The sequence below is a fragment of the Streptomyces sp. NPDC022910 genome, assembly GCF_055561075.1.
Window position 1 is genome coordinate 1 of the sequence record NZ_JBVHHL010000040.1, and the last position, 57,671, is coordinate 57,671.

General features: G+C 69.1%; 45 protein-coding genes and 6 pseudogenes (1 of these 51 running past the window's edge). 36 read left to right on the plus strand and 15 right to left on the minus strand.

Features of this window, described 5'->3' with window-relative positions:
- The 4 genes from ACZ3TS_RS29700 to ACZ3TS_RS29715 all read left to right on the plus strand — a co-directional run.
- The coding region (locus tag ACZ3TS_RS29700; RefSeq protein ID WP_467623959.1) for a M20/M25/M40 family metallo-hydrolase at positions 1-359 on the plus strand (359 nt) is incomplete at its 5' end.
- A 5-nt stretch (positions 360-364) separates the two neighbouring features.
- On the plus strand, positions 365-4,411 hold the full coding sequence (locus ACZ3TS_RS29705; protein ID WP_467624058.1) for a non-ribosomal peptide synthetase: 4,047 nt from the start codon (positions 365-367) through the stop codon (positions 4,409-4,411).
- A gap of 10 nt (positions 4,412-4,421) precedes the next feature.
- Positions 4,422-5,573 carry an acyl-CoA dehydrogenase family protein gene (locus tag ACZ3TS_RS29710; protein WP_467623961.1) on the plus strand — a complete coding sequence of 384 codons (1,152 nt, stop codon included), beginning with the start codon at positions 4,422-4,424 and terminating at the stop codon, positions 5,571-5,573.
- Between the two features lies 1 nt (position 5,574).
- On the plus strand, positions 5,575-6,615 hold the full coding sequence (locus ACZ3TS_RS29715; RefSeq protein WP_467623962.1) for an acyl-CoA dehydrogenase family protein: 1,041 nt from the start codon (positions 5,575-5,577) through the stop codon (positions 6,613-6,615).
- Positions 6,616-6,652: 37 nt separating this feature from the next.
- On the opposite strand, the gene ACZ3TS_RS29720 is transcribed toward ACZ3TS_RS29715, so the two are convergent.
- The 4 genes from ACZ3TS_RS29720 to ACZ3TS_RS29735 all read right to left on the minus strand — a co-directional run bounded on the left by ACZ3TS_RS29720 (position 6,653) and on the right by ACZ3TS_RS29735 (position 11,935).
- Positions 6,653-7,366, minus strand: a complete 714-nt coding sequence (locus ACZ3TS_RS29720) for a response regulator (RefSeq protein ID WP_467623964.1) — start codon at positions 7,364-7,366, stop codon at positions 6,653-6,655.
- A 190-nt stretch (positions 7,367-7,556) separates the two neighbouring features.
- A complete protein-coding gene (locus ACZ3TS_RS29725; RefSeq protein WP_467623967.1) occupies positions 7,557-7,733 on the minus strand; it encodes a hypothetical protein in 177 nt (58 codons plus the stop codon).
- A 125-nt stretch (positions 7,734-7,858) separates the two neighbouring features.
- Complete coding sequence (locus ACZ3TS_RS29730; protein ID WP_467623969.1) at positions 7,859-10,750, minus strand: AfsR/SARP family transcriptional regulator; 2,892 nt, start codon at positions 10,748-10,750, stop codon at positions 7,859-7,861.
- 162 nt (positions 10,751-10,912) lie between these two features.
- Entirely contained in the window at positions 10,913-11,935 is a 1,023-nt protein-coding gene (locus ACZ3TS_RS29735) for a phosphoribosylglycinamide synthetase (protein WP_467623971.1), read from the minus strand.
- A 747-nt stretch (positions 11,936-12,682) separates the two neighbouring features.
- Here ACZ3TS_RS29735 and ACZ3TS_RS29740 point away from each other — a divergent pair.
- The 10 genes from ACZ3TS_RS29740 (at position 12,683) to ACZ3TS_RS29785 (ending at position 22,986) form a co-directional block, all read left to right on the plus strand.
- The gene (locus ACZ3TS_RS29740; protein ID WP_467623974.1) at positions 12,683-13,234 is read left to right on the plus strand and encodes a DUF1062 domain-containing protein; all 552 of its coding nucleotides are present in this window, start codon (positions 12,683-12,685) and stop codon (positions 13,232-13,234) included.
- A gap of 422 nt (positions 13,235-13,656) precedes the next feature.
- Positions 13,657-14,808 (plus strand): acyl-CoA dehydrogenase family protein, encoded by a 1,152-nt coding sequence (locus ACZ3TS_RS29745; RefSeq protein WP_467623976.1) that lies wholly within the window; start codon positions 13,657-13,659, stop codon positions 14,806-14,808.
- A gap of 102 nt (positions 14,809-14,910) precedes the next feature.
- Complete coding sequence (locus tag ACZ3TS_RS29750) at positions 14,911-15,069, plus strand: hypothetical protein (protein WP_467623978.1); 159 nt, start codon at positions 14,911-14,913, stop codon at positions 15,067-15,069.
- Positions 15,070-15,229: 160 nt separating this feature from the next.
- Positions 15,230-16,549 (plus strand): lysine N(6)-hydroxylase/L-ornithine N(5)-oxygenase family protein, encoded by a 1,320-nt coding sequence (locus ACZ3TS_RS29755; RefSeq protein WP_467624060.1) that lies wholly within the window; start codon positions 15,230-15,232, stop codon positions 16,547-16,549.
- Positions 16,537-17,595, plus strand: coding sequence for an NAD(P)/FAD-dependent oxidoreductase (locus ACZ3TS_RS29760; protein ID WP_467623979.1), 1,059 nt, complete (start codon positions 16,537-16,539; stop codon positions 17,593-17,595). The genes ACZ3TS_RS29755 and ACZ3TS_RS29760 overlap by 13 nt, the downstream gene beginning before the upstream one ends.
- On the plus strand, positions 17,592-19,577 hold the full coding sequence (locus tag ACZ3TS_RS29765) for a class I tRNA ligase family protein (protein ID WP_467623982.1): 1,986 nt from the start codon (positions 17,592-17,594) through the stop codon (positions 19,575-19,577). The genes ACZ3TS_RS29760 and ACZ3TS_RS29765 overlap by 4 nt, the downstream gene beginning before the upstream one ends.
- Positions 19,574-21,091 carry an AMP-binding protein gene (locus ACZ3TS_RS29770; RefSeq protein WP_467623984.1) on the plus strand — a complete coding sequence of 506 codons (1,518 nt, stop codon included), beginning with the start codon at positions 19,574-19,576 and terminating at the stop codon, positions 21,089-21,091. Before ACZ3TS_RS29765 ends, ACZ3TS_RS29770 begins: the two co-directional genes overlap by 4 nt.
- Entirely contained in the window at positions 21,081-21,344 is a 264-nt protein-coding gene (locus tag ACZ3TS_RS29775; protein ID WP_454646398.1) for an acyl carrier protein, read from the plus strand. The genes ACZ3TS_RS29770 and ACZ3TS_RS29775 overlap by 11 nt, the downstream gene beginning before the upstream one ends.
- The gene (locus ACZ3TS_RS29780) at positions 21,341-21,967 is read left to right on the plus strand and encodes a GNAT family N-acetyltransferase (RefSeq protein WP_467623987.1); all 627 of its coding nucleotides are present in this window, start codon (positions 21,341-21,343) and stop codon (positions 21,965-21,967) included. The genes ACZ3TS_RS29775 and ACZ3TS_RS29780 overlap by 4 nt, the downstream gene beginning before the upstream one ends.
- A complete protein-coding gene (locus ACZ3TS_RS29785) occupies positions 21,964-22,986 on the plus strand; it encodes a C45 family autoproteolytic acyltransferase/hydolase (protein WP_467623989.1) in 1,023 nt (340 codons plus the stop codon). Before ACZ3TS_RS29780 ends, ACZ3TS_RS29785 begins: the two co-directional genes overlap by 4 nt.
- A gap of 74 nt (positions 22,987-23,060) precedes the next feature.
- Here the strand turns inward: ACZ3TS_RS29785 and ACZ3TS_RS29790 are convergent, their stop codons facing one another.
- Positions 23,061-23,834: an SDR family NAD(P)-dependent oxidoreductase gene (locus ACZ3TS_RS29790; protein ID WP_060905141.1), complete on the minus strand. Its 774-nt coding sequence runs from the start codon at positions 23,832-23,834 to the stop codon at positions 23,061-23,063.
- Between the two features lie 364 nt (positions 23,835-24,198).
- On the opposite strand from ACZ3TS_RS29790, the gene ACZ3TS_RS29795 reads away from it, so the two are divergent.
- From ACZ3TS_RS29795 to ltrA, 7 genes are all read left to right on the plus strand, one after another.
- On the plus strand, positions 24,199-25,137 hold the full coding sequence (locus ACZ3TS_RS29795) for an alpha/beta hydrolase (protein ID WP_467623991.1): 939 nt from the start codon (positions 24,199-24,201) through the stop codon (positions 25,135-25,137).
- 1 nt (position 25,138) lies between these two features.
- The gene (locus ACZ3TS_RS29800; RefSeq protein ID WP_467623993.1) at positions 25,139-26,071 is read left to right on the plus strand and encodes a beta-ketoacyl-[acyl-carrier-protein] synthase family protein; all 933 of its coding nucleotides are present in this window, start codon (positions 25,139-25,141) and stop codon (positions 26,069-26,071) included.
- A 41-nt stretch (positions 26,072-26,112) separates the two neighbouring features.
- A complete protein-coding gene (locus tag ACZ3TS_RS29805; protein WP_467623994.1) occupies positions 26,113-26,376 on the plus strand; it encodes a phosphopantetheine-binding protein in 264 nt (87 codons plus the stop codon).
- A gap of 107 nt (positions 26,377-26,483) precedes the next feature.
- Positions 26,484-28,436, plus strand: coding sequence for an FAD/NAD(P)-binding protein (locus ACZ3TS_RS29810; RefSeq protein WP_467623995.1), 1,953 nt, complete (start codon positions 26,484-26,486; stop codon positions 28,434-28,436).
- 265 nt (positions 28,437-28,701) lie between these two features.
- Positions 28,702-30,615, plus strand: coding sequence for a hypothetical protein (locus tag ACZ3TS_RS29815; RefSeq protein WP_467623997.1), 1,914 nt, complete (start codon positions 28,702-28,704; stop codon positions 30,613-30,615).
- An 86-nt stretch (positions 30,616-30,701) separates the two neighbouring features.
- Positions 30,702-31,940: an MFS transporter gene (locus ACZ3TS_RS29820; RefSeq protein ID WP_467623999.1), complete on the plus strand. Its 1,239-nt coding sequence runs from the start codon at positions 30,702-30,704 to the stop codon at positions 31,938-31,940.
- Between the two features lie 863 nt (positions 31,941-32,803).
- Complete coding sequence (gene ltrA, locus ACZ3TS_RS29825; protein WP_467624001.1) at positions 32,804-34,183, plus strand: group II intron reverse transcriptase/maturase; 1,380 nt, start codon at positions 32,804-32,806, stop codon at positions 34,181-34,183.
- Between the two features lie 242 nt (positions 34,184-34,425).
- Here ltrA and ACZ3TS_RS29830 read toward each other — a convergent pair.
- From ACZ3TS_RS29830 to ACZ3TS_RS29850, 5 genes and pseudogenes are all read right to left on the minus strand, one after another.
- Positions 34,426-34,578 (minus strand): annotated as a pseudogene (locus tag ACZ3TS_RS29830) (transposase); the annotation flags it as partial.
- 54 nt (positions 34,579-34,632) lie between these two features.
- Positions 34,633-35,799, minus strand: coding sequence for a pyridoxal phosphate-dependent aminotransferase (locus tag ACZ3TS_RS29835; RefSeq protein ID WP_467624003.1), 1,167 nt, complete (start codon positions 35,797-35,799; stop codon positions 34,633-34,635).
- 103 nt (positions 35,800-35,902) lie between these two features.
- A pseudogene (locus ACZ3TS_RS29840) lies at positions 35,903-36,673 on the minus strand (aminotransferase class I/II-fold pyridoxal phosphate-dependent enzyme); the annotation flags it as partial.
- 716 nt (positions 36,674-37,389) lie between these two features.
- Positions 37,390-37,596, minus strand: coding sequence for a hypothetical protein (locus ACZ3TS_RS29845; RefSeq protein ID WP_467624004.1), 207 nt, complete (start codon positions 37,594-37,596; stop codon positions 37,390-37,392).
- A gap of 364 nt (positions 37,597-37,960) precedes the next feature.
- Complete coding sequence (locus tag ACZ3TS_RS29850) at positions 37,961-38,359, minus strand: hypothetical protein (RefSeq protein ID WP_467624006.1); 399 nt, start codon at positions 38,357-38,359, stop codon at positions 37,961-37,963.
- A 101-nt stretch (positions 38,360-38,460) separates the two neighbouring features.
- Between ACZ3TS_RS29850 and ACZ3TS_RS29855 the strand changes: the two are divergent.
- From ACZ3TS_RS29855 to ACZ3TS_RS29900, 10 genes and pseudogenes are all read left to right on the plus strand, one after another.
- Positions 38,461-38,646 (plus strand): annotated as a pseudogene (locus ACZ3TS_RS29855) (helix-turn-helix transcriptional regulator); the annotation flags it as partial.
- A 7-nt stretch (positions 38,647-38,653) separates the two neighbouring features.
- Positions 38,654-39,903, plus strand: a pseudogene (locus ACZ3TS_RS29860) (tyrosine-type recombinase/integrase).
- A gap of 936 nt (positions 39,904-40,839) precedes the next feature.
- Positions 40,840-41,397: a DUF2617 family protein gene (locus ACZ3TS_RS29865; RefSeq protein WP_467624007.1), complete on the plus strand. Its 558-nt coding sequence runs from the start codon at positions 40,840-40,842 to the stop codon at positions 41,395-41,397.
- A gap of 142 nt (positions 41,398-41,539) precedes the next feature.
- On the plus strand, positions 41,540-43,192 hold the full coding sequence (locus ACZ3TS_RS29870; protein WP_467624008.1) for a polyamine aminopropyltransferase: 1,653 nt from the start codon (positions 41,540-41,542) through the stop codon (positions 43,190-43,192).
- A gap of 78 nt (positions 43,193-43,270) precedes the next feature.
- On the plus strand, positions 43,271-44,185 hold the full coding sequence (locus ACZ3TS_RS29875) for an SRPBCC family protein (RefSeq protein ID WP_467624011.1): 915 nt from the start codon (positions 43,271-43,273) through the stop codon (positions 44,183-44,185).
- A gap of 66 nt (positions 44,186-44,251) precedes the next feature.
- Positions 44,252-45,040: an aldose epimerase family protein gene (locus ACZ3TS_RS29880; protein WP_467624013.1), complete on the plus strand. Its 789-nt coding sequence runs from the start codon at positions 44,252-44,254 to the stop codon at positions 45,038-45,040.
- A 45-nt stretch (positions 45,041-45,085) separates the two neighbouring features.
- Entirely contained in the window at positions 45,086-45,634 is a 549-nt protein-coding gene (pyrE, locus tag ACZ3TS_RS29885; protein ID WP_467624014.1) for an orotate phosphoribosyltransferase, read from the plus strand.
- Between the two features lie 141 nt (positions 45,635-45,775).
- Complete coding sequence (gene fbaA, locus ACZ3TS_RS29890) at positions 45,776-46,798, plus strand: class II fructose-bisphosphate aldolase (protein ID WP_467624017.1); 1,023 nt, start codon at positions 45,776-45,778, stop codon at positions 46,796-46,798.
- Positions 46,799-46,883: 85 nt separating this feature from the next.
- Positions 46,884-48,437 (plus strand): MFS transporter, encoded by a 1,554-nt coding sequence (locus ACZ3TS_RS29895; protein WP_467624019.1) that lies wholly within the window; start codon positions 46,884-46,886, stop codon positions 48,435-48,437.
- Between the two features lie 67 nt (positions 48,438-48,504).
- Positions 48,505-48,771: pseudogene (locus tag ACZ3TS_RS29900) on the plus strand (DUF3151 domain-containing protein); the annotation flags it as partial.
- Between the two features lie 95 nt (positions 48,772-48,866).
- On the opposite strand, the gene ACZ3TS_RS29905 reads toward ACZ3TS_RS29900, so the two are convergent.
- Positions 48,867-49,286 carry a DUF3151 domain-containing protein gene (locus tag ACZ3TS_RS29905; protein WP_467624020.1) on the minus strand — a complete coding sequence of 140 codons (420 nt, stop codon included), beginning with the start codon at positions 49,284-49,286 and terminating at the stop codon, positions 48,867-48,869.
- A gap of 122 nt (positions 49,287-49,408) precedes the next feature.
- On the opposite strand from ACZ3TS_RS29905, the gene ACZ3TS_RS29910 reads away from it, so the two are divergent.
- Positions 49,409-50,857, plus strand: a complete 1,449-nt coding sequence (locus ACZ3TS_RS29910) for a recombinase family protein (RefSeq protein WP_467624021.1) — start codon at positions 49,409-49,411, stop codon at positions 50,855-50,857.
- A gap of 150 nt (positions 50,858-51,007) precedes the next feature.
- Here the strand turns inward: ACZ3TS_RS29910 and ACZ3TS_RS29915 are convergent, their stop codons facing one another.
- The 4 genes from ACZ3TS_RS29915 to ACZ3TS_RS29930 form a co-directional block, all read right to left on the minus strand.
- Positions 51,008-51,382, minus strand: coding sequence for a hypothetical protein (locus tag ACZ3TS_RS29915; protein WP_467624023.1), 375 nt, complete (start codon positions 51,380-51,382; stop codon positions 51,008-51,010).
- Positions 51,379-51,966: an ABC transporter ATP-binding protein gene (locus ACZ3TS_RS29920; RefSeq protein ID WP_467624025.1), complete on the minus strand. Its 588-nt coding sequence runs from the start codon at positions 51,964-51,966 to the stop codon at positions 51,379-51,381. The genes ACZ3TS_RS29915 and ACZ3TS_RS29920 overlap by 4 nt, the downstream gene beginning before the upstream one ends.
- Before the next feature lie 111 nt (positions 51,967-52,077).
- Positions 52,078-52,632, minus strand: coding sequence for a hypothetical protein (locus tag ACZ3TS_RS29925; protein ID WP_467624027.1), 555 nt, complete (start codon positions 52,630-52,632; stop codon positions 52,078-52,080).
- Positions 52,633-52,866: 234 nt separating this feature from the next.
- The gene (locus tag ACZ3TS_RS29930) at positions 52,867-53,148 is read right to left on the minus strand and encodes a lactococcin 972 family bacteriocin (RefSeq protein WP_467624028.1); all 282 of its coding nucleotides are present in this window, start codon (positions 53,146-53,148) and stop codon (positions 52,867-52,869) included.
- Between the two features lie 495 nt (positions 53,149-53,643).
- Between ACZ3TS_RS29930 and ACZ3TS_RS29935 the strand changes: the two genes are divergently transcribed.
- The 4 genes and pseudogenes from ACZ3TS_RS29935 to kynU all read left to right on the plus strand — a co-directional run.
- On the plus strand, positions 53,644-55,086 hold the full coding sequence (locus ACZ3TS_RS29935; protein ID WP_467624030.1) for a glycosyltransferase family 39 protein: 1,443 nt from the start codon (positions 53,644-53,646) through the stop codon (positions 55,084-55,086).
- Positions 55,087-56,387: 1,301 nt separating this feature from the next.
- Positions 56,388-56,537 (plus strand): annotated as a pseudogene (locus tag ACZ3TS_RS29940) (DUF3151 family protein); the annotation flags it as partial.
- Positions 56,538-56,686: 149 nt separating this feature from the next.
- Positions 56,687-57,535 (plus strand): tryptophan 2,3-dioxygenase family protein, encoded by an 849-nt coding sequence (locus tag ACZ3TS_RS29945; protein ID WP_467624031.1) that lies wholly within the window; start codon positions 56,687-56,689, stop codon positions 57,533-57,535.
- Positions 57,528-57,671: the start of a kynureninase gene (gene kynU / locus ACZ3TS_RS29950; RefSeq protein WP_467624034.1), read on the plus strand. The gene runs 1,050 nt beyond the window's last position; the window shows 144 of its 1,194 coding nt (coding positions 1-144); the start codon lies at positions 57,528-57,530; its stop codon lies beyond the right edge, outside the window. Before ACZ3TS_RS29945 ends, kynU begins: the two co-directional genes overlap by 8 nt.

The following is a 57,671-nucleotide window of genomic DNA, read 5'->3' on the forward strand; positions in this document are numbered from 1 at the left end:
CGGCCGGGAGTCTCGAAGTGCGGAACTCGGTGGCGGCCTGCCGGGTGGGGCGGGCCGACCCGGTGGTCCGTGCGCTGGTGTCCGGGATCCGGCAGTTGCATGCCCAGCCGCGGCTGAAGGTGAAGACGGCTACCTCGGACATGAACACCCTCGCCGAGGTCTGGGACATCCCGATGGCGACCTATGGCCCGGGGGACAGCAGTCTCGATCACGCGGACGACGAGCACATCGTGCTCTCGGAGTACCTGCGTGGCATCGACGTCCTGACCAGTGCCATCTCAGAGTTGGCGCACCTGCCCACACGCCCGGACAACGACCCGGCAGGCGAGGCACCGCTACGCATCAGGAGTCTCAGGTGACCGACATGACCCAGCGCATCGCCGCGCTCCCCGAACAGCGCCGCACGCAGTTCCTCGCACGGCTGAGGGAGCACGCGGAAACCGTGGCACGGCGCGGGCCGACATCGCGCGGCAACACAGGCCCGGCACCGCTCTCCCACGCGCAACGGACCCTACGGTTCCTCGACCACCCGGTCCCCGGCACCCCGCTGTGCCTGCGCCTTCGGGGCAGTCTCGACGCGGACGCGCTGCGCGAGGCGCTGGCCTCGACCGTGGCCCGGCACGAGGCGCTGCGGACCACGATTGCCGAGCGCGAGGGCGCCCCGATGCAGGTCGTCGCCACCGAGGTTCCGGTCGACCTGCCGCTGACCGAGGCGGAGAACATCGCGGCGGCGCGAGCCCTCATCGAGCGGCGGGCCGCCGAACCGTTCGACCTGGGCCGTACGCCGATGTGGCGCGCGGCACTGATCAGGGTCGAGCCGGACGACCACCTGTTCCTGCTCGACCTGCCCGCCATCGTCTGCGACACCCGCTCGCGCGGCGTGCTGATGCGTGAACTCGCCGCCCTCTACTCGGCATTGACCGACGGCGGCACACCGGACCTGCCCGAGCTGCCGGTGCAGTACCCGGACTACGCCCGGTGGCAGCACGACCGGCTCGGCAGCGCCGACCTGGACAGGATCGGCGCGTACTGGCGCGGCAAGCTGGCGGGCGCCGAGGTCCTGGAGTTCCCGACCGACCGGCCGCGCGGCGAGACCCGCACCTTCGAGGGCGACCGCGCCCGCTTCACCGTCGGGGGCGAAGCCCTGCGTCGGGCCGATGAGCTGGCCCGGCAGGTGGACGCGAGCCCGTACGACGTCCTCGTCGCCACGTTCTGCACACTGCTGCACCGGTACTCCGGCCTCGACGACCTGGTGATCGGCTCGCCGGACGAGAACCGTCACCACGACACCGTGTCCTCGGTGGTCGGGCTCTTCACCGATCTGCGGGTGCTGCGTGCGGACCTCTCCGGCGATCCGACCTTCCGCGAGCTGGTCCAGCGGGTCGCGCGCGTGTCGGCGGAGGCCGACGAGCATGCCGGCCTGCCCTTCGACAAGCTGGTCGAAGCAGTTGACCCGGTCGTCGACCCGTCGCGCTCTCCCGTCTTCCAGATCGTGTTCGGCGTGGCGGACGCGGATACCACGGACACCGCCGCCGCCCTGCCCGGCATCGACACCTCGTACGAGGACGGCCCGACCCACAGCTCCTGCTTCGACATGAGCTGGAGCCTGAGCCGGCGGCCGGAGCCCGGGGCCGACGCGGACCTCGCCGTCGAGTTCAACACCAACCTGTTCGACGCCGAGAGCATCGCCCGGTTCTCCCGGCACTACGACGGGCTGCTGCACACCCTGACCGCGGCCCCGGACGCCCCGCTGTCCACGGCCGAGATGCTGAGCCCCACGGACAAGGCGTTCCTCACCGAGGCCGCCGGGGGCCCGGTGCGGCCGGTCCGCGAGTCCACCGTGGTCGCGGAGTTCGAGGCGCGCGCGGCGGAGACCCCGGACGGCGTGGCCGTCGTCGTCTCCGGTGTCGAGACCAACTATGCCGAGCTGAATGCCCGCGCGAACCGGCTCGCCGCGCTGCTGCGCGAGCACGGTGTGGAGCCGGGCGCGCGGGTCGGTCTGTGTCTGCGCAGGAACCTGGACCTGCCGACCGCGATCCTCGCGGTGCTCAAGGCCGGCGCGGCCTACGTGCCCCTCGACACGGCGCATCCCTCCGGGCGCGTCGCCGAGATCGCCGATGACGCCCGGCCGCGGGTGGTGCTCGCGCACGCCGAGGCGGGCAAGGCCGTGAGCGAGGTCGGCGCGCCCGTCGTGATGCTGGACGAGGTCCGCGACGAACTGGCGGCACTGCCGGACGACAACCCGCCGCTCGCGGCGGGGCCGGGCGACATCGCGTACGTCATCTACACCTCCGGCAGCACCGGCAAGCCGAAGGGTGTGCTCCTCAAGCACCGCGGGGTCGTCAACTTCATCGATTCCACACGGGAGTTGTTCGAGCTGACGCCGGCCGACCGGGTGCTCGGGTTCGCCTCGTCGACCTTTGACGTCTCCGTCTTCGAGACGTTCTCGGCGCTGCTGACCGGGGCCCGCCTGTGCCTCGCGACCGATGCGGAACGGCTGTCGATCGAACGGCTCCAGGCGCTGATGGAGCAGGCTCGTATCACCGTCATCGACCTGCCCCCGACCGTGATGCCGCTGCTGACGCCGGAGAACTTCACCGACCTGCGCATCGCGTTCGTCGGCGGCGAGGCGTTCAGCGGTGAGCTGGTGAACCGGTGGAACCCGGGCCGGCGCCTGTTCAACGGCTACGGGCCGACCGAGTGCACGGTGACGATGATCGTCGAGGAGTGCGGAGGCACCTGGGACGCGTCCCCGCCGATCGGCCTGCCCATGACCAACCACGTGGCGCACGTCCTCGACCCCGGGCTGCGCCAGGTCCCTGTCGGCGTACCGGGTGAACTGGTCATCGGCGGCGCCGGGTTGGCGCACGGCTACCTCAACCGCGACGAGCTGACCGCGGAGAAGTTCGTCCCCGACCCGTTCGGCACCGCACCCGGCGGTCGCCTCTACCGGACCGGCGACCTGGTGAAGCGGCTTCCCGACGGACGCCTCGTCTTCCTCGGCCGCATCGACCAGCAGGTCAAGATCCGCGGCCTGCGGATCGAGCTGGGCGAGGTGGAATCGGCGTTGACCGGCTTCGAGGGGATCGGTCCGGTCAGCGTCCGGGCGTGGAGCGACGACAACGGGGACAAGCACCTGGTCGGCTATCTGACCGGGGTCACCGAGCGGCAGGTGCCCGCGGTACGCGAGCATCTGAGCGCGCTCCTGCCCTCGTACATGATTCCGTCCTTCTTCGTGGTCCTCGACGAGCTGCCGCTGACCAGCAGCGGCAAGGTCGACTGGCGCAGGCTGCCCGCCCCCGACCTGAGCCGGGCGGGCGAGGGGCACGGCGACGAGTCGCTGACCGAGACCGAGCGCAGGCTGCTGCGTGATGTGCTCACCCCCCTGCTGCACGACGAACGGATCGGCGCGCACGACGACTTCTTCCTGGCGGGGGGCAACAGCCTCCAGGCCGTCCAGCTGATGTCGGCGATCCACCGCAGGTTCGGTGTGGAGATCACGCTCGGTGACTTCTTCGCCTCTCCCACGGTCGCGCATCTGGCCGCCACCATCGACGCCGTCCGGGCCGCGAGCCGCGATGACGACGGCGATCCGTTCGACGCGCTGACGAGCCCGTCCCGGCGGGAAGCCGGCAGGGCACCGGTGGTGATGCGTGAGGCGGGTCCGGCGCAGGTGATCCTGCTGCACCCGTCGGGCGGCGAGCTGTTCTGCTACATCCCTCTGTCCAGGGCGCTGCGCGGCGACATCGGCGTGACCGGTTTCGCCGCCGACCCCCGGGACACCGAGGTGCCCGCGCAGGAGGCGATGGCGGCGACCGCCGCACGGATCGCGTGCTCCCTGACCGAGACCGGCCTGCCCGCGTCCTGCTGCCTGGCCGGCTGGTCGTACGGGGGTGTGCTCGCCTTCGAGGTCGCCCGGCAGATCGAGGAGATCACCGGGGAGACGCCACCGGTGATCCTGCTGGACGCCGCCTACGACGAGGACTCCGTGCCCCTGGACGAGGCGACGGTGCGGCAGCGGTTCGTGCACGACGTCGCACGGCTGACCGGACGCGAGGGCCCCGAGGTGGCCGCAGTCCTCGACGACCCGGCCGCAGGGGTGGCCGACGTCGGGACGACCCTCATCGATCTCGGCGTCGAACTGGAGCTGACCGAGGAGGAGTTGGCCGCCCGCTTCGCGACGTTCCGGTCCTCCGCCCTGTCCATGCAGGCCTACCGACCGCCGGCCCCGTACGGCGGACCCGTCACTGTGCTCGTCGCCTCCCCGCACATCGCCATGGAAGAGCAGTGGCGGGCGGTGTGCACGGGCCCCTTCCGGGCCGAGCGCGTACCCGGCGACCACTACACCCTGTTCACCGAGTCGGCGATCGGCCGGGTCGTCGCGGCGATCGAAGAGACGCTCGCCTCTTGAGGAGACACACATGCGGTTCGGCTTCACAGAGGATCAAGAACGGTTCCGGGCGGACGTGCGGAAGACTCTGCGCTCCGCCGAGGTCCAGGCCGCGGCGGCGGCGGCCACCGGCGCGTTCGGCGTCGAGCCGGATGCGCGCCCGCTCTACCGGCTGCTCGGCGAGCTGGGCCTGCTCACCGTGCACTGGCCCGTCGAGTACGGCGGCCGGGGCCGCTCGCTGACCGACGCCGCGATCGTCGCCGAGGAACTGGTGCGCGCGGGTGTGCCGGACACGTTCCATGTGAACACCGTGCAGATCGTGGGCCAGTTCCTGCTGATGGCGGGCAGCGAGGAACAGAAGCAGCGGTATCTGCCCCCCATCGCCCGCGGCGAGAGCTTCGCGTCGGTGCTGTACACGGAGCCCGACGCGGGCTCCGACCTGGGCGGGCTACGGGCGGTCGCCGAGGCGGACGGCGACGGCTACCGGATCACCGGCACCAAGGTGTTCAGTCTCAAGACCCGCTTCGTCGACCTCGGCTTGTGCGCCGCCCGTACGACGCCGGGCGCGGGCAAGTACCAGGGCATCAGCCTGTTCCTGGTCGACATGCGGGCCCCCGGTGTGACGGTGTCGATGATCCCCGGCATCGGCGACGAGCACTTCCACCGTGTGGACCTCGACGCGGTCGCGGTGCCGGGCGCGAACCTGCTCGGTCCGCGCGACGAGGGCTGGCCGCTGCTCAACGAGGCCCTGGCCATCGAACGCACCGGCCTGGACTACTACCTGAAGGCGGAGCACTGGCTGGACGCCGCCCTCGAAGCCCTGGTCGAGGGTGACCCGGAGGCCGTGCCCGGCGGCCTCCTTGAGCAGATCGGCCGCTGGCACGGCGCGCTCGCCGCCGACCACGTCCTCGCCTGGGAGGTCCTCACCGGGATCGCGGCGGACCGGGTCGACCAGGTCGCGACGGCCGTCGCCAAGTACCACAGCAGCGAACTCGCCCAGTCCATCGCGGTCTGGGCCGCCGACATCCCGAGCCCCGAGCAGCGGGCCAACCGCACCGGAGCGACCGTGACCCTGGAGTCCGCCTACCGGGAGGCTCCGGGACTCACGCTCTCGGCAGGCACCTCCGAGGTGATGCTCCAGATCATGGCCGCCTCGTTCGACACCCTCGGACAGGGAGACTGACATGGACCTTACGCCCGACCCGCTCGCCCTCCAGCTGCGCAAGGCCCTGCGTACGGGACTCGCCGGCATCCCCGCCCGGATCGAGCTGCACGGCGCCCCGGTGACCGACGGTGCCTGCGGCCCGACCCGTGCGGTGCTCGACGCGCTGGAGGCGGCCGACTTCGAGCGCCCGGCCGACGCCGACGGGCTCGGCCTGGGACTGAGTGCCGGGGTCCTGGTCAGCGAGGAGCTCGGCCGCGCGGCGTGCGGCAACTCCTACCGGGCCGACGCGTTCGCCGCCGACCTGGGCGTCGGCGCGCCGAGTGTGGCTCTGGCGGGCCTCGAAGCCCTGCCCACCGGCAGTGGGGTCACCGCGACGCCGCGCGCCGGCGGCTGGGAGCTGACCGGCACGGTCACCGTCGACGACCTGAGCGCCGACCTGTTTCTGGTGGCCGCCAGGGTCGACGGCGATCCGGTGCTGGTCGCGGTGGAGCGCACGGCGGACCGCGTCACCACGCAGGACGGGAACTGGCCACCGGTCGTCCGGTTCGAGGCCACGCCCGTCCCCGCGGCGGGCGTCGTCGGCGCCCTGGACGACGCGCCCACCGGACCGCTCGCGCGCGCACGGCTGCGACAGGCGGCATACCTGCTGGGCATCGCCGACGGCGCGCACCGCATGGCCGTGGAGTACGTCGGCCTTCGCCGGCAGTTCGGCACCCGGCTGCGCGACCTGCCGGCGGTGTCGTTTCCCTTGGCACGCGCGATGGTGGCGTTGCGTGCGACGAGGGCGGCGATCCACCGGGGGGTCTGGCTGGTCGAGTCCGAGCCGGCCGCCGCCCGCACTGCGCCGCTCATCGCCCTGGCCATGGCGTCCGAGACCGCGCGCGATGTCGTGCGCCTGAGCATGCAGAGCTGCGGGGTGCGCGCGATGACGTCGGAACTGGGCTTGCACCGGTACTTCCGGCTGGCCGCGGCGGAGTCCACCCGGTACGGAGATCCCGCCGCGCTCTGGCGGATGGTCGGCGCCGACCACGTCCGGACGGCCCGGGGTGCCGCATCCTGAGTGGGGCTCGGGGCTGCGGTGGCAACCCCGCCGTGGATCAACTGGCACGTGGGCTCCCCAGCGACAACTCCCTCGTGTTGCCGCCGGCGTGGACGGCCGAGCGGATGAGTCCGGTCCGGTAGGCCAGTGACACGAGCTCGGCACGGTCGCGGACGCCGAGCTTGGTGCGCACTCGGTAGAGATGGGTCCTGACCGTGGCCTCGCCGATGATCAGTTCGCGAGCCACGTCCTCGGTGGACATGCCTTGGGCCACCATCCGCGTCACTTCCCGTTCCCGCGGGGTCAGCTCGGTCACTTCCGGACACGTCTCGGCCTTCTGAGGCTCTGGTTGCGCACGGAACCAGGTGACCAGGCGCTGCGCGATGTTCGGCGCGAGCACGGTCTGGCCGGCAGCCGCCCCGTGGATCGCGGTGATCAGCTCCTGAGGACTCACGTCCTTGCCGAGCAGACAGCTCGCGCCGGCATGCAGCACATCGCTCACCGTCTCGTCGGTGTCGGCCGCGGTGAACACGACGATGTTGGGCGACTCGTCCTCCTGACCGAGTCTGCGGATCATCTCCAGACCGGAGATGGTCTGGAGGTTCAGATCCGTGACCACGACATCGGGACGCATGGTGCGCACCAGGACGATGGCTTCCATGCCGTTGTGAGTCGTACCGATCACTTCGATGTCCGGCACCGCGTCGAGAAGAGTCTTGAGACCGTCCGCGATCACTGGCAGCTGGTCACAGACGAGCACCCGAATGGTCATTGTGTTGCCCCCGACAATGAGTGAGAGAGAAGCCCCGCTGTCATCAATGGGTTTCCGCGCGCGGAGACCGCGAGCCTCGCGTCGCTCGTGCTTGTTCGGCCTTATGGGCGTGACGAGCGTCTGCACGTGTGCGGCGAGGACGGGCCGGGCGCGGGCGGTGGGCCGCAATCAGCGGCCGCGGCCGGTCTGCTCAGCCGTTGCCGTGGTCCGTCTCGGGCTGGACCAGGACCGTGTCCGCCGGGAGACCGGAGGCGACAGCGCGGTGCTGGACCATCTGCGGCGCGTCCGTGCCGGCGGCAGCCGTGAATCCACTCAGAACGGCTCCGAGCGCGATGACGGAGGCGGCGACAGCAGAGGTGAAACGCATGTGGAAGCTCCTTTGAAAAGACGCGCCGTTTCGACTCCGCTAAGACTCGCAATCGCTCTTCCCTGCCGGTTCCCCTCCGGGCACCCGCCCGGTCCCCTCGCTGTGGAGTGCCCGGCATACGGGGCTCACCGCGCGGTCTCCGGCACTTTCATGAGGGAGAAGAGGCTGTCCGCCGCTGACCGGTGCTGTCGTGCCATCTGCAGATGACCCTGGGCCTCGGCGGTACGGGCGAGGTGCCACAGCGCGCACGCCTCGTCGTAGCGCAACTCCATCCGGCAGGCGATCTCGTGGGCCAGCCGCTGCTGAGCCAGCGCCGTGTCCAGATCCCCCTGCGCGTACCGCACGAGCCCCGCCGAGAGGTGCACCGTGGCGCGGTTGATGTTGTCCGTGCTGCTGGCGGCCTTGGACAGCGCGTGGTCGGCGCTGTCCGCCGCTTCGTCCAGCGCTCCCATGCGCACCAGCACGTCGGCTCTGCGGGCGAGTATGAGCGGCAGCGCCGCGGGCATGCCGATCTGCTGGCACCGTTCCAGCGCCGCGTCGGCCCGCGCGAGTGCCTCCTCGTAGCGGCCCAGGCCCTCGAACGCCTGGGAGAGATAGCTCAGGGCGGTCACGGAGAGCTGGACCTCCTCGATCGAGTCGAAGATGGCCACGGCCCGCTCCGCGGACTCCATCGCCTCTTCGAACCGCCCGAGCCGCGCCAGTATCAGGCCCAGCATGCTGAGCGACGAGCCGTCGAGGCGGGTGAAACCCAGCTCCTGGGCGCGTCTGCTGACCTCCTGGCTCAGCCGTAGCGCGTGCTCAAGCTCTCCCATGCTGCTGTACGCCTGCCCCAGCCGTGCCTGGCACTCCGCCTCGCTGTACTCGTCCGCCATCTGCCGGGACAGCCCCACGGCTTCTTCCAGCAGGCCGACCGCGTCACGCAGCTGCCCGAGGCGCCACTTGCCCATGGCCAGGTTCATCAGGTTCAGCCGGGTCAGCGAGCGGTCTCCGAGCTGCCGTGACGCGCTGACCCCCTTCTCCAGCGCCACGTTGGCGCTGGAGTCGTAGCCACGGATGCTGGAGTGGAAGCCCAGCTCACGCGGCAGCCGCGCGGCATGCCACAGCAGTCCCCCGTCGTGCGCGGCGTCCACCGCCGCCAGAAGGCTGCCACGGTGTTGGTCGAGCCACTGAAGCGCCTTCTCCTTGTGATCGAACGTGCTGTCTACCTGTTGTTCTCCGTCGTCCTTGATGCGCCGCCGCCCGGGAAACACCACGTCGCACGCATGTTTCGTCATGCCCAGGTAGTGGTCCAGGAGCCGCCGCATCGCCGGCTCGTCCCCCGGCTCCTGCGAACCCTGTGCGATACGTTGCACGAAGCTGCGCACCAGATCGTGCAGGGCGTACACGCCCGGTTCCCTGGCCTCCAGTAACCGTGCGTCGACCAGTTCTTCCAGCACGTCCTCGGCCGTCAAGGCGTCGGTGTCGAGCAGGGCGGCGGCTTCGTGGGTGTCGAGATAGCGTCCCGGGTGATGGCCCAGAAGCCGGAAGGCGGACTGCTGGTCACGCGGCATGGACTGGTACGACAGCAGCAGTGCGCCGGCCACCCCTCTGCCCTCGCTCGTGAGCTCGTCCAGACGCCGGTTGTGATCTCGTAGCCGTTCGACGAGTCGCTGCACGGTCCAGTGAGGACGGTTCGCCAGCCGGGCGGAGGCGATCCTGACCGCCAGCGGGAGACCTCCGCACAGCCGCACCAGTTCACAGGCGGCGTCCGGTTCCCTCTCGACGCGTTCGCCACCGAGGGTGGCGCGCAGGAGCTGGTCGCTGTCCTGTTCCGGAAGAGCGCCCACCGAGAGCCATTCGACTCCGTCGAGCCCCGTCAGCCTCGGGCGGCTGGTGATCAGGACCAAGCTGTCGGAGGAGGCGGGAATCAGCGCACGGACCTGCTCGGAGGAGGCGGCGTTGTCCAGGATGAGCACCATGCAACGGCCCCGCATGTACGACTGCCATCGCGCGGCGCGCCCCGCCGATAAGGTGGGCATCTCCTCGCTCGGGATGCTGGCGGCGGCGAGCAGGTCACCCTGCGCGTGGAACGCGCTGAGCGGCTCCTGTCCCGGTGTGAAGCCGTGCAGGTCGATGAAGAGACTGCCGTCCGGATACTGCTCGACCAGCTGATGGGCGGCGCGCACAGCCAGCGCCGTCTTCCCACTGCCCCCCATGCCGTCGAGCGCAATGACCGTCGGGGCCCCTTTCGGGGCGCGTCTGGCCACCTCACAGACCCGCTCCAGTTCGGAACGGCGGCCCGAGAAGTCGGGCACGTCGAACGGCAGCGTGTGGGGGGCCTCGGTCACCGGGTGCGTGACACGTGTCGCGGAGCGCGCCGGACGGACGAGCGACGGGTCCTGGCGCAGCATGCGGTCATGCAGTCCGGTCAGCTGCGCGCTGGGGTCTATGCCCAGCTCATCCGCGAGGTGTTTGCGCACGCGGGCGAACTCGTCCAGCGCTGCGGCCTGCTGCCCGGAGTGGTAGAGGGCGAGCATCAGCCGGCTGCGCAGCGTCTCGCGCAGTGGATGCTCGTCCACGAGGCCCCGCAGCTCGCCCGTGATCTCGGCTGCCTCGCCCGCGTCGATGCGCAGGTCGTAGAGCTGTTCGGCAGCGCTGATCCGCTGCTCCTCCAAGGCGGTCGAGGCCGCGTCGATCAGCTGACCCCCGGAACCGGACAGCACCGGCCCCCGCCACAGCGCCAACGCCTCGCGCAGCTCCGCTACGGCACGCTCCGCCTGCCCCGCGTCCAGCGACTGCCTGGCCTGGCGCATCAGCTGCTGATGCCGGAGCAGATCGAGTTGCTCGGTCCCGACGACCGCGCGATACCCCGGCCCGTCCGTGACAATGATCTCGGGACCGTGAGGGAGGCGACTGCGCAGCTTGGCCACGGTCTTGCGTACCTGATGATCGGCGCTGTCCGGCGGCAGCTCGTCCCAACCGGCCGTCACCAGTCGGGAGACGGGCACCACACGCCCGGCATCGAGGAGCAGGGTCACGAGGACACGACGTTGCAGCGCCCCATTGACAGGTATCAGGGCGCTTCCGCTGCGTACCTCCAATGAGCCCAGGACGGCGAATTCCGGATGAAAGTCCGCATCGCCTTCAATAGGTCTCGATGTCACCATCCATGCCCCCCCGTCCCGCCCATTGGCCCACCCTCACCCCGACAGTAGAGGATTGCGAATGACGGTAACAAGATCCTTTCGTCCCCTGGCAATCCGTTCGCGGGTGAGTTCCGGTGTGTCACCGTCGACGGCCACATAAGCGCGCCGGGAGCGTGAGTCGCCGATAGGAGCGATCATGTCGCCGACGTTGTACGGAAAGCGAGCTCCGTGAACCCACGGGGTCACAGCGATGTCCTCCATGCCGGTGTACGTCTCCAGCCGCCCCTCGGGCAGGAGGAAGAAGCCGACTTCCGCATACCGGAAAGGGCTCGGCACGTCCGGACGACTGCCTTCGAGGCCCGTGAAGACCGCCGCCTCCATGTCGAACCCGCGCGCGATCTCGACGAGCAGGGGGATGCGGTCGCCACCCAGATGTGTTCGGCACGACACGATCCGCGGCCCGAATGGCAGCAGCGCCACCTGCGTGTGGACCGGGCCGGAGCGGTATCCGATCGCCGTCAGCCGCTCCTCGACCACTGCCTCGATCGCCCATCGCTCATCGTCGGTCAAGGGCGCCGGATGAAGGTAGCCCGTCACGTAGAAGTGCGGTGGCCCACTGGTGCGTTGAGCCGTTACCCCCACGATGTGGTGGGCCCCGTTCACGGTCAGGGTCTCGACGCTCACTCTGGGAGCCTCTGCCGGGGCCCAGTCGTCCCCTTCACACACCCGGAGCCGTTCGTACACCGCCGGAGGGTTCGCGGACAGGCCCAGCTTCCATGCCTCCCGGACCACGGGCAGCACTGAGTCGCCGTGTCCGCAATGCATCACGGCATCAATCCCGTGATGCCGTGCGGTCCGCTCAATGGCTTCGCGCAATCCGATTTCGTCGGTGAAGTCGGTGAGCAGCAACTCCTCCGAGGCTTCTTCGAGTCTCGACGCGAAGTCGGTCTCCAGCTGCTTCGGATCCCATATCGACCAGATGCGGAATCCCAACTCGGCGCCCTTTCGCACGAGTTGGTGAGTCGGCATCACCAGAAGCAGTCTGGGCTGTGAACGTCGAGAGAAGTGTGCACGCATACATGCCACTGTGGAGTGCGGCATTCCCCCCCTGCTCCCCTCCGCTTCCCCCCTCGCCGTCCAGGCACTCCACCTGCCTGCCGTTCCCATCGGACCCGGACTCCGGTGGGGAGCCGTCCCCCTGGACAGGACGCCTGCCGGCCGGCCCCGTCCGCCGGAGCCGTCACGGGGGGCTGTCCTGTCTCCGGCTCCTACAAGACTCTCGCGGGCGTTGATCGACTCCGCGGTTCCGGGAACGGGCATCCCCGGATCGGTCGGGCCGGGCGTGTGTGACATCGAACTGTCCTTGGTGTTGCCGCAGTTGGCTGAGGTGCAGGTTGAACCAGTGTGCGCGAAGGCGGACTTGATGCGGATCATGGCCCGGGACCCGGTCCCGTCACGCCGAGGCCGTAAGCGGGACGCGTAGTCCCGACAACGGAGCGTCCACGTACCGCGTACCCGTGGCTGAACCTGACGCGGATGCGCGGCGTGTCGATCCGTCCGTAGCGTCCGTCGTACTCGCTGGGACGGTCAGCGCAAGCAGTCCGGTCTCAAGGGTGATGACACGCCAACCGAGATGCCGAGCCCGACGTCGAGATGCCCGAATACCAGTGGAGCAATGCCGTTATGTACCACTACTGCACTGCCGAACTGGATTCGCCCAGGCGAATCCATACCTTGTGTACCCCGTGAGATATCCCGAGAAGTAATGCGCCGAGCACTGTGCTCAATTCAATGGCGAACGCACACCAAAACAGGGGTACTTCTGTGCGCAATGACTGGATAGTTAAGCCAGTAGGTCTGCCGCTCATCCGCCGTCGCTGCCAGGCGTGTACGTCCGACACTTTCCGGACGACCGGCAAGTTTCGCGTCAACGCGAACCACAAACTCCTCGATGTCTGGCTCCTCGCGCTCTGCACCAAATGCGGCACAACCACAAAGATCACCATTGTCGAGCGGGCGAACGTGCGCTCGGTCAGGCCCGATCTGCTGGACCGCGCACACGAGAACGACCCCACCCTGGCGGCCGAGCTGCTCCAGGACGGCGTCATACGGCGCCGCAATCACATCGCCCTCGACTGGAACGACGCCTGGCGGCTCGATACCGGTGGATCCGATCATCCGGGCCGTGAAGTGATTGATGTCTCGGTTCGATTTGATGCACAAATTCCGGTCAGGCCGGTGCGGCTCATCGCGGAAGGCTGTGGCCTTTCGCGGGCCGAGGTCGAGCGACTGATCACGGAAGGCAGTCTCGTTTCGGCAGTTCGTCTGAGCGGAAAACTCTCCAGCGACTTCACCTTCACGCTCCACGCGGGTTGATTCCGCGCTGTCCGCTCTCTCGATCACGTGGTGAAAGCCTGGGCCGGCCCTCGATCAGGTGGGGCCGGCCCTGGATGTGTTTCAGCTCCCCCGGCGGCCGGCGGATTTTACGCCGGTCCGGGTAAACGCGGTGCGCAGGAGCGACGGAGCGCCGTAACCGCCCTGCGTCCCGGCGGATGAACTTGTCGCGGACGTGCCCGGCGCCGGAGTGGCCGTAGCTTCCCAATGACGCGGCCGACGGCCGCTCGGAAGGAGCCCGCCCCATGCCCCGCGGCGTACTGGAGAACAGCCGGCCGAGGCGGCGTTCCCTGTCACGACGTGAGAGGCCAACGCGGCACGGCGGGCATCGCACGCTCCCTCTCCGCCGCTTCCGCCCATTCTCCGAGCCGCTCGCCGCATTGACCATCTGAGTGAGGATCACGATGAGTCTCTCCGAAGTGTTCGACCCCGACATCCTCACCCTGCCGCTGTACGACGACGCCCACCGCGCACTCGCCGAGGAGATCGGGCAGTGGTGCGCGGACCGGGCCGAGGCGTGGGCGTCGCTGGACACCACCGATCCGGCCGCCGTCGGACGGGCGATGCTCACCGAGCTCGGCCGGTCGGGCTGGCTGCGTCACCTCGGCCCCGACCAGCCGGACTCCGACATGAGGGCCCTGTGCCTGAGGCGCCAAGCCCTGGCGTATTACGAGGACTTGGCCGACTTCACGTACTCGATCCAGGAGCTCACCGCCGCCGCGATATCCCGCCACGGCACCGACGAGCAGCGTCGCCGTGAACTGCCGGGCCTGGCCGACGGGACCCGTGCGGGGGCGCTGGCCCTCTCCGAGCCCGGCGCGGGCTCCGACCTCGCTGCCGCGGTGCTTGAGGCGACCCCCGACGGGGACGGGTTCGTCCTCAAGGGGACCAAGACCTGGATCGCGCAGGGCGACATCGCCGACGTGTGCGTCGTCCTCGCCCGCACGGGCGACGGCCCGGGACCGCTGGGCCTGACCACCTTCGTTGTCGACGGCAATGCCCTCGGTCTCAAGGCCGATCCCATCGGCGCGATCGCGCCGCGCTCCTGGGCCGAACTGACCTTCACCGACGTCCGCGTGGGCCCCGAGGCCGTGCTCGGCGAGCGCGGCCAGGGACTCGTGGTCGCGCTCGACATCCTCGAACGGGCCCGGACGACCGTGGCCGGCGCCGCGCTCGGCTTCGCCCGACGCGCCTTTCGGCTCGCCCGCGGCCATGCCCGTACCCGCAAGGCTTATGGCGGCCGGCTCGCCGACCTCCAGCTCGTCAGGTCCTCGCTCGCGAACATGGACGTCAAGCTCTCGGCCGCCGCGCTGCTGACCGCCCGCGCCGCGTGGGCGACGGACCTCGGCCACGATCACGCCAAGCACTCCTCGACGGCGAAGCTCTACGCCACCGAGGCCGCGGGAGAGATCGTCGACAGTGCCGTCCAGATCTTCGGCGCCGCCGGGCTCGTCGCGGGCAGCCCGATGGAGCGGCTCTATCGCCAGATCCGTTCCCTGCGGATCTACGAAGGGTCCTCCGAGGTCATCGAGATGACGATCGCCGACGCCCTGTGAAGGACGGCCAGGACGGGCCGCCGCACTGCCCGCACGCCCGAACCCCCTGCTTGACAGGGGAAGCCACTCCATGACGCCTGGGCCGGCCGCTACCGACTCGACGTGACCGGCAACGACGCCGGCACCGCGAGGGTCCGGAGCGTCCCGGTCACCGCCGCCCGCGGCATCGAACGAGTCCTCGCCGGGGGCCTGCCGCCCGGTCCGCACCGGGCCACCGCCGACACCGAGGAGGTGGGCAACGGGCCCAACCGGCTCGCCTGATCCGGTCCGACCTGCACTCCCCAGACAACTGTCCGAGAACGACAGCACTGATCCCGGCCCACGGGCAGACACCGATGGTGCCTCGCCAAGGCGTCGTGAAACGTGCCGACAACCTGCACCTCCACAGGAAGGACCTTTCGTGGGACCCGTAGAGAAGCCGATGACGGCGTCCGGTGCCGCCGAGCAGGCCAGTCACCTCCGGCTCGTCGGTATCGGCGCAGGACCAGCCAACCTGAGTCTGGCCGCGCTGCTGCACGGCGATTCGGGGCAGCCGAACCTCTTCTTCGACCGCAAGCCGAGCTTCACCTGGCATGACGACCAGCTGATCAACGGTGCGACCCTCCAGGTGTCGATCTTCAAGGACCTGGTGAGCCTCTCCGACCCGACCAACCGGTTCTCGTTCCTGTCGTACCTGCACGAGCACGGCCGGATCTACCACTTCCTCAACGCCCAGTTCGCCGAGGTGCCGCGCACCGAGTTCCGCAACTACCTGGCCTGGGCGGCCGAGAAGAACGAGAACGTGGTCTTCTCCGAGACCGTCGAACGGGTCGACTTCGACGGCGTCTTCCGCGTCACCACCGATCGCCGTCAGGTCACCGCCGACAACATCGCCGTGGGCGTCGGCACCGTACCGTGGGTGCCCGAGTTCGCCCTTCCGTACCTGGGCGCGGGCCACTTCCACGTCAGTCAGTATCTGAACCACGCGCGCAACCTGGCGGGCAAGCGGGTCGCCGTGGTCGGCGGCGGCCAGTCCGGGGCCGAGACCTTCCTCGATCTCATCTCCCGGCCCGACTCCGAGCGCCCGGCCTGGGTCTCCTGGGTCTCCAAGCGCCGCAACTACTTCCCGATCGACGACTCGACCTTCACCAACGACTTCTACATGCCGGAGTACTCCGAGTACTTCTACCGGCTGTCGGAGTCCAAGCGCGCCGAGCTCAACTCGGCCCACCTGCTGAGCTCGGACGGGATATCCGAGTCGACCCTCCGGGCGATCTACCAGCAGCTGTACCGGCTCCAGTTCATCGAGCGGGACGAGCACCGCTTCGGGCTGCTGCCCAACCGGACCGTCGTGTCCGCCGACCGCACGGCCACCGGAACGTTCGAAGTGACGTTGCGTCACAACGACGAGTCCGGCCAGAGTCAGTGCCTTCCGGTCGACGCGGTGGTGTGGGCGACCGGCTTCCGTCCCACTCCCAAGAAGTTCCTTGATGCCCTGAAGGACCGCATCGAGACCGAGAACGGTGAGGTCCGTGTCGACGAGGACTTCGCGGTCGCCTGGGACGGCCCGCCGGACCGGAGGATCTTCGTGCAGAACGCGGTACGCGGCCAGCGCGGCCTGCCCGATGTGAACCTGAGCCTGAACGCCTGGCGGGCCCAGCGCATCGCCAACCGCCTGCGCGGCTGCAGCGCTCCCGAGATGGCGATGTCGTTCATCGACTGGTCGGCCAAGAGCGGACGGGGCACGCAGTGGACCGCGTAGACCTCGCCATCGTCGGCGGCGGAGTCATCGGCGCGCTCATCGCCCGGGAAGCGGTCGCGGCGTTCCCCGACGCGACCGTCGCCGTCCTGGAACGCGGCCTGATCGGCCAGGGCGCCTCCAGCCGCTCGGCCGGTGTCCACTTCCCGCGCGGGGCGACCGAGCGCGTCAGGTCCATGTCCGAGCACTCCCAGCGCGTCTGGGAGCACCTGGCCGCCGAACTCGGCCTGCCGATACGCACGGTGGGTGCGACGGTGGTCGCGGCCGGCGACGCCGACGCGGTCTCCGCCACATACCTGCGCCTCGGTGACGAGACCGCCCCGGCCCGTGGCTGGGCGGTCCCGCCGGGCTCCCGGGCATGGGACCTGGACGGGTGTCAGTACGCCGACGTCCAGGCAGTCGCCGAGCGCGTTCTGGCCGGGCTGCGCGATCAGGTGACCGTTCTGGAGGGAACCGAGGTCACGGACCTCTCCTTCGACGGCGCGTACCACCGCCTCACTCTCGGCCCGGGGCAGGAGCTGCTCGCCCGCCGGGTCGTCCTGGCCCCCGGTCCGTGGATCGCGCACCCCGCCTGGGCCGATCTCGTCGCTCCGCTCGGGCTGCGCGTCAAGAAGGTCGTCGCCGCCCATCTCGAATGGACTCCCGCACCCGGCGATCCGCTCGTGGTCTTCCACGACGAGGACGCGTTCCTCCTGCCGCTCCACGAGCGCGGTCACTACCTGTTCAGCTACACCTGCAACCGCTGGGACGTCGCCCCCGACGACATCGGCCTTGTCCTGGAGCCGTCCGACCTCGACGACGCCCGCGCCGTCCTGGGCCGCTTCGCGCCCGGCCTGGTGGCCCGGTGCACCTCGGGCCGGGTGTTCTGCGACGCGTACAGCCCCCGCCGCGAACCCCTCGTCGCCGAGCTGCTGCCCGGCCTGGTCTTCGCCGGAGCCGCGAACGGCTCCGGCTACCGCCTGGCCCCGGCCATCGCCGCCGAGACCGTCGCCGCCCTGGATCTCACACCGACCGGGGCCACCTCCCAGCTACTACAAAGGCAGTCATGATCCTCAACCAGTACAGCGAATCCGAACTGTCCGACGCCTTCGGCATCGAGATGTCCCCGGTCGAGGGCCTCGGTGTCGGTGCCGGCTGGGGCCGTGTCGCCCCCGGCGCCTCCTCGCACCCCGACCGGCACGACGAGACCGAGTTCTTCGTCATCGTCGCCGGTACGGGCGAGTTGACCGTCGACGGCCGCAGCCACCCGGTCCGCTCGGGCACCGTGGTGCTCTTCGAGCCGTTCGAGTCGCACATCATCACCAACACCGGCGAGACGGACCTGGTCTTCCTGACCCAGTACTGGCGCGACTCGGCCCGCGCCCGTGCATCGGCGACGTCGCGCGTCCGCGCGAACCACACCGACCGTCCCCAGTTCGTGTTCTCCACGCCGCCGACCCCGAACGGCGACCTTCATCTCGGTCACCTCTCCGGCCCCTACCTCGGTGCCGACGTCTACGTCCGCTACCAGCGCCTCATCGGCAACCAGGCGTGGCACCTGACCGGCAGTGACGACTTCCAGAGCTACGTCACGGCCGTCGCCGCCCGCCAGGACTCCACGTCCGCCGAGGTCGCCGCGCACTTCTCGGCCGAGATCGCCGCGACGCTCGCCGCGATGGACATCAGCGTCGACGAGTACTACGTCACGAGCACGGAGGAGGGCTACCGCGAGGGCCTCCAGCGCTACTTCACCCGGCTCGTCGAGTCCGGACACGTCACTCCCAGGGCGACGCCCGCCCTGCTCGACGCCGAGACCGGCGAGTACCTCTACGAGGTCAACGTCGGCGGCACCTGCCCCAGTTGCTCGCACGGTGCGGGCGGCAACATCTGCGAGGAGTGCGGCGAGCCCAACCTCGTCGCCGACCTCGTCGACCCGGCCTCACGCCTGAGCAGTGCCGCGCCGAAGACCAGCGAGGTCGTGCGGTACACCCTGCCGTTGCACGAGTTCGCCGACGCCGTCGCCGACCACCACAGGCTGGGCCGGGTCCCGGTCCGGCTGCGTGAACTGGCCGAGCGGGTCTTCGCCCGCAAGACGCTCGACCTGCCGGTCTCGCACCCCTCCGACTGGGGCGTGCGGCCCGCCGAGGACGACCTGGACGGACAGGTCATCTGGGTCTGGCCGGAGATGAGCCACGGCTTCCTGCACGGCATCGAGCGACTCGGCGCCGGGATGGGGCAGCAGTGGTCGAAGGAGGTGCCTTCCAAGGACTGGAAGATCGTCCACTTCTTCGGGTACGACAACAGCTTCTACCACGCGATTCTCTACCCGGTCCTGTACGGGCTCGCCCACCCCGAGTGGAACCCGGACATCGACTACCACGTCAACGAGTTCTATCTGCTGGAGGGCCAGAAGTTCTCCACCAGCCGGCGGCACGCGATCTGGGGCAAGGAGATCCTCACGCCCGACACCGTGGACGCGGTGCGCTACTACCTCTCCCGCACCCGGCCCGAGGGCGAACGCACCGACTTCCGTCGCGCCGAGTTCGACCGTGCCTGCGCGGACACCCTGGTCGGCGAGTGGCAGGAGTGGCTCACCGGTCTCGGCGAGCGCGTCGAGAAGCACTTCGACGGCGTAGCCCCCGACGCGGGCACCTGGACGACCGAGCACACCGCGTTCCTGGCTCGCCTGTCGATACGGCTCGACGAGGTCACGGCCGCCCTCAACCCGGAGGGGTTCTCGCTGACGGCCGCCGCGGCCGCGCTCGACGGCATCGTCACCGACGTCCGCGCCTTCTCCCGTCAGCAGTCGGCCCTGGCGCACAGCGGCCGGTGGAGTTCCGAGGCCCGTACCGCCCTCGCGCTCGAACTGGCCGCGGCCCGCCTGCTCGCCACCACGTCGGCGCCGCTGATGCCCCGCTTCTCGGCCAAGCTCGCCGCCGCCCTCGGCATCCCGGCCGTCGACACCTGGTCCGACACGGTCGGCCTGGTCGAGCCCGGCAGCCGCTGCACCCTCGCGGGCACCCGCTTCTTCGGCAGCGGCGAGCAGCGATGACCGTATCGATCATCAACCGCATCATCACCGAGCGGCCCACGCACGACGGCTCCCTCACCGTCACCGGACTCGGCCACCGCACCACCGTGCCGCTGTCCGAGTTCCACGACCGGGCCAGGGCCGTCGCCGCGGCGCTGGGCCGCCGGGGTATCGGCGCGGGCGACCGTATCGGCATCCTCTCGGCCAATCGGCTCGAATGGGTGCTGCTCGACGTCGCCGCGCTCATGCTCGGGGCGCAGACTGCCGGGTTCGAGCCCGGCAAGTTCAGCCCCGACGCCGAACTGGTCGAGCGCTACGGCCTCGACGCCCTCTACACCGACGTCCGGCTGCCCGACGACGCTCCGTCCGGGGTCCTGCCGATCTCGGCCGTCGCCGACTACGCCGAGGAGGACACCGACGGGTTCGAGCCGGAGCAGTGGGCCGCGACGCAGTGCACGACCGTCAAGTTCACGTCCGGATCGACCGGTGTTCCCAAGGGACTTGAGGCCACCGTCGGCAGCATCGACTCCTCGCTGCACGCCGTGCAGAGCCTGTTCGCGCACAAGCCTGGCGACGACATCCTGACGTTCCTGCCGCTCTCGCTCCTCCAGCAGCGCTACTGGCTGTACTCGGCGCTGTACTGGGGCCACGACATCACGATCACGACGTACCAGTCCGTCTTCGCCGTGCTGCCGTCCGTCCGTCCCACCGTCGTCATGGGCGTCCCCGCCTTCTTCGACACGGCCAAGCGGCACATCGAAGGCGTCATCGACGGGGGCGTCGAACCGGCCAAGGCCGCGGCCGAGCTCTTCGGCGACCGCATCCGCTATCTGTGGACGGGCTCGGCCCCCGCCGACCCGGCAACGCTCGGGTTCTACGGTGAGGCCGGCCTCGCGATCTTCGAGGGCTACGGCCTCAACGAGACCTGCATCGCCGCCAAGAACCACCCCGGGGCCCACCGCGAGGGCAGCGTCGGCCGAGCGCTGCCCGGCAAAGAGATCGTCGTCGACGACGAGGGCATCGTCTGCATCCGCAGCGACCATCCGGTCAACACCGCGTACACGTACGCCGCGTCGGGCGACAGCGAGCGGATGTTCCGGCCGGGCGGCGTCGTGCGCACCGGGGATCTCGGCCGCCTCGACGAGGACGGATTCCTCTACATCCTCGGCCGCAGCGACGACGTCATCGTCCTCGACAACGCCAAGAAGATCATCGTCAGGCCGATCGAGACGCGGTTCCGCGACACCGGCGCGGTGGCCGAATGCGTCGTGTACTGCCCCAGCCAGGCCGGACTGGTCGCCGTCGTCTCACCCCACCCGGGACCGGTCGACACCGCCGCGATCGGCGAGGCCCTGGCCGCGGTCAATGCCGCGTCTGAGCGCGACGAGCGGATCATCCGCGTGATCGTCGCCGACGAGCCGTTCACCGTCGAGGGCGGCCTCCTCACATCGCAGTTCAAACCGATCCGCAAGCGCATCGCGGACCGCTACAGAGACCGGATCGACAACCCGAAGGCAGGCATCCTTGTCCACTGACCTCGACACCCTGGCCCGCAAGACGCTCTCCCAGGTGCTGCGCGACCACCCGGACCCCGCGAGCCTCGACCTCGGCGAGAACCTCGTGGAGACGTACGGGATCACCTCGCTCAACAAGGTCCTGTTCCTGACCTCCCTGTGCAAGGCCGCGGACGTCGGCCTCGACAACTTCACCGAGGACGACCTCGCCGGGATGCGCACCCTCGGCAATGTCGTCGACGCCCTCCGCCCCCACGCCCCCCTGAAGGGATGAGTTCCTTGACCCACCACGCCTGGAGCCGGCACGCCTCCGCGCTCCTCGGAAACGAGCACGTCGAACTTCACCCGATCTCGGAGGAAGACCGTGGACCCCTGCGCAAGATCGCGTTCGGCGACCGGATCTGGACGTACTTCGTTTCCCGTGTCGAGGGCGACGCTGATTTTGACCAGTTTTTCGACGCCATGCTCGCTGACCAGGCCGCCGGCAAGCGCGCGGTCTACGTCATCGTCGACAAGAGCACCGGACAGGTCGCCGGCAGCTCCAGCTACGGCAACCTGAGCGAAGCCGACGGGCGACTGGAGATCGGCTGGTCCTGGCTCGGCGTCGACTTCCAGGGCAGGGGCATCAACCGCTGGGCCAAGTACCTGCTGCTCCAGCACGCGTTCGACGTCCTGGGCGCCGAGCGCGTCGAGTTCAAGACCGACGTCCTCAACGTCCAGGCCCGCGCCGGACTGCGCAAGATCGGTGCGTACGAGGAAGGCGTCATGCGCAGCTTCAACCCGATGCCCGAGGGCCGCAGGCGTGACGCGATCTACTACTCGGTGCTCCGCGCCGAATGGCCCTCGGTCGAGGACCAGCTCTGCCGCGTCGGCAGGGCGGTCAACCCGTGCGCGTGACCGACGCGCCGCTCCTGGAGCTGTCCGGCTCGCCGCATGCCCGTGGTCTCATCCACGGGCGCGCGCTGGCCGGGCGGCTCCGCGGCTTTCTCGACGACTCGCTCGCCCGCCTCGGCCACCTCACCGACCGGCCGGCCGACCTCGATGCGCTGCGGCCCGACATCGCGGCCCACCGTGCGGTGACCGCCGAAGCGCTGCCGGACCTTGCCGCCGAGATCGACGGCCTCGCCGCCGGCGCCGGGATCGACCGCGACGCGGCCTGGCTGCTGCAACTGCGCCGCGAGCTGATCGGCTACAGCCGAGTCACCGCCGGGGACTGCACCACGTACGCCTCGGTCGGCGTCGAGCCGGTGCTCGCCCAGACGGTCGACCTGAACGGCAACCTCGACGACCAGATCGCCGTGCTGTCGGTCTCCGGGCCGCGTCACCGCTCCCTGGTGCTCAGCTTCGCCGGTCTCCTCGGCTACCTCGGTGTCAACGACGCCGGGATCGCCGTGGGTATCAACCTCGTCCTCGGCGGCGACTGGCAGCCGGGCGTGCCGCCGTACCTGGCGATCCGGCACGTCCTCGACACCGCCGGCACGGTCGAGCAGGCCGTCGGGATCCTCCGGGAGCTCCCGCTGGCCAGCTCGCGGGCGTTCATGATCTGCGGCGTGGACCGGACCGTGTGCGTCGAGGCGACGGTCGCGCGGCGACGCGTCCTCGAAGGCGACGAACTGGTGCACACGAACCACTTCCTGGACCCCGAGCTCGCCGAGCAGGACGAGATCAACGTCTTCGCCAAGAACTCCTCCAAGCGGCGCCTTCGGACGGTCCTTGACGCGGGCATCCCGAAGGCCGGCGACACGGAGAACCATCACCGGCTCCTCGCCACGCCCCCGATCCTGGTGCCGGACAACGGCGACATCCGGCGGGAGCGCACGGTCGCGGCGGTGATCCTGCGCCCGGACGTGGGGGAGATGCGGCTGTGGCCGGGCGACCCGTCCACCGTGCCGGAGCAGGTGCACGTCTTCCCGTAGAGGGTGCGACTCCACACACGCATCCGGCCCCGGGACCATGTCCATGGTCCCGGGGCCGGATGCGTGTGCGCGGCTCAGCGCCCGATGAGATGCTGCTGGTCCTGCGGCCGCAGGCGCAGGCTGTGCTGGCCGCCGTCCACGGCGAGCATCATGCCGACGGAGGCGCTCGACAGCGGGCTCGCCAGGTAGGCGATGGCGCCCGCCACCTCGTCGGCCGTCACCAGGCGGCCCGGCGCGAGGAACTTGAGCAGCGACTCCCGCGCGGCCTCCGGGTCCTCCGTCCCCTGCAGCTGCTTCTCCACCCACGGGGTGTCCGCCGTGCCGGGCGCGACACAGTTGACACGGATTCCCTCGCGGGCGTGGTCCGTCGCCATGGCCAGGGTCAGCGAGTACACGGCGCCCTTGCTGGCCGAGTACAGCGTGCGCGTCTGGTGTCCGGCCCACGCCACGATCGAGCACGTGTTGACGATCGACGCGGCGGGCGAGCGGCGCAGATGCGGCAGGGCGTACCGGGCGACCCGGACCATGCCGACCACGTTGACGTTCAGGACGTTCAGCCACTCCTCGGAGCTGTTCGTGGCGACATCGCCGACCGCCGGTATGCCGGCGTTGTTCACCACGATGTCGAGGCGGCCGAACCGCTCGACCACGGCCTCCACCGCCGCCTCGACCTGGGCGTCATCGCCGACGTCGGCCTGGACGCCGAAGACGTCGTCCGGCAGGCCCTCCGTCTTGAGATCGAGGACGGCGACCTTCGCGCCCCTGCTGGTCAGCAGTTTCGCCGTGGCCAGACCGATTCCCTGGGCGCCACCCGTAACGATCGCCACGAGTCCTTCGAAGTCACTCACTGGTTCTCTCCTGTCACATGTCGAACTATCAGGAATGAACGGCGGCCACCACGTCGTCTGGGCGGCGCAGCCGCGGACAGAGTCGCGCGCGCAGCAGCCCGAGGAGGCCGGCCAGGGTCCACAGCGCCCCGGGGCCTCGGTGTCGGTCTGCGCAGTGGGCGCGTCCCGCAGCAGCACCGGAGGAGGACGTTACGACACCACCGATTCCGCTGCGTCCGCGGCAAGTTCATCGAACGGACACATCGCGCTGACCCATTCCCGCCGCGGCTCATCACCTCGGTTACCCGGTGCGGTCCCGGGCTGTGCCACTCTCGATTTCGGTTCGGATTTTCTTGATGCAGTCCTGGGAGCTGAGGGATTTTTCATGCCGCTTGATCCGCTCTACGCGGGAATCAGGGACTACCGTGTCACCACCGGATTCACGCCGCTGTACACCATGTCGGTGGAACGGGCCCGGGTAGCGGATCGGGAGACCGAAGCCGAGATCTGGGACTGGGTGAAAGAACCCGAAGAGGTATTCGACTTCGACATCGACGGTCCGGCGGGTCCGCTGACGCTGCGGGCGTACCGTCCGCAGCGCGAGAACGACGATCCGCTCCCCGTGGTGGTGTACTTCTTCGGGGGCGGCTGGGTCGTCGGCTCCCTGGACACGTGCGAGGCGATCTGCCGCGCGGTGGCCAGCCTGACCCCCTGTGTGGTCGTGTCCGTCGGCTACCGGCTCGCGCCCGAGCACCCGTTCCCGGCCGCCATCGACGACTGCTACGCCGCAGTGCGGTGGGTGGGGGAGCACGCGTCCGAACTCGGCGCCGACCCCGCCCGCATAGCCGTCGCCGGAGACAGCTCCGGCGGCAACCTCGCCGCGGTCATGGCCCTGATGGCCCGGGACAAGGGCGGGCCGAAGGTCTCCGCCCAGGTGCTTGTCTATCCGCCGACGCGCAATGACGCCACGACGCGGTCCATGAGCGACAACGTCGATCCGATGTTCTTCAACGCGAAGTCGTCGGCCTGGTTCTGGGAGCACTACCTCGCTGATCCCGCCGACGGCGAATCGCCTTATGCCTCACCGGCCAAGGCGGCCGACCACAGCGGACTTCCGTCGGCTCTGCTGCTGACGGCCGAGTACTGCCCGCTGTACGACGAGGGCGAGGAATACGCGAAAATGCTCTCAAGCGCGGATGTGCCGGTGGAATTCCACCCGCACAAGGATCTTCCGCACGGCTTTCTCCAGCTTTCGGCCGTGCTGGAGACGTCCAGGAACGCGATGCGTCTGATCGCCGACTTCCTGCGCAGGCGGCTGGGCTGATATGAAGACGACTGAAGACCGGCGCGTAGTGCTGCGCTCGCCCAGGTATGTGCTCGGCGAGATCGCGACAGATCATTCCGAGATCAAGGGATTCGCCGAATTCGTGGACGACCGGCGGATGGTGCCCGATGCCGGGATGTGGGGCTGGGGCACCGTGCGCCGTACGGAGCTCGACACGGCCACGCTCGCCGTACGGGCCGGCCGGCAGACCCTTGACGCGGCGGGCGTCGCGCCGGACGGGATCGATGCGCTCGTGCTGTGCTGCAACACGTTCCCCAGCGAGGTCGGGGAGCACGGTGACCTGATCGCGACGGTCCTGCGCGGCCTCGAACTCAGCGACGTCCCGGTCACCGGGATCACCCTGAACCGGTGCGCGTCCCTGCTCACCGGTCTGCAGACGGCCGCCACGATGGTTGCCGCGGGCCGGCACCGGACCGTGCTGGTGATCACCACCGACGCGGTTCCCGACGAGTCCGCGCGGCTGGCCGACTTCGCCCTGTTCAGCGACGGCGCGGCCGCCTGCCTGATCTCGCAGCGGGTGGACGGCGCTCCCGAATCCTACGAGTGGGTCGCCGACGCGCACGCCCAGGACCCGGCCTCCATGCTCCGGGGCACCGAGATCAGCGCCGACTTGGCCAAGGCGGCCAACCAGCGGCTGTTCGCCGAGGCCGGTATCCGCGTCGAGGAGATCGACGGCCTGCTGCACACCAACATCTTTCTGCCGATCGTGATGATGAAGGAGGTCCAGGCCGGGTTCCGCCCGTCCCAGCTGGACACCTCGAACATCACCAGGGTCGGACACTGCTTCGCCGCGGACCCGCTGATCAACCTCGTCGACCGGCAGTCGACCGGCGGCGTCCACCCGGACGGGCTCTACCTGCTGGCGTCGAGTGTGTCGGGGCTGCGGATGTGCGTCCTGCTGAGGGCCGTATGAGCGGCCCTCGCCTCCAGTCACCCAACGAAGGAGTCACCGAAGTGCACAAGAACGCCGGCGCCGAGCCCACCACTCTGTCGTGGCTGCAGACCACCGTCCGGGAGGTGCTGCAGTTGGCCGAGTCCGAGGAGGTCGCCGCGCGGACCCTGCGCGAGCTCGCCGCGACCTCGCTGCAGACGGTCGGCGTGCAGTACCGCATCCTCCGGGAGAGCTCGGTCCAGGTGGAGATGAGCGAGCTGATCGGCGACGCCAATATCGCGGAGCTCGCCGCGCTGATCGACGGACGCAGGCAGAACGCCGCGTAACCCACGGCTCCCGTGATGGATCCGCCGTACTGCTCGTTCAGTACCGCGACGCGTCGTTCAAGCGCATGCGATACGACCCAAACCTGACCGAGGCGTAGGAACGGAATATGACGAGTACACTGGCCGTGGCAATCATTGGCGCCGGCCCGCGTGGCACCTCTCTTCTCGAACGTCTCATCGCCAACGCTGCCGAGTGTGCGCCGGACCGGACGATAGCCGTCCACGTCATTGATCCTCACCCACCAGGGGGCGGCCGCATCTGGCGGTCCCAGCAGTCACCTCTTTTGTGGATGAACACCACAGCCGGCAGCTGCACCATGTTCACCGACGAGACCGTCGAATGCGAAGGCCCGATCGTCCCCGGTCCCACGCTCAGCGAATGGGCCCAGGAACTGGCCACTGGCCGCCTGTCGTCGCCCGCAGGATTCCGGCACGCTCCCGCCACGTCGGCCGAGGCAAGGAGGATGCACGACGGCTGGTTCACTACGCGTCGGACGCAGAGCGACTATCTGTCGTGGGTGTTCCGGAAGTTGGCGAAGAATGGCACGCCCCAGGTGCAGGTCCATTCACACGTAGGCCGGGCCGTCGACGTGCACGACCTTCCTCTTGGCCGACAACGCGTTGTCATGGCGGACGGCCTTCCTCCGGTGGACGTCGACATCGTGCTGTTCGCACAGGGCAACGTCGATGTCGAGCCGGATGCGGAAGAGGTGCGTCTGACGGAATACGCGGCCGCCCATGACCTGTGTTATCTGCCCTCGGGATCGACCGCCGATCATTTCCTTGACCGCATACCCGCCGCCGAACCGGTGATTGTGCGTGGGCTTGGACTGTGTTTCATCGACACCGCCGTACTGCTGACCTCCGGACGCGGCGGCACATTCCATCGTGATGACTCCGGTGAGCTGCATTACAAGCCATCCGGTAAGGAACCCGTCCTCTTCGTGGGCTCGCGGCGCGGCGTACCGTACTGGTCGAAGACCCACTACAGCCTGGCCGGATCACCCCCGGAATCGTTCGGCCACCTCGACACCGCGGCCGTGGCCGCCCTCGGCGACCGCCCCCTGGACTTCGCCGTGGACATCTGGCCGTTGATTGCCCGCGAAGTCACGCACGCGGGCTATCGCGAGCTTGCCGAGTCGCACCAAGAGCTCCTTGACATGGACGCCCGTCAGTTCATTCACCGCCTCGACACCCTTGATTGGAACGGACCGGAACTCAAGGAGCTGGTCGATCAGGCAGTGCGGTTCGACGGGGACCGGATCGACCTGGAGGAAACAGCCCATCCGCTGGCCGGCCGCCGCTTCCCCGACCTGGATGCCTTGCAGAACTGGATGATCGGTTATATCGACACAGGAGTGCGACGCGGGCGCGATCCTCGGCACAGTGCGGACCTGGCGATGGTGCACGGTCTGTTCTCCGCCTTCTCCAGGCTGGTTGAACTCGTCGACGAAAAGAGAATCTCTCCCGCCTCGTGGGATCGAGATCTGCCTGCGTTTCTTGATTTCTGTCGATTTCTCACCAGCGGACCGCCCGGACCGCGGCTGGAGGAACTGCTCGCCCTGACCCGTGCCGGCATCGTCAGATTCCTTGGCTCGGAGATGACGGTGACCACCCACGAGGGTCTCTTCCACGCGCGGTCGTGCAACGTCAACGGATCAATCACAGCCCGGTCCCTCATCGAGGCCCGGCTCCCGGAGCGAACCATGCTTCGCGTGAATGACCCCTTGCTGCGCAAGCTGATCCAGCGCAATGAGATCAGAGAAGAGACCCAATCGGCCCCCGACGGCGGCGACCGGTATCCCACGGGTGTCATCGATACCGTGGGTCTCATCGACACCGATTCTCTCAATCGCCTGAAGCGTGCTGATGGGACCACCCACGAGAGCCGTTTCGGGGTAGGAACGCTGTTCTCGGGAAGTGTGGCATCCGGCCGGTTCCCGTCCCCGAAGAGCAATGATGAATTCTTCCGGCAGAACGACACGATCGCTCGTGCCGCGCTCCATGAACTGTGTCGACGCGAAATCGATCAGCGTAAGCGAAGCGTGCAGGCGCATTGAGAAGAGGTAAGCGTCACGTGTCCTCGCACATGAACGTGCTGTGGATACGCAGGGCGCCGGAACGGAAGTACCGTCTTGATGCCTCGATACGTCGGTGCAGAGCGCTGTCGCAAACCGACCAGGATCTCTCGGATACGAGAAAGCCGGTTTCGGTTGCCGAACGCCATGGCTCTTGATCGTTGGTTGCCCGAGGCCGATTGCCGTTGTGAAGGAGTCATACGTGGTGCAGTCCGAGATTCATGTTTCCGGCGGCGATACCGCAATCATGTCGGCCTCGCCATTCTCCCTCCTGGAGGACGCCTCCTCCTACGCCGCTGCCGTTGACGCGTTCCTTGCGGATACGGCCCGCGCGAAAGTCCCGGTCTGGACCGATGGGCGAGTCGATCTCGCGGCCTCCGTCGAATGCGCGGCGAGCTTGTACGGGGAGGCGCGCCGGCCGTCCGCCTGCTCGTACGGCGTCATGCTGGAGCCTGAAGCGCTGCCTGCCGGTCTTGTCGCGCTCATTGATCCACTCGCCGGCCGTTGGCTCGACAAGGGAGAGGTCGGAGCCGGCTTGCTCGACACGCTCTTCCCGCAGGAGCCACGGAGTGAGTATGGACAGCGGGAGGCCGGTGAGGATGCCGCCCGGGGCGAGGTGCACTCCCTGCTGATCGCCGGTCTCTACGAGCACCTCACGGTGGACACCATCTGGCCATTGCTGCGCGCCGCCGAACGCCGGCCCGATGTGCGTCTGAGGATCCTGACCGGCCGGGATGCGGCTTCCCTGGCCTGGTTCACCGCCAAGCAGTACGTTCGCAAGGCCCCGGACGTACAGGAACTCGGCATGTTCACCGCCGTCGACCGCGGGCTTTCGCGCAGCGGCATCCACCTGCTCGACGCGCGGGGCATGGAGACCGCGGACGTCAGGTCCGAGATCCTCGGCACCCGTTGGACCCGCCTCCTTCTGCAGGGGCACGGCAAGGACGACTCTCTCAATCTCGCCGACTACACCATCTGCGGCCTGAACTCGGTCGTTCCCCGCAAGGAGAACGTCATCGGCCCGATCTGCGCCTACTCCGCCGAGCCCACCTGCTACCGACCCCTGGACAAGCTGATCCAGCTGCGCGACATCCGCGCGGCCGAGGTCGTGCTGAGCTCGTGCAACAACGGCCCTTTCACCGACGCGGCCATCTACGACCCCAAGTACCAACTGATGCTCAATGCGATCGACGGCACCGCCAGGGACGTCGTGGCCGCGATCACGGCACACGAAGCCGGGCGTGCGGAGAACCTTTCCTGGATGGAGACCGTCCTCGCGCACGGTTCCTCCGCCGCGGCCTTCAACTCCAGCATCCGCACCGCGGGCCCCTCTCCCGCGTACGTCCACTTCGGCATGGGCGACGACGGGGAGGGCATCACGCCGGAGCCGCCCTCACTCATGCCGGAGCCGCTGCTGCTGACCACCTCCGCCCGCCTCACCGCCTATCTGGCGGGCGGACTCCTGCGACTCAACAACCCCCTGCGATCCAGCCTCGAAAACCTGGCCACCAGGATCGACAGCCAGGTCGCCAGGGAGTCCCAGGCGGTTCATGACCCGGCCGAGACGACCCGCAGCCTCCTCGACGACCTGCAGTCGCTGGACCTCGCCATCGCCGAGCAGTTCGTGAGCAATCCGGACAACGAACTCAGCAATTCTTTCAGCCACTTCGGAGAGCGCAGCCGGGTCGATTCCTCATCGCTCGCGAGCGTGCGCTGTCAGTGCGGGCGACCTGCCGAGCGCTTCATTCGGCGTGCCCTGGTACCCACCGCACTCGACACCGAAGGTGTCATCTGCACGCGGTGCAGCGACGTCGCCTTCCGTCTGCCTGGTGGACCCTCACTGCTGATCCACGCCGAGGAGGATCTTCTCCAAGGAAGCACCCAGCAGGTGCGGGTGGCGGTGCGCGATGCACGGCCGGGCACGATCCACCTCGGCCTTTTCGTCGCCAAATACGGGCGTGAATACTGCACGGTCACACCGGATCTGCAAAGGGTCGACATCGGGCCGCAAGGAGACGGAGAGACCGAGTTCACCCTGACCGTGGTCCCTTACGCGGCCCCCATGGCCTATTACATGACGGCATACGCCGTCCAGGACCTCGCCGTAACGATGGCTCGCCACCCCTATGGCGTCTTCCCCGCGCCCGACGGAAGCGAGTGACCCCGCGTTCCTCGTGAGCAAGCTCGACAGCCGCGTCACATCTGAAGCACTCACCGTAGGCAATCTTTCCTGAAGTGCGAGATACCATGGCGAATTACCCTTCCTCCGACACCACGATCCCCAGCGAAGCCGAGACCTCCCCAGCACCCCCGTCCGGGGAGAACCGACTCGTCGCCGCCGCGCGGAGCAGAACCATGCGCGCCCCGCTGTTCTGGAGTGTCGTCGGGCGATTTCCCTTCTACCTGGTCGGCCTCGCCCTGGTGGTCTTCACCACCTCGAAGGATGCCGGCTACCTCTCGGCCGGCCTGTTCCTGGGCGCGTACAGCCTGGGCACCGCGCTGTTCGCGCCGCTCGTCGCCCGCCGCGTCGACAGGTACGGGCAGACGAGTGTGCTTCTCATCACCGGTGTCGTGTACCCGGTGTCGCTGATCGGCTTCGTCGCCTTCGAATCCGGTTCCCTGGCCACGCAGTTGGTGTGCGTGGCCGTCGCGGGCGCCACGGTTCCGCCGATCAGCGGCTGCATCCGCGCCCTGTGGCGCGCGACGGACGGGATGGAGCCGGCGGGTATCTCCCTGGAGACGGTGCTGTTCAACGTCTTCCTGATAGGCGGGCCTCTCCTGCTCAGCGTCATGCTGCTCCTGGGCAGCCCGGGGGCGGCTATCGTCCTGGGCGGCCTGCTCGCCGCCGCAGGCTCCATCGGGTTCGCGATGACCCGGGCTTCGCGAACCCAGCCCGCCACCCCGAGCGAGCGTGACCCCCTCGGCGCTCTCCGCTCGGGGGGCCTGATCCTGGTGCTGGCCCTGGTCGCCTGTACCGCCATCAGGACGGGGATCTACAATGTCGCGCTGCCCGCCTTCGCCGACGATCACGGCTCGGCCAGCGGCGTCGGCCTGTTCTATGCGGCGTGGGGCGTCGGCGGGATTCTCGGCGGACTCTGGTACGGAAGCCGCAATCGGCGCTGGTCCCTCAAGCTCGCACTCAGGGTGGGCCTGCTGGTCGTCAGCGCGGGCGCCGCCCTGCCCGTACTCGTCTGGGACAACTGGTCGATGGGCTTGGCCCTTGTCGTCCTCGGCTCGTTCGAGGCGCCCATGACTGTGATCCTGTACGAGATCATTTCACGGACCGCACGCGAGAGCCATGTCACCGAGGCATTCACCTGGTCCTCCACGATCAGTCTCGGCGGCTCCGCGCTCGGCGCACAGATCGGCGGCCTGCTCATCAGTTCCCCCGGCACCCAGATGGCCTTTCTCTGCGCGTGCGCCGTCCTGCTGGTCGCCGTCGCCATCGCCTTCGCGACCCGCCACCGGCTCGCGAAGGCCTTCTGACCTCGGGCCTTCCCCAGCCTGCTCGTCGTGTGCCGAGGACTGCCCCCGGCCACCGGCCTGGAAGGCCAGGGGCGGCCGGACACCTGTGGGCGGCTCAGTCAAACCCCAGGTCACATAACCTGTGACCTGGGGTTCCGCGGTGCCCGGGGTAGGGCGTGTCACACGGCCGGAGGGAGTCCTGTGGGCCGGCTCGGCGGCGGGTGACGCGGCCGGTGGGCGGGGCTCTTGCGTTCTGGTGCAAGGGGGGAATTCCGGGATACGGGGCTCCTAGCCTCGATCTTTCGCGCGCCCAGCAGACTGGAGGTCTTGACGTTGTAAGTGACCTTTGGTCGTAAGCTCGTTGTCGCCTGCCGGTGGGAGTCCGGTCCGGGTAGCTGCCAGGAGGCCCGGTAGCAGACTGGCGGCGTCGGGGGGAAACGCCCGGCGTCGAAGCCCAGTGTCGAAAGCCCTTCAAAGGGGGAGCAAAGCAGCGGTCCGTAGCATGAAGCGAAGTCTGCGGCGTCGTTAGAGGCCCGTCTCTCGGGACGGGGACAGGGAGTGCCGAGCCCCCGAAATCAGGGCGAAGGCCATGGAAGCGGCGAAGATCCTGGAGATGCGGCCGTGAAGGACTCCCCGGCGTATGGGGCATGGAACGTTGCGACGGTGACAGCGGGAACTGGGGAGGCCCTCCCCGGCCCGGCGGCCTGCGGACAGCTGCCGTCGGAAGCTGCGCGTCCTATAACCGGGTGCACCCCGGGAAGTGGACGCGAGCCGGGTGGGCGTCGGAGGCGGCCGTAGTACTGCGATGAGCCGGGGGACAACACAACCCCCGGTCAGGGAAGGGCCGCTGCTTCGTCGATGCGTAGTCTGTCTGGAGGGACTTGGTGAGTGCCGCTACGGCTATTTCCGCCACGTCGGGATCCCTGAAGCTGGATCCGGTCCGAGCTTTGCAGCATGCGCTCTACCGGGCGGCCAAGGCTGAGCCCGGACGGTTCCACGCGCTGGGGGACAAGGTCCACCGCAGGGACGTCCTGCGGCGCGCGTGGGTGATGGTGCGTCGGAACAACGGCGCTCCAGGCATTGACGCCATCACTCTCACGCAGGTTGAGGAGTACGGCATCGACCGGCTCCTTGACGAACTGGCCGCGGAACTCAAGGAAGGCCGCTGGCGGCCGCTGCCCGCGCGCCGGGTGTTCATTCCGAAACCCGGCACAACTGCGGAGCAGAGACCGTTGTCGATCCCTTCCGTCCGTGACCGGATCGTGCAGGCCGCGCTGAAGATCGTGCTCGAGCCGGTCTTCGAGGCCGATATGCTCCCGTGCTCGTTCGGGTTCAGGCCCAGGCGCGGGGCACACGATGCCCTCCAAGTCTTGATCGATGAGGCGTGGCGGGGCAGGCGCTGGGTGGTGGAGACGGATATCGCCAACTGTTTCGAGGCGATTCCGCATGAGAAGTTGATGCAGGCGGTCGAGGAACGCGTCTGCGACCGGTCCGTCCTCAAACTCCTGCGCGCGATGCTGCGGGCCGGAGTGATGGAGGACGGGCAGGTCCGTCGGCCGGTGACCGGAACCCCGCAAGGCGGTGTGGTTTCACCGTTGATGGCGAACGTCTATCTGCACCGGCTGGACCGGGCATGGGACGCGCGTCGTCATGGGGTTCTGGTCCGTTATGCCGATGATGCCGTGGTGATGTGCACTACCCGCGAGCAGGCCGAAGCCGCCCTTGGGCAGCTGAAGGTCCTGCTGGACGACCTCGGCCTGGAGCCGAAGGCGGCCAAGACCAGGATCGTGCACCTGCAGGTCGGAGGCGAGGGAGTGGACTTCCTCGGCTTCCATCACCGGTGGGTCACGTCCCGGCCTCGCGGCGGGCGGCGTCCGATCGCCTTCCTCGCTCGCTGGCCCTCGGACAGGGCAGTGCAGCACGCCCGTGACCGGATCCGTGAACTCACGGAACGGCGCAGGATGCTGCGGCCGGTCAAAGTGATCGTGGAGGACGTGAACGCGTTCCTACGCGGTTGGGGCGCGTATTTCCGGTTCGGGAACTCGGCCCATCGCTTTGACCAGATCAGCTCGTACGCGCGGATGCGGATCGGCGGGTTCATCGCCAAGAAGCACCGGCGCAGCCGGAAGTTCGGCTGGTCGGTGGTCGCTTACGCGGCCTCCGACTCGTTGGGGCTGGTCGCCCTGCACGGAACCGTTGTTGCACCCAGACCCTTTCGGGACTGGCGAGGCAGGCCGAATGCCGGCGGTGAACGGCGTCGGTGAGCCGTGTGCGGGAGAACCGCACGCACGGTTCGATGCGGCGGGGGCTGGAAACGGGGCGGACGTACTCCGCAACCGCGCCAGCCCCCGACCCTACGTGACGGTCCGTCGGTTTCTTCGGCGGGCCGTTTCGGTTGTTCGGGCTGATGGTGGGCAGGGTGATGGCCCGGCTGTCGCGTCGGGTGGGCGCCGGGTTCCACGGCTCCGGTCGGGTGGTGCTGCTTGCAGGGACGGGAACGTGCTGGTCAGCCGGGGTTCGGGAGAGCTTCGAGCCGTGCCAGGGCGTCGGTGATCACGTCGGTCCAGGGCGAGTGGCGTGCGAACCTCAGGTGCCGGCGGCGGGCGGTGGTGACGAGCTGGGCGGCGGCGGAGAAGAGGCGGAGTCTCAGGCGGCGGGGGCCGCCCGGTGTCGATCTTGACCGAACCTCATTCGGGACGAAGACGTCGTGAGTTCAGTCGGCCAGGCGTCGCAGCCGACTGGCTGCCTCGTGGAGGACGTCGTCCTTCTTGCAGAATGTGAAGCGGACCTGGCTGCGGCCGGCGTCCGGGTCGTCGTAGAAGACGGAGTTGGGGACGGCGACGACGCCGCAGCGTTCGGGGAGGGCGCGGCAGAAGGCGTAGGCGTCCTTCTCGCCGAACGGGGCGATGTCGGTGGTGATGAAGTACGTCCCCTGGGGTTGGTAGACCTCGAATCCGGCCGTGCGCAGGCCGTCGCCGAGCAGGTCGCGCTTGCGGTGGAGATCGTCGCGGAAGCTGTCGAAGTACGAGTCCGGCAGGCGCAGCGCTTCGGCGATCGCGTACTGGAAGGGGCCCGCGCTGACGTAGGTCAGGTACTGCTTGGCCGTCCGGACGGCGGCGACGAGCGGGCCGTCCGCCATGACCCAGCCAACCTTCCATCCGGTGAAGGAGAAGGTCTTGCCGGCAGACGAGATGGAGACGGTGCGCTCACGCATGCCGGGCAGGGCCGCGATGGGGCGGTGCGTGCCCTCGTAAACAAGGTGTTCGTAGACCTCGTCGGTGACGACGAGCAGGTCGTGTTCGATGGCGAGTGTGGCGATGGCGCTCTGCTCTTCGGCGGTGAGAACCATCCCGGTCGGGTTGTGCGGGGTGTTGAGGAGAAGGAGGCGGCTCTGCGGGGTGATCTTGGCGCGTAGCTCGTCCAGGTCCGGGCGGAAGGACGGCGCTCGCAGCGTGAGCGGCACGCGCTTCGCACCGGCCATCGCGATGCAGGCGGCGTAGGAGTCGTAGAAGGGCTCGAAGGCGATCACCTCGTCGCCCGGTTCGAGGAGGGCGAGCATGGCCGCGGCGATCGCCTCTGTCGCCCCTGCGGTGACCAGGACGTCCGTGTCGGGGTCGAAACTCAGGTTGTAGAAGCGGTGCTGGTGGTCGCTGATGGCGGTGCGCAGCCCCGGGATGCCGGGTCCCGGCGGGTACTGGTTGCCGCGCCCGTCCCGTAGCGCACGGACGGCGGCCTCACGTACTGACTCCGGCCCGTCCGTGTCAGGGAAGCCCTGGCCCAGGTTGATCGCGCCCGTCGCGGTCGCCAATGCCGACATCTCTGCGAAGATCGTCGTCCCGAGCCCGTCCAGCCTGCGGTTCAGCAGCGGCCTGCCGCTCATCTCTCCACCGTCCTCACCCGGGTATCTGTCGATCCTTCGGGGCCATCCTTGCCGATGCCCGACCGGGCGTTCACGCGACTAGCGCCCAATAGGTAGGTGAAAAAGCCTTGACCCAGCCGACCTTCCACCCGGTGAACGAGAAGGTCTTCCCGGCCGAGCCGATCGTGACGGTCCGCTCGTACATGCCCGAGAAGGTCGCCAGCGGCACGTGCTCGGCGTCGTCGACGACCAGGTGTTCGTACACCTCGTCGGTGACGACGAGCAGGTCGCGCTCGACGGCGAGGTCGGCGACCGCCTGGAGTTCCTCGCGGGTGAGCACGGTGCCGGTCGGGTTGTGCGGGGTGTTGACCAGCAGCAGCCGGGTGCGGTCGGTGACGGCGTCGCGCAGCTCGTCGAGGTCGAGCCGGAAACTGCCCTCGTACGGCCGCAGGGTGACGGGCACGCGCCTACCGCCCGCCATCGCGATGCAGGCGGCGTAGGAGTCGTAGTAGGGCTCGAAGGCGATCACCTCGTCGCCGGGCTCCAGGAGCGCCAGCAGAGCCGCGGCGATGGCCTCGGTCGCGCCCGCGGTGACCAGCACCTCGGTGTCGGGGTCGTACGACAGGCCGTAGAGCCGCTGCTGGTGCTCGGCGACGGCGCTGCGCAGCTCGGGGACGCCGGGTCCCGGCGGGTACTGGTTGCCGTGCCCGTCGCGCAGCGCCCGTACGGCGGCCTCGCGGACCTCCTCGGGGCCGTCGGTGTCGGGGAAGCCCTGCCCGAGGTTGATGGATCCCGTGCTCACCGCGAGAGCCGACATCTCGGCGAAGATCGTCGTCCCGAACTCGGCGAGCCGGCGGTTGAGGAGCGGGCGTGCGCTGGAGGTCATGGCCGCCATCCTGCGCCGAAGCTCTGGAGTTCCTCAACATGGCTTCGCGGAAGAACGCCTGCGGCGGGATCTGCCGAGCCATCTCTGACCAGGGGCAGCGCCGTCGACAACTGTCATCGTCTGTCGCCGTCGGCCGCCCTCGGACGGCCCACAGACGGCCCCGGATTCGATCGAGCCGAGCGGCGTACCCGAGGCGAGGCGATTCCCGCGCCCTGGGCGCCAACTGCCCATGGTCTAAGTCGTGACCACGCGGTCGGCGAAGCGGCTTTGGCCTGGAGCTTCCATGGCCGAGTCAAGCGCACCTGGCACAACGCAACTTGCTGCACCACTACCTACCCCAGCTCGCATCCCGTCCGCCGTCGACCCACACACCGTGGAGCGGGCGTGGTCCATGGCGTCCGGGTGAGCGCGCCACTGTACGAACGACCTGGACGCCATGGACCGCGTCTGCTCGGCTCTGCCTGGGGCGATGGCGGACGGGATGGGAGCTCCCCGCGCACGCCCCCATGGACCCGCAGACGGAAACGGCGCCCCCTCCATCCCGGTGCCGGCCGATCCCCCGCCGGAGGCGGACTACCTCGCTCGCCTAGCTCCCGCCCGCCGCGTGCTTCCGGGCCGACTCGGACCTAGCGTGCCCGACGGGTCGGCACAATCCCTGCGACTCTCCCGGCTACGCTCGCGCGGGAACGCCCCGCGGCGCGTGGCTGCGGGGCGCCTTGTGGGGTTTAGTCGATCTTCTCCCCGTTGTGCGTACCGCCCTTGCAGATGTTGTCCGCCAGATCGGGCGTTCCGCCGCCCTGCTTGCACTCAGAAGGGGTGACGTAGGATGGGGCACCCTGTGCGGTGGCGGTGGCGGTGGCGGCGCCTGTGAGGCCGAGTCCGGCGAAGGCTGTCGTGGCGATGACGGCGGCGAGGATTCGTCGAATGCGCATTTGGTTCCCCTTTCACGGATTGCCTCGGTTGGGGCACTACTCAGCTTGATCTTCACCCATGTGGGTGGCACGTCATGTTGCGCCATTCGGGTGACAGTGCTGTCGGGTGCGGGGTCGGTGACGCGACCCGTCGGACAGGCCCTAGAACGAAGAGAACACCCCGGCCGGATGGGTGGTCTCTTCGTTGTTCCGGAGGGGGCAGCGTCCGCAACCATCGTCTTGGCCGTGGGCCGCTCTATGCGGTGATCGACTCATGGCCACCGGCCGGAGGCAGGAGCGTCGCCCGGAGCGGAGCCGGGAAGCGCGCCCGGCGGAGCGGAGCGCAGCCGGGGCTTGAATGAGGTAGAGAAGCCCGTAACGGGGTCTAGCTCGTGCGGCTCAGCGCGGTCAGGTGATCAAGGTACTCACGGCCAGTCGGCTCTGCAGCAAAGTCGCGATTGACGATGGCTGCAAGCTCGCGGCTGACCATGAGCAGGGACGGCAGAGACTGCCGGTCGCCCTTCAGGGCCCACTCGCCGTAGTTGACGGCCTGGTCCAAGTCGCCCTGCCGTGCCGCGACCACACCGAGGGTGATCCTCGCCTCTGCCATCCGCATCGGCGATCGCTCGGAGCCGTCGAAGTCGGTGCCTGCCCGGATCACCTCGTGGGCGAGGTTTTCGGCGAACCGGTCTTCTCCGAGTAGCCGGTAGCAGTCCACGGCGTAGAAGTCGAACTTTGCCGGGTCCACCACGAAGTGGTGATCGAGGTTCTCCGGGTACGGCATCCCTTCGAGAAGCTTTCGGCCTCGGTCCAGTAGGAGATCCGACTGAACCGAGAGACAGCACGTGAAGCGCTGGCAGAGCTGGACGACTGGGGGGTGTGCGCATGAAGCGCCTGCCTGACCAGTACCTCACCCCGGAAGACCTCGTGGTCATGCTGCGTCTGCCCAGCGTCGAGACCGTCTACCAGGGGCGTCGTAAAGGCATCGGCCCGCGAGGCTTCCGCGTCGGCCGACATCTGCGCTTCGACCCGGAAGACGTGCGCGCCTGGGTCGAGTCCCTGATGGAGGGGCCGCCTGATGGCCGGACACGTCCAAGACCGCTGGTACAGGACCGAGACCGGGCCGGACGGCAAAACCCGCAAGGTCAAGAACGAACGGTGCGGCGTCGGCCTCCGCTACCGGGCCCGCTACGTCGGCCCGGACGGCACCGAGAAGTCCAAGAGCTTCCCCGACGACAAGAAGCGCCTCGCGGAGAAGTGGCTCAGTGCCATCGAGACGGACATGACGCGCGGTCAGTACACCGACCCCAAGTCCATGCAGATCACGTTCCGGCAGTACGCCGAGAAGTGGTTGGACAGCAAGACACCCAGCGCGACGGCCAGGAAGGAACTCGGTCGGCGCCTGAGGCTGCATACCTGCCCGGTGCTCGGCTCCCGGCCGGTCGGGACCTTCCGGCCTGAGCACATCAGGGAGTTCCTCGCTGTCCTGGAAGCGAAGCCCGGAGTGGGCCCTTCCTACGCCCGGAACATCTTCGCGGACGTTCAGTCGGTCCTGTCTGCCGCCGTTGATGACTCGCTGCTGTCGCGCAACCCGTGCGGCGCACGAAGCGTCCGGCGACCCAGGCCTGACGCGCGTCCCGTGGTCCCGTGGGCGCCCGCCCAGGTGTTCGCCGTTCGAGCGGCCCTTCTGGAGCGGTACCAAGCGATGGTCGATGTCGGCGCCGGATGCGGTCTGCGTCAGGGCGAGGTGTTCGGACTGGCCATCGACGCCGACGGGCGCACGCTCCATGTCGTCCGGCAGATCAAGCACGTGGAAGGGCACCGGGTCTTCGCTCTCCCCAAGGGCGGCAAGAAGCGGGACGTGCCGTTGCCTGACTCTGTGGCGCAAGCCCTCCGGGCGCACATGGACGCCTGCAAGCCCGTAGAGATCACGTTGCCGTGGGACGTGCCGGAGGAGCCGAAGGTGTCGCCCGGTTGATTTTCCCGGCTGAGCAAGGGGGCATGGTGTGGCGGAGCAACTTCAACGGCAAGGAGTGGAAGCCCGCTCTCGCGGTCGCGGGCCTCATCCCGGAAGCGGACGATGACGGCAAGTACGAATCCGCGCGCGAGCACGGCATGCACGCCCTCCGGCACTTCTACGCCTCCGCGTTGCTGGACGCGGGCGAGTACATCAAGGCCGTCAGCGAGTACATGGGGCATGCCGATCCGGCGCTGACACTGCGGGTGTACGCCCCCCTGACGCCCAGCCGCGAGCGTGCCCGGCGTGCCATCGACAGCGTGTTTGAGCGTGCCTCCCAGGAAGATCACGGCCCACAGGCGGCCCAGTGAGACCCTGACGGCCTCTGATCTGCCTTCTGTGCAGGTCAGGGGCCTTTTCTTTGCGTTGACCCTCAGAAGTTCCTCAACTCTGCTTTGGGGAGTGGGACGCGGGGGCATCCCCCGTGCACCCAGGAACACGAAGCAGCCCACGGGGGGCCGGTTCGGGGGATTCGAAAGGGGGACGTCGCCATGATCCTCGGTATCAGTCTGGCGATCATCTGCATCGGTTTCGTCGTGCGTCTCATCGTTGTCGGCCGCAGGCACGACAAGGTTCGCGCGATGCGGCGCGAGCGCCTCAGGACGGGGGCGCGGGGGACGTCGCGCAGCCGCGGCGGCAGCAGCGACAGCGCAAGCAGCTGGTGGGCCGCGGGAGCCGCCGGCGACTTGTCGTCCGGCGAGCACCACTCGGGCGGCCACCACTCGTGCGGCGGGGGCCACTCGTCCTGTGGGTCGTCGTGCGGCGGGGGCGGATGCGGCGGAGGCAGCTGACACGGGGCAGCCGAGCTTCGCGGGGGACGCGTCCGGGTGCGCCGAGTGCCCGCCGCAGGTATTCCGGCGGGCACTCGGCAGGCCACTCGGCCAGGGGGGCGCGAGGGCGCACGCTATAGGCGCTCGGTGCTGAACGCGCGCTCACGGCTTTCTCGCGTAAGCGCCTCCGACCTGCGCATCAATACGCCCGGCGTACGCGGTAGTTGAACAGTTGCACTGTGGAGCCCCCGGTGGGATGGAAACCCTACGAACTTGGGTAAAAACGCTGTGGCGGTGCCACAGTTCATGATTCCCTTTCAACCACCGACGCAGCCCTTGGACGCCCGTCCTGCAGGCGTCTCGCCCGTCCGGGCCGACCCGGACGGCGTGCCGACTGGCTGAGCCGGCCGAACCTCCGGTGCCGACCGGAGAGCGCCGGAACCCCTCCCCTTTTTTGCGTGCTAGCGGAGCCGATCCATGCTCACGACCCTGAACACCTCCTACACCGACACGCGCGCGGCCGACCTCGCCTGGACCCTGGGCCGCGAGCCGCTGCCCGCTCTCGCCACACTCGACCTGGAACTCGAGGGTGCCCAGCTCCAGTTGAGACTCCTCGGCGCGTCCCACCAGGTACTCCTGGAGGAGGAGCGGGGCACGTGCTCGGAGACGGTGGCGTGCATCGCGGGCTCCAGCACACCCCTGCCGCTGGCTGTCGCCAAGCGGGTCGGCGACTGGGAGTACGAGTTCGCGGCACGGGTCGAGGTCCTGTCCCCCGGCTCCTTCGCGGGCCGCGCCCAGGAGCTGCTGGCCCTGGTCTCCGACCATCCCAACGGCCTGGCCGGCGTCTTCCCCGGCAGCCCGCACGCGTTCACGGCCATGCTGGCCCAGCGCCACGAGGGCCAGGTGCACTGGCGCACCTGGCACGCGTATCCGCAGGACGGCCAGCTGGTGGCGACCAGGACGCGGGTCGGGGTGAAAGTGCCGGCGGCACGGCCCGGTCCCGCCCCGGCGCAACTGAGCCCGTCCGGCGTCTGAGGCGAGGCCACGGGCCGGTCACCGGGTGCGGGGACGGCAGCCCGCCGGGGCGGTCGCCCGGGCCCCGGGGTGCCGGACACCCCGGCAGTTCCACACGTGTGGGTGACAGGGAGCAGCGCGAGTGTGACGTAGCGTTCCGAGCGTGATCGAACCGCACGCGCCCGCACCACCCGGCGCGCCACCCCCCTGGGGCGACGGCCGCCGGAGCCAGGCGCGGCTGCCCGTACGCCCCGGCACCGGACGCTTCCTCGTGCTCTCCGGGGTGTTCGTCTGCGCGGCCTGCGGTCTCGTGTACGAACTCGAACTCGTCGCCCTCGCCTCGTACTTGATCGGCGACTCGGTCACCCAGGCCTCGGTCGTGCTCTCGGTGATGGTCTTCGCGATGGGCGTCGGCTCGCTGGCCGCGAAGCGGCTCCGCTGCCGCGCCGCGGCCGGCTTCGGCGCGGTGGAGGCCGCGCTCGCCCTCGTCGGCGGCTGCAGCGCGATGGCCCTGTACGCGGTCTTCGCCTGGACCGGCGACTGGGGCGGTGTCTGGTCCGGCGGCCCGCGCTGTCTGCTGGTCGCCTTCTCCCTGGCGATCGGCCTGCTCATCGGCGCCGAGGTGCCGCTGCTGATGGAGCTGATCCAGCGCATCCGCCGCCAGGACGCGGGCGGCGCGGTCGCCGACCTGTTCGCGGCGGACTACGTGGGCGCGCTGGTCGGCGGGCTCGCCTTCCCCTTCCTCCTCCTCCCGCAGCTCGGCCAGCTGACGGGCGCCCTGCTCACCGGCGCGATCAACGCCGTCGCGGGCGGTGCCCTCGTCCTCGGTCTGTTCCGGCGGGACCTTTCCCGGCGCGGCCGCTGGCTGCTCCTCGTCGCCAACCTCGTCGTGCTGGGCGTGCTCGCCGCGGCGGCCGTCCTCGTCGACGACTTCGAACGGGCGGCACGCCAGGCGGTCTACGGGGGGCACGTGCGGGTCGCGCTGCGGACCGGCGTCCAGGAGGTGGTGCTGAGCGGCGGAACCCACGGACGTCCCCTCGCCCTGTTCCTCGACGGGCGGCTGCGGGTGAGCGGCCGGGACGAGCGTCTCTACCACGAGGCGCTCGTGCACCCCGCGATGAGCGACGGACCGCACGCGCGCGTGCTCGTCCTGGGCGGCGGCGACGGCCTGGCGGCGCGCGAGGTGCTGCGCCACCCGGGGGTGGAGCGGGTCGACGTGATCGAGCCGGATCCGGCGCTGGTCCGCCTCGCCCGCAGCGACCCGGCCCTGTCCGCACTGAACGACCACGCCTTCGCCGATCCGCGCGTCCATGTGCGCACGGCCGACGCGTTCCGCTGGCTCAGGCACACCCGGCGGACCTACGACGTGGTGATCGCCGACCTTCCCGATCCCGGCATCACGGCGAGTACGAAGCTGTACTCGCAGGAGTTCTACGGCTTGGCCCGCCGGGTGCTCACGACCGGTGGCCGGCTGGTGGTGCACGCGGGCCCGGTGACCTCCCGCCCGCGTGTCTTCTGGACGGTCGAGGCGACGGTGAGGGCCGCGGACCTGCGTACGGCCCCGTACCGCGTCGGGGGCCGCGCCTCCGGCCCCACGGCGGGGCCGGACCGCCCGGCGGGCGCGGCCGGCACACCGGACGACTGGGGCTTCGTGCTCGCCGCCCGCACCCGCCCCGCCCTGACCCTGGACCCCCACGAGCCGCGCCTGCGCACGCTGACCCCGGCGTCGCTGCGGGCGGACGCGCGGGCGGCGGCGCGCACCTGGGTGCCGGGCCTGCCGCCGTCGACGCTGGTGCACCCGAGGTATTGCGACTGAGCGGCCCGGCTCCCCTGCCGTGGCGAATCCCGTGATGCAGGGGTGCGGTTCGGGCGCCGCTGGGTAGGCTCGGCTGGTATGGAGCATGAGGTGTTCGTTCCGGTTCCTGCCGAGCGGCTCGGAAAGGCGCTGGCCGATCCCGCCCGGGTGGCCCGCGCGGTCCCCGGGCTCCAGCAGGACCCGGACATGGAGTCCGTCGCCGGCCGGCTGAAGGTACGCGTCGCCGGTCACACGATCACCTATCGCGGCGCACTGCGGGTCGCGGGCCAGGAGGACGGCTCGTACGCCGTGGAGGGCGAGGGGACGGAGGTCCGCGGCACCGGCACGGTGAAGCTGTCCCTGTCGGTACGCCTTCGCCCGGCCGAGGGCGGCACGACGGTCGCGTTCACGGGCACGGCCACGGGCGACGGCCGGATCGCGGAACTGCCCGGGGACGCGGTGGCAGCGGCGGGGGCACGGTTGTTGGGCCGCTTCGTGGAGAGCCTGGGGACGCAGGAGACGGCGACGGGGGCCGAGGCGGCGTCAAACGCGGCTGACGACACGTCAGGGAGGGCAGCCGCCAAGGAAAGCGCGACGGAGCAGACACCCGCCGAGGAGCCGAGGGCCGCGCCGGGCCGGAGGTCCGCCGAGGCGCCGGAGGAACCCCCCGAAGCGCCGGTCGAACCTCAGGCCGCCCCGTCGGCGTACGACACCGAGGTCCCCCCGTCGTCCCTCGACCCCTTCGCCGACGAGGACGAGTCCGAGGGCGGCCTCGGCCCGGACGACTTCGACGGCGAGGGAGAACCTCCCGCCGAGGCGGCACATGCCCGGCGCACGATGATCGGCCGGAGCGCCGAAGAGGTCGACCACGCGCCTCCGCGTGGCCGCTACGCACCCGTCCCCGCCCCGGAGACCATGACGGCCACCGCGACCCTGCGCTGGGCGGCCCCGGCGGCGGCCCTGATCGTCGCGTCGGCGATCGTGGCGGGCCGGCTGCTGCGCCGCCGCCGCTGACCCGCGGGGCACGGCACACCAGGCGCTGTCGTACGCCCCCTTGATCGGCCAAGTAGGGTCGGCCTCGTGAGTAACGACGAGATCACGTTGGCCGCGGGAGACGCGGAAGTCGTGCTGGCACCGGGGAACGGCGGGCGCGTCCGGAGCCTGCGCCTCGGCGGCACGGAGCTGCTGCGGCAGGGTGAGCGCTTCGGGTGCTTCCCCATGGTCCCCTGGTGCGGTCGGATCCGGGACGGCATGTTCCGCGACGGTGGCACGGTCCACCGGATGCCCCTCAACTCCCCGCCGCACGCCATTCACGGCACCGTGCGGGACGGCGCCTGGCGGGTGGCCCGCGCCGACCGCGTCGAGGCCGCCCTCACCTACGACCTGGTCGCCCCCTGGCCCTACGCGGGCCGCGTCACCCAGCTCGTCACGCTCACCGAGGACTCTCTGACGCTGACCATGTCCGTGGAGACGTACGACTCCTCGTTCCCGGCGCAGATCGGCTGGCACCCCTGGTTCAACCGCACCCTCGGCGGAGAGGACGTGCGCATCGACTTCAGCCCCGCCTGGCAGGAGGAGCGCGGCGACGACCACCTGCCCACCGGCAACCGCATCGACCCGAAGCCGGGCCCCTGGGACGACTGTTTCGGGATGCCCGGTGGCGTCGACGTCACCCTCACCTGGCCCAGCCGGCTGGAGCTGAGGGTCACCAGCCGCGAGGAGTGGGTGGTGGTGTACGACGAGCAGCGGGAGGCGGTGTGCGTGGAGCCGCAGACCGGTCCGCCCAACGGCCTCAACACCCTTCCGCGCCTGGTCACCCCCATCGAGCCGCTGGAGGCCACCACGACGTGGACCTGGCGCCGTCTGTAGGCGTGGGGAGTTCCAGGGTCCGGGCGCGCGCTTAAGCTGACTCGTATGAGTGACGTACGCGGCGCGCTGCTGCAGCAGATCAAGGACAAGGCCGTGGTGCACGGCAAGGTGACTTTGTCGTCGGGCAAGGAAGCCGACTACTACATCGACCTTCGCCGCATCACCCTTGACGGTGTGGCCGCCCCCCTGGTCGGTCAGGTCATGCTCGACCTGACCGCCGACCTCGACTACGAGGCGGTCGGCGGCCTGACCCTGGGTGCCGACCCGGTGGCGACCTCGATGCTGCATGCCTCCGCGGCCCGCGGGAAGGTGCTCGACGCGTTCGTCGTCCGCAAAGCCGGTAAGGCCCACGGCCTGCAGCGCCGCATCGAGGGTGCCGACGTCAAGGGCCGCCGGGTGCTGGCCGTCGAGGACACCTCCACCACCGGCGGCTCGGTGCTGACCGCCGTGGAGGCGCTGCGGGAGGCCGGCGCCGAGGTCGTCGCGGTGGCCACGATCGTGGACCGTGCCACGGGGGCGGCCGAGGCCGTCGCCGACAAGGCAGGGGTGCCCTACCTGTATGCCTACTCGAAGGACGACCTGGGTCTGGAGTGACGACGCGCGGTTATCCACAGGCTGGACAGGGTGTCCGAAGCATCCGGTCAAGTCTGGAAAGATGGGGCCGACGATGACGTCGCACCCTAGGTCAGGGCCGTAAGTACGCAGAACGCACCCGCACATACAAGGAGCGGACAGATGCCCATCGCAACCCCCGAGGTCTACAACGAGATGCTCGACCGGGCGAAGGCAGGCAAGTTCGCCTACCCGGCCATCAACGTGACCTCGTCCCAGACCCTGCACGCTGCCCTGCGCGGCTTCGCGGAGGCCGAGAGCGACGGCATCGTCCAGATCTCGACGGGCGGCGCCGAGTTCCTGGGCGGCCAGTACAGCAAGGACATGGTGACCGGTGCCGTGGCCCTGGCCGAGTTCGCGCACATCGTCGCCGAGAAGTACCCGGTCAACGTGGCCCTGCACACGGACCACTGCCCGAAGGACAAGCTCGACGGGTACGTGCGTCCGCTGCTCGCCATCTCCGAGGAGCGCGTGGCCCGCGGCGAGAACCCGCTCTTCCAGTCCCACATGTGGGACGGCTCGGCGGAGACCCTCTCCGACAACCTGAAGATCGCTCAGGAGCTGCTGGAGCGCACCCGCGCCGCCAAGATCATCCTCGAGGTGGAGATCACCCCCACCGGCGGTGAGGAGGACGGTGTCACCCACGAGATCAACGACTCGCTCTACACCACGGTCGACGACGCGATCCGCACCGCGGAGGCGCTGGGCCTGGGCGAGAAGGGCCGCTACCTGCTGGCCGCCTCGTTCGGCAACGTGCACGGTGTGTACAAGCCGGGCAACGTCGTTCTCCGCCCCGAACTGCTGAAGGAGCTGAGCGAGGGCGTCGCCGCCAAGTTCGGCAAGCCCTCCCCGTTCGACTTCGTCTTCCACGGCGGCTCCGGCTCCAGCGAGCAGGAGATCTTGACCGCGCTGGAGAACGGCGTGGTCAAGATGAACATCGACACGGACACGCAGTACGCCTTCACGCGTCCGGTCGCCGACCACATGTTCAAGAACTACGACGGCGTCCTGAAGGTCGACGGCGAGGTCGGCTCCAAGAAGACCTACGACCCGCGCACCTGGGGCAAGCTGGCGGAGACGTCGATGTCCAAGCGCGTCATCGAGGCCTGCGGCCACCTGCGCTCGACCGGCACGAAGATCAAGTAACCGCGGTTCACGACGAGCCCGGCCTTGCGGCGCCGGGCTCGTCGGAGACCTGGCTCAAAGACAGCCGACGCGGGATGATCCGAACATGGCTGTCACCGCACAGCGGGCCCCCGCCGTCAGGATCGGCTCCGCGCAGGGCAAGTGGATCCTCCTGACGACCGTGCTCGGTTCGAGCATGGCCCTGCTGGACTCCACCGTCGTCAATGTCGCCCTGCCCCGCATCGGCGACGACCTCGACGCGAGCCTCGCCGCCCTCCAGTGGACCGTCAACGCCTACATGGTCACGCTGGCCGGTCTGATCCTCCTCGGCGGCGCCCTCGGCGACCACTTCGGCCGCCGCAAGATCTTCGTCATCGGCGTCGTCTGGTTCGCGAGCGCCTCCCTGCTCTGCGGCCTCGCCCCGAGCGCGGGTGTCCTCATCGCCGCGCGTGCCCTGCAGGGCATCGGCGGCGCCCTCCTGACCCCCGGCTCGCTCGCGCTCATACAGGCGTCCTTCCACCCGGACGACCGCGCACGGGCGGTCGGTCTGTGGTCCGGTTTCGGCGGCATCGGCGCCGCCGTCGGCCCCTTCCTCGGCGGCTGGCTGGTGGACGGCCCCGGCTGGCGCTGGGTCTTCCTCCTCAACGTCCCGCTGGCCCTGCTCTGCGCGCCCATTGCCGTGCGGCACGTACCGGAATCGGCTGGTGGCCCTTCCCGCTCAGAGGGTTCCCCCCGCTTGAGCAAAGCCGAGAGCGGGGGAGGCCGCTCGCACGGACACTTCGACGTCCTCGGTGCCGCCCTCGGCGCCCTGGCCCTCGCCCTCGTGACCTACGCCCTGATCGAGGCGCGCGGCGGCTCGCTGGCCGTCGCCCTCACGGCGGTCGCGGGCCTGGCCGCGGGCGTGGCGTTCGTGTACGTCGAAAAGCACCGCTCCGACCCGATGATGCCGCTCGACATCTTCGCGTCCCGTCAGTTCACAGCGGTCAACCTGGTGACCCTCTGCGTCTACGCGGCCTTCGGCGGCTTCTTCTTCCTCACCGCGCTCCAGCTCCAGGTGGTGGCGGGCTACTCGCCGCTGCGGGCCGGTACGGCCCTGCTGCCGACGACTGTTCTGATGCTCCTCTTCTCGTCCCGCTCGGGTGCCCTCGCCGAGCGCATCGGACCGCGCATCCCGCTCACCGTCGGCCCGCTGCTCTGCGCGGCCGGCATGCTGCTGATGCTGCGCGTCGGAAAGGACGCCTCGTACGTCGCCGATGTCCTGCCCGCTCTGCTGGTCATGGGCGCGGGCATGGTCACCCTGGTCGCACCGCTGACCGCAACCGTGCTGGCCTCGGTGGACACCGGCCGGGCGGGCCTGGCCAGCGGCATCAACAACGCGGCGGCCCGCGCGGCCGGACTGGTCGCGGTGGCCGCGCTGCCGCTGCTCACCGGGATGGGCCCGGATGCGTACCGCTCGGCGGACGCGTTCGACGCCGCCTTCCGCCGGGCGATGCCGCTGTGCGCGATCGTCCTGGTGGCCGGGTCGGTGGTCGCCCTCGCGACCGTGCGCCGTCCGGTGCCGGACTGCCGCCGTCCCGAGTGCCGGACGCACAGCTGCGTGACGGCGCCGCCGCTGGAGCCGGAACGGGGCACCAGGCCCGACGCCGGTCCGGCTTCGTGACCGCGGTGCTCTCCCCGCCCGACGTGCGCAACCGTCGGCGATCAAGGGCAATGCCTCACACTGGATCATGACCCTTCACGAGAACCTTCTCGGGGGCCCGCCCCCGACCCACCTCCCCGACGACCCGGAGCCGCGTGAGCTCCTCGCGAGCGGCACGGCGCCCGCCGACGTCGCCGCCAAGCACCCCGCCTCCTCGCTCGCCTGGGCCCAGCTGGCCGACGACGCGTTCGAGCGGGGCGCGGTCGTCGAGTCGTACGCCTACGCGCGTACGGGCTACCACCGGGGCCTGGACGCCCTGCGGCGCAGCGGCTGGAAGGGGCACGGTCCCATCCCCAGGAGAATGGCGCTACATGTAATCGTGCAGTTTCTGCATTCCGTGCCGCCACCGCTGTCTGAGTGACGGCGGCACAGACGTTTCAGCTGCGGTGACTACCGCTTCAGCTCCGTGTATGCCTCGGCGCTGCTGTCCTTGAGGAACTGCCAGCAACGCTCCGCCTCGTCCTTCTCGTTGATCTCGCCCGCGGCGCGAGCGAGGGCGGCGAGGCAGCGCAGGAACCCGCGATTGGCCCGGTGGTCCCAAGGGATGGGGCCATGTCCCTTCCACCCGGCCCGGCGCAGCGCGTCCAGACCGCGGTGATAGCCGGTGCGCGCGTACGCGTACGACTCGACCACTCGCCCTGCCTCGAAGGCGTCGTCCGCGAGCATCGCCCAGGCGAGCGAGAACGTCGGATGCTTCGCCGCGACCTCGGCCGGGGGCTGGGACTCTTCGCCCAGCAGGCGGTACGCGTCTTCGTTCTCCGGCAGGTAGGTCGGGTCCGGGCCGCCGAGCAGATTCTTGTGCGTCGTCATGGAAGCAGTCTGCCATTTGAGGAGGGGCGTCCGGGACGCCTCCACGGAATATCGGCCGTGGGCCGGGCGGATATGAGAATGGCGCTTGATGTACCTGATCGCGATATGCGACGATCCGGCGCATGGCGGCACGACGGGGGTCCTCTGGGGCCATACAGGTGGGCATCTACACCCGGATGAGCAAGGACGACGAGGCCGAGGGGCTGGGCGTCGCGCGGCAGGAGGAGGACTGCCGACTGCACTGCGCTGCCCGGGGGTGGGAGGTCGCCAAGGTCTACGAGGACAACGACCTCTCCGCGTACAAGCGCAAGACGGTACGCCCCGAGTTCCGGCAGATGCTGGAAGACCTGAAGGCCGGGAGGATCGACGGGGTCGTCGTCTGGGACATCGACCGCTTCACGCGGCAGCCGCGTGAACTGGAGGCGTGGATCGACGAGTACGAGGATGCCGAGCGCCGGAAGCGTCACCTCGTCTTCGCCTCCGTGTCGGCCTCGGACATCGACCTGTCCACGGAGAACGGCCGGTTCATCGCGCGGATCAAGGTCACCATCGCCAACAAGTCCTCGGCGGACACCTCACGGCGTACGAAGCGCAAGCACCTGGAACTGGCCGCGCAGGGCAAGCTCCCCGGCGGCCGGGCACCGTACGGATGGAACCGCGAAGACCGCAGGACGCTGGTGCCGGAAGAGGCCGAGTACCTCCGCAAGGCGGTGAAGGACTTCCTGGGCGGCGTCCGTTGGGCGTCGATCGCGCGGGAGTGGCGAGACAAGGGGGTGAGGTCGCACAGCGGCGGTCTCTTCGACGACTCCAAGATCAAGCGGATGCTGATGAACCCGCGGATCTGCGGCTACCGGATGCACCAGGGTGAGCTGTTCCTGGACGAGCGCGGTGAGCCCGTCGTCGGCGACTGGGAGCCGATCGTCACCCCCGACGACTGGTACCTGCTCACGGAGAAGGTGCGGCGGGAGTCGGACGGACGGGCCGCACGAGACAACGCCACCAAGTACCTGCTCTCCGGCATCGCCCGGTGCGGGCGGTGTGGTGCGAAGATGCGGGCGTTCCCCTCGTACCGGAAGTCGAAGACGTCATCGCAGTTCAAGTACGCGTGCCCCGGTAAGAACGACGGGGGATGTGGGGGAGTGGCCAGGGCGGGCGAACCGGTCGACCGCCTCATCAGGAACGCCGTGTTCCTCAGCTCGGACAAGGCGCTCACGAACGTCCGTGAGCGCGCGCCTGAATGGACCAAGGAAGAGCAACTGGCCTCCCTGGAGCGGGACATGGCCGAGTTCAAGCAAGCGTGGCAGGAGAAGCGGATGTCGGCCGCCCGTTACATCGCGCTCACCGAGGACCTGGAGAAGCAGATCGCGGAGCTGCACCGGGAGCGGGCCCTGCATCGCGCGGAGGCCGCGACCTTCGCCGTCGGCCCCATCGACATACGGGAACGGTGGGAGAAGCTGACCATCGAGCAGCAGCGCGCCGCCGTCCTCAAGGTCTTCCGCGCGGTCATCGTCAAGCCCGCTTCGAACGGACCGATCTTCGACCCGGCGGACATCGAGCCAGTGCTCAGGTGACAGACGGAAGCCGGGCCCCCGTTGCGACTGGGGACCCGGCTTCGTTCGTTCACGCCCGGTCTATGCCGAAGATCCGGAGCAGGTCGTCGACCCACTCCTCGTCCCGGTCAGGGAGCTGAGCCTCTACTCGGCGCAGCCACTCATCCTCAGTCAAAGAGCCCGACCTCCCGCGTCGAACGCGGCGACCAGGGCTTGCAGGGAGAGGTTGTTGACCGCTCTGGGATAGCCGCGCGAGGTCGTGTGGATCAGCGAGAGAGCGTCCTCGGTGAACAGCTGGTCCGGACGGCCCCTGATCTTCAGGTGGTGGGCGACGTAGCTGGTCGTCTCGGTGGAGGTCATGCCCGGCATCGTGTAACGCAGGGCGGTCCGCTGCTCGAGTGCGGCCAGGACGGCGAGCTTCGGGCGGGCAAGAGCGAACTGCGGCAGCTGAGCAAGTCGGGGCTGTACCAGCGGGCCACTGAGCAGAACGTCCCCGGCCGCTCGAAGATGAGCCGGGAGGACCTCATCGACGCCCAGTGCGCTCACGCAGACAATGCGGGACTGGGCTCTACCGACGTAAGACCAGACGCCCCGCCCACCACGAACACCGCGTCGCAGCGGTCGCGCACGGATTCGTCGTGGGTGGCGATGACGACCGTACAGCCGTTCTTGCTCATCTCGCGGAGGATGTCGACGACCATAGTGGTGTTGTCGTGGTCGAGGGCGCCGGTCGGTTCGTCCGCGAGGACGATGGACGGTTGCTGGAGCATGAGGCGGGCCAGGGCTACGCGCTGCTGCTCGCCGCCGCTGAGGTAGTGGATCTTCTCTTTCTCCCGGCCCGAGAGGCCGACCCGGTCGAGGACCTCGGCGATGGTGGTGTTGCCCTGGGCGCGACGGGGCTTGAGAGCGATCTCCAGGTTCTCGGAGACGGTGGCGTTGTCGATCAGGGCGTAGCTCTGAAAGAGATAGCCGAGTTCGTTGCGGCGGAAGCGGCGGGTCTCGTTCCGGCCGAGCTTGGTGATGTCCTTGCCCTGGTAGCGGATGGCGCCGGACCTTGGTTTGTCGAGCAGGCCGAGGCAGTTCAGTAGGGTGGACTTGCCCGAGCCGCTGGGGCCGGTGAGGGCGAGCATCTCACCGCGGGTGATGTGGAGGGTGAGGCCGGACCACAGGGTGCGGGATCCGAAGACTTCGACACGTTTTCGATTTCGATCATGATCGTGCTCCTGCTCGGTGTCTTGGGTTCACGCTTCGGTCGCGCCTTCTTTGACGATGCGCCGGTGGAACGCCGCCAGAGCGAGGAGCACAGCGCAGAACTCCATGGCGACAACCCCGCCGATGACTGTGATGTCTAGCGCTTTGAGCTGGACGGGCGGGAACGGAAGCGGGATGCCCGCGGCGGCGAGCTCCGCGAGTTCCTGGTTCTTGCGCCAGGCCCCCATGGGGACCCAGATGGCCAGGAGGACGGCGAAGGCGCCTTCGATGATGAGCATGAAGCGGTGGGTGGCGGTGAAGCGCCAGCCGCTGATGTGCTGGACGAAGATCGCCTGGGCATTCTTTCGAGAGTAGACGATGCAGGCGCCGACGCCGGTAATCAGGAGCACGGCTACGACCACGGTCAGGTTGAACAGTTGGAGGCGGAGTTCGTTGACCGCGTCCCGGAGCTGGATTGAGAAGGCTTGGCTGATGGGGCGCACGGAAGTGACGTAGGTGTGCAGCCTGCCGGAGCCGATGGCGGCCAGGGCGTCGAAGCGGTCGGGGAAGACGACGCCTTCGTGGGTGGCGAGCGCGGTGTACAAAGTCGTCCAGCCCTCGCACGAACAGGAATGCCAGCACCGCGGAGAAGGCCAATAGGGCGGCGTGGACGAACTTGATACCTCGGTGCAACATGAATTACCTAGCTTTGGGCGGTCGTTGAGGGGAGCCGCGACGCCTTTGGGGACAGCCGAGCTGGAAGGCCGGAAACTCGCCTTCCAGCTACCGCCGTAGCACTGAGGTCAAAGAACCCTCAGATGATCCGGCAACGGACGGTCTTAGCAGCCCTTGTCCCAGTAAGCGTCGTTGTACGAGCCTTCCTCGGCAGAGGCCAGCGACCACTTGCTGGTGGCGGTGCAGCCGCTGTAGGCCCAGGGGCCACCGTGTACAGAGGAGGAGTGTCTTTCCGTGGTGTGGTAGTAGTTCGACCAGAGGGTGCAACAACCCACGCCGTACGACCACTTACCGCCGCCGACGTCGACGGAGGCGAGCGCCGGGGTGGCGCCGAGCATGATGATTGCGCCGGCCGCGAGGGCGGCTTTCACGCTTCTCTTCTTCATAGTTGCCTCACATTCAGCAGATCTTGCAATGGACGCGTCAAAGAGTGCGGCAGGATGATCTTCGAGCAAGGCGGTTTCCAGCCAAGGCCCGCATCACGCAGGCCCGTTCCACCCTCGGGGGTGACCTGCATCACGTCTGGCTTGTGGCACTGTCTCGTTGAGCGATGGGGTGTGCGCATACGCGATGCGCGAACTCCTCTTAATGGGCGGAGTTTTGGGCACGTCGAGCCTGTCTGGGCTGCCTCGGCTTCCCATGGCGGTGAGCATGGGTGTTTCCAGCAGCTTTATAGCCAACCGGGCGCCTCTGAGGCTGCTCGTGCCGGAATGCGGGTGCGATCTCACGTTTGCCGGGCCGCAGCCCTCAGGCATGATGTTCCTCTCCATCAGCGGCTGTTGCTCAGGAGTTCCCGGGCAGCGCACGCTATAGCGCCTGTCATCACCGCCTTTGTATCGGCAGGCCGTCCACCTGACTACTTCGAGGGTCTGCGTAGCTTTATGACTTCACGCACCACCGTTTTCCGCCGCGACCTTCCGCTTTGGCCGATACCGATGCTGTGGACTTTCGGCCTCGGTTTGTGGGGACTTTCCCGGGAGAACAGCGTTTGGCGGGATGAGGCGGCTACCTGGCAGGTGGCCGAGCGGCCACTCGGCGGTATCTGGCGCATGCTGGAGCATGTCGACGTGGTGCACGGCCTGTATTACGTACTGATGCATGGCCTTTTCGACTGCTTCGGCGCCGGTACCACGACTCTGCGGATGCCCTCCGTCGTGGCCATGGCGGTGGCGGCAGGCTGTGTGACCGCCATTGGGCAGCGGCTCGCCGGCACCTGGGCCGGGCTGGCAGGGGGTATGGCGCTGGCGCTGATACCGGCTGTGCAGTTCTATCTGCAGGAGGGGCGATCGTACGCGTTGGTCGCTGCGGGGGCCGGGGTCGCGACGCTGCTGCTGGTGTGGGCGCTGCAGGGACGCAGGCAGCCGTGGGTGTGGATCTCGTACGGCGGTGCGGTGCTGGTGTCCGCGCTGTTGAACTGGCTGTCGTTGCTGATCCTGCCCGCGCATCTGGGGACTTTGTACTGGGCGAGGGCTGAGCGTGGGGTGTGGAAGCCGTGGGCGGTAAGCGCGGGGGGTGCTGCGGCGGCTGCCTCGCCGTTGATCCTGTTCAGTAGGGGGCAGTCCGCTCAGATGTCCTGGATACCTCCGCTGACGTGGCACATGATGATCGGCCCGGCGGTGCTGCTGGCGGTCGGTGGAGTGGGGGCGCTGCTGGAGCGGCCGCGTGCGGGGCAGCTCTCAGTGGCGGCCGTGGGGTTGCCGCTGCTGGTGATTCCGCAGCTCGGGCTGATCGGGTTGTCACTAGTCAAGCCGGCCTTTCTGGACCGGTATGTGTTGTTCAGCATGCTGGGGTTGGCGCTGCTGGTCGGGGCGGGGCTGGGAGCGGTGCAAAGCGCCAGCGCACGACGTAGCCCCAGAGCCGCGATGTTGGTCGTCCCCGCGGTGCTCGCCGTCGCGGTGGTGGCCCTGCTGCCGCAGTCGCTGGCCAAGCGGTCGCCGGGGAGTCGGGTGGACGACGTGCTCGCGATATCGGAGCGGGTGGAGCGGCTGAAGCGGGAGGGAGACGCGGTGCTCTTCGTGCCGGCCGCGCGGCGCGATACGGCGCTGGTGTCGCCGGACGCCTTCGCGGGGCTGCGGGATGTGGCGCTCGCGGTCTCGCCCGATCGGTCCGGGACGCTCAAAGGAGTGGAGGCCGAGCCGGGGCAGATAGCGGACGCTTTGCTGGCACAGCGGGAGGTGCTGCTGGTCACGGATGCGTCGGGGGTGGCCAAGCCGGTGTCGAATGAGCGGGATCGGGTGAAAACGGCGGTGCTGAAGGACTACTTCGCCGTGGTGGCGTATGAGCAGGTGCGCGGACGGCGGGTGGTGGTGTATCAGCGGCGGTGATGGTCGCTGACGTCGTAGACACTGCGACCCTGGTCAACGGAGTTGGGGGCGAAGCCCCGGCGCCAGGCCTCAGCGGAGCCGCTTAGCCTGAATCCACCGATCAACAGCCGGTTCAGAGCCTGGACATGCACGCGCGGATGCTCTCTGACCTGGGGTGATGGGACTTCTTCAGGTCCACAGATCGAGCGAAGATCCGCGAAATGCAATCTTCCCATGCCGCTTCGGCGGTCTCTGCCGTGTTCGACGAGCCGAATCTGATCGCGCATACGCCAAGGGCACCAGCCTTGTAGGCGGCACGGTCGCAGGGGCAGACAGCATCGACGACCTGGACGAGCTGCGCCACGGTGCGATGCCGGCCGTGTTCCAGGAGGTGCGTGCCCCCTCCAACCTGGGCACGTTCCTCCGCTCTTTCACCCACGGTCACGCACTCCAACTGCACGCGGTGCACCGCAGGTTCGTCGGCGCACTGGCCGCGCGCACCCACTGCTGCCCGGCGCCGGCGAGAAGGCGTTCATCGACGTCGACTCAACCCACAAGCGCGTCTACGGCCGTACCGAGCAGGGCGCCGAGTACGGCCGGTTCAAGGGCATCCGCACCCTGTACCCGCTGCTCGCCACCATCTGTACCCCCGCCTCCCGGCCGATGATCGCCACCGTGCGGATGCGCCGCGGCAAAGCGGCCGACTCGCGGGGCGCCCCGAAACTCGTCAGTGAGGCCCTGGCTCTCCCCGCCGACCTCGCAGCAGCTCTACCAGGTGACGTGCGGCCTCACCGGCACGCGGTAACGGTCCGTCGCCAACCGGGCGTTCTTCCGAGAAGACTCGCCCTTCCTCGATGGAGTCCGCGTAGCACGGCAGCGGCCATCGGTCATGTAGCTCCTGCCTGGGCCGACCCGAGAAACCCCGGGCCAGTCCCCGCACCCCCCACTCGATTCCTGCGTTGCAGGGTTCCATGGGAGCCACGGCCAGGGGAAACAGGAAGTCGGCCGGTGTCGATCACGCCCGAACCTCATTCGGGACGAAGAGCCGTGGGTTCAGATCTCGTCGGTTCGGGCGGGAGTCTGGCCCCCTGTCGGCTCGCTGCCGCGCCTCGAATCGTCGCCGTCTTGGAGAGCGGCACTTGCTCCGGCAGGTTGGCAAGCCTCTCCCGTCGGAGGCTTGTCCCCCGCCCACTCCGTGGAGCAGATCCTGGCAAGGTCCGACACCCATTCCAGGTTCCGCTCCGGCAGCTGGGCCGCGAGGTTGTCCAGCCACTCCTGCTCGGTCATACCGTGATCCCCTCTGGGTACATCCTCGGCCATGCTCCTTGGAGCACGAGCCAAACCGCGGCTTCCTGCGCGCCCTGCACGCCCTCGCCCGCGCCGCACAGGGGATCGGCGAGCAGGAGGAGTACGAGCGCTGCACGCAGTTCCTGAAGGACTCCTCCCCGGCGGCGGCCCAGACGCTGGGCTAGTCCCGGCGAGTGGTCAAGGCCCGCCTGTGACCAGGCGGGCCTTGCGATGTCCGGGTGTCTCTGCGCAGGATTCCGGTTGGGGACCGGGGCCCCCGTGCCGGCCTCGGCAGGGGCGGACCGCTACCCGGAGTACACAACAGGAGACAGCGATGTCCCAACAGGCTCATCAGTCGCATGAGACTCAGGAGCCCGAGACCCCGCATCTCGACTTCCAGGGCACGACGCCGTACGAGGACTACGTCAGGGCGGATGTGCTCACCCACCTCCAGCAGACCCTCTCCGACGACCCCGGCGAGATGGTCTTCCTGGTCACGACCCAGGTGATGGAACTGTGGTTCACGGTGATCGTCCACGAGTGGGAGACCGCGACGCGGGCCCTGCGCGAGGACCGGGTGCCGGTGGCGATCGACGCGCTGAAGAGGTCCGTGCGGGAGCTGGAGGCGCTGAACGCGTCCTGGCGGCCCCTCGCCCAGCTGACTCCCGCCCAGTTCAACTCCTACCGCTCGGCCCTCGGTGAGGGCTCCGGCTTCCAGTCGGCGATGTACCGCCGTATGGAGTTCCTGCTCGGCGAGAAGTCCGCGTCCATGCTGGTTCCTCACCGGGGCGCGCCGCGCGTCCACGCCGAGCTGGAGAAGGCGCTGCACGAGCCGAGCATGTACGACGAGGTGCTGCGGCTGTTGGCGCGGCGCGGGCACGCGGTCCCGGACGCGGTGCTGCGGCGCGACGTCTCCCACCGGTACGAGCCGTCGGACGAGGTCGAGGCGGTGTGGACCGGCCTCTACTCCGGGGATCCGACGGACGAACTCGCCCGGCTGGGCGAGACGCTGACCGATGTGGCCGAACTGGTGTGGCGCTGGCGCAACGACCATCTGCTCGCCACCCGGCGCGCGATGGGCGCCAAGCCCGGCACGGGCGGCTCCGCCGGGGTGGCCTGGCTCGAGAAGCGGGCGCAGAAGAACGTGTTCCCCGAGCTGTGGACGGCGCGGTCCCATGTCTGAACCGACCTCGAGAGCACAGAAGCTGGACGCGGCCGACGAACTCGCCGCGCTGCGCACGAAGTTCGTGCTGGATGAGGCCGTCTACCTGGACGGGAACTCGCTGGGAGCGCTGCCGGCCGCCGTGCCGGGCCGTATG

What these genes read in the sequence shown, in the direction of transcription:
- ACZ3TS_RS29705 (WP_467624058.1), top strand. Translation starts at nt 365, where the DNA reads ATGACCCAGCGCATCGCCGCGCTCCCCGAACAGCGCCGCACGCAGTTC.
- ACZ3TS_RS29710 (WP_467623961.1), top strand. Translation starts at nt 4,422, where the DNA reads ATGCGGTTCGGCTTCACAGAGGATCAAGAACGGTTCCGGGCGGACGTG.
- ACZ3TS_RS29715 (WP_467623962.1), top strand. Translation starts at nt 5,575, where the DNA reads ATGGACCTTACGCCCGACCCGCTCGCCCTCCAGCTGCGCAAGGCCCTG.
- ACZ3TS_RS29720 (WP_467623964.1), bottom strand. Translation starts at nt 7,366, where the DNA reads ATGACCATTCGGGTGCTCGTCTGTGACCAGCTGCCAGTGATCGCGGAC.
- ACZ3TS_RS29725 (WP_467623967.1), bottom strand. Translation starts at nt 7,733, where the DNA reads ATGCGTTTCACCTCTGCTGTCGCCGCCTCCGTCATCGCGCTCGGAGCC.
- ACZ3TS_RS29735 (WP_467623971.1), bottom strand. Translation starts at nt 11,935, where the DNA reads ATGCGTGCACACTTCTCTCGACGTTCACAGCCCAGACTGCTTCTGGTG.
- ACZ3TS_RS29745 (WP_467623976.1), top strand. Translation starts at nt 13,657, where the DNA reads ATGAGTCTCTCCGAAGTGTTCGACCCCGACATCCTCACCCTGCCGCTG.
- ACZ3TS_RS29755 (WP_467624060.1), top strand. Translation starts at nt 15,230, where the DNA reads ATGACGGCGTCCGGTGCCGCCGAGCAGGCCAGTCACCTCCGGCTCGTC.
- ACZ3TS_RS29765 (WP_467623982.1), top strand. Translation starts at nt 17,592, where the DNA reads ATGATCCTCAACCAGTACAGCGAATCCGAACTGTCCGACGCCTTCGGC.
- ACZ3TS_RS29770 (WP_467623984.1), top strand. Translation starts at nt 19,574, where the DNA reads ATGACCGTATCGATCATCAACCGCATCATCACCGAGCGGCCCACGCAC.
- ACZ3TS_RS29780 (WP_467623987.1), top strand. Translation starts at nt 21,341, where the DNA reads ATGAGTTCCTTGACCCACCACGCCTGGAGCCGGCACGCCTCCGCGCTC.
- ACZ3TS_RS29795 (WP_467623991.1), top strand. Translation starts at nt 24,199, where the DNA reads ATGCCGCTTGATCCGCTCTACGCGGGAATCAGGGACTACCGTGTCACC.
- ACZ3TS_RS29800 (WP_467623993.1), top strand. Translation starts at nt 25,139, where the DNA reads ATGAAGACGACTGAAGACCGGCGCGTAGTGCTGCGCTCGCCCAGGTAT.
- ACZ3TS_RS29810 (WP_467623995.1), top strand. Translation starts at nt 26,484, where the DNA reads ATGACGAGTACACTGGCCGTGGCAATCATTGGCGCCGGCCCGCGTGGC.
- ACZ3TS_RS29815 (WP_467623997.1), top strand. Translation starts at nt 28,702, where the DNA reads ATGTCGGCCTCGCCATTCTCCCTCCTGGAGGACGCCTCCTCCTACGCC.
- ACZ3TS_RS29820 (WP_467623999.1), top strand. Translation starts at nt 30,702, where the DNA reads ATGGCGAATTACCCTTCCTCCGACACCACGATCCCCAGCGAAGCCGAG.
- ACZ3TS_RS29835 (WP_467624003.1), bottom strand. Translation starts at nt 35,799, where the DNA reads ATGAGCGGCAGGCCGCTGCTGAACCGCAGGCTGGACGGGCTCGGGACG.
- ACZ3TS_RS29845 (WP_467624004.1), bottom strand. Translation starts at nt 37,596, where the DNA reads ATGCGCATTCGACGAATCCTCGCCGCCGTCATCGCCACGACAGCCTTC.
- ACZ3TS_RS29850 (WP_467624006.1), bottom strand. Translation starts at nt 38,359, where the DNA reads ATGCCGTACCCGGAGAACCTCGATCACCACTTCGTGGTGGACCCGGCA.
- ACZ3TS_RS29865 (WP_467624007.1), top strand. Translation starts at nt 40,840, where the DNA reads ATGCTCACGACCCTGAACACCTCCTACACCGACACGCGCGCGGCCGAC.
- ACZ3TS_RS29875 (WP_467624011.1), top strand. Translation starts at nt 43,271, where the DNA reads ATGGAGCATGAGGTGTTCGTTCCGGTTCCTGCCGAGCGGCTCGGAAAG.
- pyrE (WP_467624014.1), top strand. Translation starts at nt 45,086, where the DNA reads ATGAGTGACGTACGCGGCGCGCTGCTGCAGCAGATCAAGGACAAGGCC.
- fbaA (WP_467624017.1), top strand. Translation starts at nt 45,776, where the DNA reads ATGCCCATCGCAACCCCCGAGGTCTACAACGAGATGCTCGACCGGGCG.
- ACZ3TS_RS29895 (WP_467624019.1), top strand. Translation starts at nt 46,884, where the DNA reads ATGGCTGTCACCGCACAGCGGGCCCCCGCCGTCAGGATCGGCTCCGCG.
- ACZ3TS_RS29905 (WP_467624020.1), bottom strand. Translation starts at nt 49,286, where the DNA reads ATGACGACGCACAAGAATCTGCTCGGCGGCCCGGACCCGACCTACCTG.
- ACZ3TS_RS29910 (WP_467624021.1), top strand. Translation starts at nt 49,409, where the DNA reads ATGGCGGCACGACGGGGGTCCTCTGGGGCCATACAGGTGGGCATCTAC.
- ACZ3TS_RS29920 (WP_467624025.1), bottom strand. Translation starts at nt 51,966, where the DNA reads ATGCTCGCCCTCACCGGCCCCAGCGGCTCGGGCAAGTCCACCCTACTG.
- ACZ3TS_RS29930 (WP_467624028.1), bottom strand. Translation starts at nt 53,148, where the DNA reads ATGAAGAAGAGAAGCGTGAAAGCCGCCCTCGCGGCCGGCGCAATCATC.
- ACZ3TS_RS29935 (WP_467624030.1), top strand. Translation starts at nt 53,644, where the DNA reads ATGACTTCACGCACCACCGTTTTCCGCCGCGACCTTCCGCTTTGGCCG.
- ACZ3TS_RS29945 (WP_467624031.1), top strand. Translation starts at nt 56,687, where the DNA reads ATGTCCCAACAGGCTCATCAGTCGCATGAGACTCAGGAGCCCGAGACC.